The 57,671-nt window shown below is 31.2% G+C and carries 54 protein-coding genes and 1 riboswitch (2 of these 55 cut by a window edge); of the genes, 4 read left to right on the top strand and 50 right to left on the bottom strand.

Annotation, left to right across the window (positions count from 1 at the left end; translation table 11 throughout):
* The 12 genes from KDK92_RS09965 to KDK92_RS09910 all read right to left on the bottom strand — a co-directional run.
* On the bottom strand, positions 1-799 hold the 5' portion of the coding sequence (locus KDK92_RS09965) for an acetyl-CoA C-acetyltransferase (protein ID WP_250859116.1). The gene continues 389 nt to the left of window position 1, outside the view; only the first 799 of its 1,188 coding nucleotides appear in the window; the start codon lies at positions 797-799; its stop codon lies beyond the left edge, outside the window.
* A gap of 371 nt (positions 800-1,170) precedes the next feature.
* The gene (locus KDK92_RS09960) at positions 1,171-2,208 is read right to left on the bottom strand and encodes a glycosyltransferase family 4 protein (protein WP_250859115.1); all 1,038 of its coding nucleotides are present in this window, start codon (positions 2,206-2,208) and stop codon (positions 1,171-1,173) included.
* Between the two features lie 81 nt (positions 2,209-2,289).
* Complete coding sequence (locus tag KDK92_RS09955) at positions 2,290-2,778, bottom strand: deoxycytidylate deaminase (protein WP_250859114.1); 489 nt, start codon at positions 2,776-2,778, stop codon at positions 2,290-2,292.
* A 380-nt stretch (positions 2,779-3,158) separates the two neighbouring features.
* Positions 3,159-3,788 (bottom strand): uracil phosphoribosyltransferase, encoded by a 630-nt coding sequence (upp, locus tag KDK92_RS09950; protein WP_250859113.1) that lies wholly within the window; start codon positions 3,786-3,788, stop codon positions 3,159-3,161.
* Between the two features lie 91 nt (positions 3,789-3,879).
* The gene (gene rpiB, locus KDK92_RS09945; protein WP_250859112.1) at positions 3,880-4,329 is read right to left on the bottom strand and encodes a ribose 5-phosphate isomerase B; all 450 of its coding nucleotides are present in this window, start codon (positions 4,327-4,329) and stop codon (positions 3,880-3,882) included.
* A 67-nt stretch (positions 4,330-4,396) separates the two neighbouring features.
* The gene (locus KDK92_RS09940; protein ID WP_250859111.1) at positions 4,397-4,849 is read right to left on the bottom strand and encodes a low molecular weight protein arginine phosphatase; all 453 of its coding nucleotides are present in this window, start codon (positions 4,847-4,849) and stop codon (positions 4,397-4,399) included.
* A 13-nt stretch (positions 4,850-4,862) separates the two neighbouring features.
* Positions 4,863-5,912 carry an L-threonylcarbamoyladenylate synthase gene (locus KDK92_RS09935; protein WP_250859110.1) on the bottom strand — a complete coding sequence of 350 codons (1,050 nt, stop codon included), beginning with the start codon at positions 5,910-5,912 and terminating at the stop codon, positions 4,863-4,865.
* A gap of 20 nt (positions 5,913-5,932) precedes the next feature.
* Complete coding sequence (locus KDK92_RS09930) at positions 5,933-6,634, bottom strand: ZIP family metal transporter (protein WP_250859109.1); 702 nt, start codon at positions 6,632-6,634, stop codon at positions 5,933-5,935.
* 126 nt (positions 6,635-6,760) lie between these two features.
* Positions 6,761-7,102, bottom strand: a complete 342-nt coding sequence (locus tag KDK92_RS09925) for a ribosomal protein L7/L12 (protein WP_250859108.1) — start codon at positions 7,100-7,102, stop codon at positions 6,761-6,763.
* 307 nt (positions 7,103-7,409) lie between these two features.
* Positions 7,410-8,483, bottom strand: a complete 1,074-nt coding sequence (prfA, locus tag KDK92_RS09920) for a peptide chain release factor 1 (protein ID WP_250859107.1) — start codon at positions 8,481-8,483, stop codon at positions 7,410-7,412.
* Positions 8,484-8,552: 69 nt separating this feature from the next.
* A complete protein-coding gene (gene prmC / locus KDK92_RS09915) occupies positions 8,553-9,401 on the bottom strand; it encodes a peptide chain release factor N(5)-glutamine methyltransferase (RefSeq protein ID WP_250859106.1) in 849 nt (282 codons plus the stop codon).
* A 90-nt stretch (positions 9,402-9,491) separates the two neighbouring features.
* Positions 9,492-10,067 (bottom strand): thymidine kinase, encoded by a 576-nt coding sequence (locus tag KDK92_RS09910; RefSeq protein ID WP_250859105.1) that lies wholly within the window; start codon positions 10,065-10,067, stop codon positions 9,492-9,494.
* Positions 10,068-10,605: 538 nt separating this feature from the next.
* On the opposite strand from KDK92_RS09910, the gene rpmE reads away from it, so the two are divergent.
* Positions 10,606-10,818: a 50S ribosomal protein L31 gene (rpmE, locus tag KDK92_RS09905; RefSeq protein WP_250859104.1), complete on the top strand. Its 213-nt coding sequence runs from the start codon at positions 10,606-10,608 to the stop codon at positions 10,816-10,818.
* A gap of 320 nt (positions 10,819-11,138) precedes the next feature.
* Here rpmE and rho read toward each other — a convergent pair whose 3' ends face one another.
* The 7 genes from rho to KDK92_RS09870 form a co-directional block, all read right to left on the bottom strand.
* Positions 11,139-12,638 (bottom strand): transcription termination factor Rho, encoded by a 1,500-nt coding sequence (gene rho / locus KDK92_RS09900; RefSeq protein ID WP_250859909.1) that lies wholly within the window; start codon positions 12,636-12,638, stop codon positions 11,139-11,141.
* A 614-nt stretch (positions 12,639-13,252) separates the two neighbouring features.
* Positions 13,253-14,854, bottom strand: a complete 1,602-nt coding sequence (locus tag KDK92_RS09895) for a CTP synthase (protein WP_250859103.1) — start codon at positions 14,852-14,854, stop codon at positions 13,253-13,255.
* A 477-nt stretch (positions 14,855-15,331) separates the two neighbouring features.
* On the bottom strand, positions 15,332-15,619 hold the full coding sequence (locus tag KDK92_RS09890; RefSeq protein WP_250859102.1) for a ribose-5-phosphate isomerase: 288 nt from the start codon (positions 15,617-15,619) through the stop codon (positions 15,332-15,334).
* A gap of 82 nt (positions 15,620-15,701) precedes the next feature.
* Positions 15,702-16,997: a sigma-54 interaction domain-containing protein gene (locus KDK92_RS09885; RefSeq protein ID WP_250859101.1), complete on the bottom strand. Its 1,296-nt coding sequence runs from the start codon at positions 16,995-16,997 to the stop codon at positions 15,702-15,704.
* 10 nt (positions 16,998-17,007) lie between these two features.
* A complete protein-coding gene (locus tag KDK92_RS09880; RefSeq protein WP_250859100.1) occupies positions 17,008-17,424 on the bottom strand; it encodes a YwiB family protein in 417 nt (138 codons plus the stop codon).
* 194 nt (positions 17,425-17,618) lie between these two features.
* Positions 17,619-18,599, bottom strand: coding sequence for a tRNA 4-thiouridine(8) synthase ThiI (locus tag KDK92_RS09875; protein WP_250859099.1), 981 nt, complete (start codon positions 18,597-18,599; stop codon positions 17,619-17,621).
* A 104-nt stretch (positions 18,600-18,703) separates the two neighbouring features.
* The gene (locus KDK92_RS09870; RefSeq protein WP_250859098.1) at positions 18,704-19,726 is read right to left on the bottom strand and encodes a D-alanine--D-alanine ligase family protein; all 1,023 of its coding nucleotides are present in this window, start codon (positions 19,724-19,726) and stop codon (positions 18,704-18,706) included.
* A gap of 390 nt (positions 19,727-20,116) precedes the next feature.
* Between KDK92_RS09870 and KDK92_RS09865 the strand changes: the two genes are divergently transcribed.
* Positions 20,117-21,613, top strand: coding sequence for an Ig-like domain-containing domain (locus KDK92_RS09865; RefSeq protein ID WP_250859097.1), 1,497 nt, complete (start codon positions 20,117-20,119; stop codon positions 21,611-21,613).
* Between the two features lie 285 nt (positions 21,614-21,898).
* On the opposite strand, the gene spoIIR is transcribed toward KDK92_RS09865, so the two are convergent.
* The 17 genes from spoIIR to KDK92_RS09780 form a co-directional block, all read right to left on the bottom strand.
* Positions 21,899-22,540, bottom strand: a complete 642-nt coding sequence (gene spoIIR, locus KDK92_RS09860; RefSeq protein ID WP_250859096.1) for a stage II sporulation protein R — start codon at positions 22,538-22,540, stop codon at positions 21,899-21,901.
* Between the two features lie 286 nt (positions 22,541-22,826).
* On the bottom strand, positions 22,827-24,008 hold the full coding sequence (locus KDK92_RS09855) for a Ger(x)C family spore germination protein (RefSeq protein ID WP_250859095.1): 1,182 nt from the start codon (positions 24,006-24,008) through the stop codon (positions 22,827-22,829).
* The gene (locus KDK92_RS09850) at positions 23,989-25,095 is read right to left on the bottom strand and encodes a GerAB/ArcD/ProY family transporter (protein WP_250859094.1); all 1,107 of its coding nucleotides are present in this window, start codon (positions 25,093-25,095) and stop codon (positions 23,989-23,991) included. The genes KDK92_RS09855 and KDK92_RS09850 overlap by 20 nt, the downstream gene beginning before the upstream one ends.
* A gap of 9 nt (positions 25,096-25,104) precedes the next feature.
* On the bottom strand, positions 25,105-26,571 hold the full coding sequence (locus KDK92_RS09845; RefSeq protein ID WP_250859093.1) for a spore germination protein: 1,467 nt from the start codon (positions 26,569-26,571) through the stop codon (positions 25,105-25,107).
* Positions 26,572-26,617: 46 nt separating this feature from the next.
* Positions 26,618-26,812 carry a CLC_0170 family protein gene (locus KDK92_RS09840; RefSeq protein ID WP_250859092.1) on the bottom strand — a complete coding sequence of 65 codons (195 nt, stop codon included), beginning with the start codon at positions 26,810-26,812 and terminating at the stop codon, positions 26,618-26,620.
* 116 nt (positions 26,813-26,928) lie between these two features.
* On the bottom strand, positions 26,929-29,409 hold the full coding sequence (locus KDK92_RS09835; protein WP_250859091.1) for a leucine-rich repeat domain-containing protein: 2,481 nt from the start codon (positions 29,407-29,409) through the stop codon (positions 26,929-26,931).
* Between the two features lie 484 nt (positions 29,410-29,893).
* The gene (gene ispE / locus KDK92_RS09830) at positions 29,894-30,742 is read right to left on the bottom strand and encodes a 4-(cytidine 5'-diphospho)-2-C-methyl-D-erythritol kinase (protein ID WP_250859090.1); all 849 of its coding nucleotides are present in this window, start codon (positions 30,740-30,742) and stop codon (positions 29,894-29,896) included.
* An 8-nt stretch (positions 30,743-30,750) separates the two neighbouring features.
* Complete coding sequence (hemL, locus tag KDK92_RS09825; RefSeq protein ID WP_250859089.1) at positions 30,751-32,037, bottom strand: glutamate-1-semialdehyde 2,1-aminomutase; 1,287 nt, start codon at positions 32,035-32,037, stop codon at positions 30,751-30,753.
* Position 32,038: 1 nt separating this feature from the next.
* On the bottom strand, positions 32,039-32,959 hold the full coding sequence (hemB, locus tag KDK92_RS09820) for a porphobilinogen synthase (RefSeq protein WP_420852339.1): 921 nt from the start codon (positions 32,957-32,959) through the stop codon (positions 32,039-32,041).
* 58 nt (positions 32,960-33,017) lie between these two features.
* Positions 33,018-34,520 (bottom strand): uroporphyrinogen-III C-methyltransferase, encoded by a 1,503-nt coding sequence (gene cobA / locus KDK92_RS09815; protein ID WP_250859087.1) that lies wholly within the window; start codon positions 34,518-34,520, stop codon positions 33,018-33,020.
* Positions 34,510-35,424, bottom strand: a complete 915-nt coding sequence (gene hemC, locus KDK92_RS09810; protein WP_250859086.1) for a hydroxymethylbilane synthase — start codon at positions 35,422-35,424, stop codon at positions 34,510-34,512. The genes cobA and hemC overlap by 11 nt, the downstream gene beginning before the upstream one ends.
* Positions 35,421-36,032 carry a precorrin-2 dehydrogenase/sirohydrochlorin ferrochelatase family protein gene (locus KDK92_RS09805; protein ID WP_250859085.1) on the bottom strand — a complete coding sequence of 204 codons (612 nt, stop codon included), beginning with the start codon at positions 36,030-36,032 and terminating at the stop codon, positions 35,421-35,423. The genes hemC and KDK92_RS09805 overlap by 4 nt, the downstream gene beginning before the upstream one ends.
* 114 nt (positions 36,033-36,146) lie before the next feature.
* Positions 36,147-37,379 carry a glutamyl-tRNA reductase gene (gene hemA, locus KDK92_RS09800; protein ID WP_250859084.1) on the bottom strand — a complete coding sequence of 411 codons (1,233 nt, stop codon included), beginning with the start codon at positions 37,377-37,379 and terminating at the stop codon, positions 36,147-36,149.
* 247 nt (positions 37,380-37,626) lie between these two features.
* Positions 37,627-39,183, bottom strand: a complete 1,557-nt coding sequence (locus KDK92_RS09795; RefSeq protein WP_250859083.1) for a DUF3794 and LysM peptidoglycan-binding domain-containing protein — start codon at positions 39,181-39,183, stop codon at positions 37,627-37,629.
* Positions 39,184-39,270: 87 nt separating this feature from the next.
* Positions 39,271-39,498 (bottom strand): Veg family protein, encoded by a 228-nt coding sequence (locus KDK92_RS09790; protein WP_250859908.1) that lies wholly within the window; start codon positions 39,496-39,498, stop codon positions 39,271-39,273.
* A gap of 114 nt (positions 39,499-39,612) precedes the next feature.
* The gene (gene yabG / locus KDK92_RS09785; RefSeq protein WP_250859082.1) at positions 39,613-40,536 is read right to left on the bottom strand and encodes a sporulation peptidase YabG; all 924 of its coding nucleotides are present in this window, start codon (positions 40,534-40,536) and stop codon (positions 39,613-39,615) included.
* 115 nt (positions 40,537-40,651) lie between these two features.
* Positions 40,652-41,659, bottom strand: a complete 1,008-nt coding sequence (locus KDK92_RS09780; RefSeq protein WP_250859081.1) for a CotS family spore coat protein — start codon at positions 41,657-41,659, stop codon at positions 40,652-40,654.
* 123 nt (positions 41,660-41,782) lie between these two features.
* Between KDK92_RS09780 and KDK92_RS09775 the strand changes: the two genes are divergently transcribed.
* The gene (locus KDK92_RS09775) at positions 41,783-42,901 is read left to right on the top strand and encodes a glycosyltransferase family 4 protein (RefSeq protein ID WP_250859080.1); all 1,119 of its coding nucleotides are present in this window, start codon (positions 41,783-41,785) and stop codon (positions 42,899-42,901) included.
* Positions 42,902-42,964: 63 nt separating this feature from the next.
* Here the strand turns inward: KDK92_RS09775 and KDK92_RS09770 are convergent, their stop codons facing one another.
* The 9 genes from KDK92_RS09770 to KDK92_RS09730 form a co-directional block, all read right to left on the bottom strand.
* Positions 42,965-43,123, bottom strand: coding sequence for a hypothetical protein (locus tag KDK92_RS09770; protein ID WP_250859079.1), 159 nt, complete (start codon positions 43,121-43,123; stop codon positions 42,965-42,967).
* Positions 43,124-43,307: 184 nt separating this feature from the next.
* Positions 43,308-43,949: a FusB/FusC family EF-G-binding protein gene (locus KDK92_RS09765; protein ID WP_250859078.1), complete on the bottom strand. Its 642-nt coding sequence runs from the start codon at positions 43,947-43,949 to the stop codon at positions 43,308-43,310.
* Positions 43,950-44,249: 300 nt separating this feature from the next.
* On the bottom strand, positions 44,250-45,050 hold the full coding sequence (locus tag KDK92_RS09760) for an energy-coupling factor ABC transporter ATP-binding protein (RefSeq protein ID WP_250859077.1): 801 nt from the start codon (positions 45,048-45,050) through the stop codon (positions 44,250-44,252).
* 58 nt (positions 45,051-45,108) lie between these two features.
* The gene (gene cbiQ, locus KDK92_RS09755; RefSeq protein ID WP_250859076.1) at positions 45,109-45,789 is read right to left on the bottom strand and encodes a cobalt ECF transporter T component CbiQ; all 681 of its coding nucleotides are present in this window, start codon (positions 45,787-45,789) and stop codon (positions 45,109-45,111) included.
* A complete protein-coding gene (locus KDK92_RS09750; protein ID WP_250859075.1) occupies positions 45,773-46,063 on the bottom strand; it encodes an energy-coupling factor ABC transporter substrate-binding protein in 291 nt (96 codons plus the stop codon). Before KDK92_RS09750 ends, cbiQ begins: the two co-directional genes overlap by 17 nt.
* Positions 46,050-46,784: an energy-coupling factor ABC transporter permease gene (locus tag KDK92_RS09745; protein ID WP_250859074.1), complete on the bottom strand. Its 735-nt coding sequence runs from the start codon at positions 46,782-46,784 to the stop codon at positions 46,050-46,052. Before KDK92_RS09745 ends, KDK92_RS09750 begins: the two co-directional genes overlap by 14 nt.
* A gap of 251 nt (positions 46,785-47,035) precedes the next feature.
* Positions 47,036-47,262: riboswitch (cobalamin riboswitch) on the bottom strand.
* A gap of 395 nt (positions 47,263-47,657) precedes the next feature.
* Positions 47,658-48,680 (bottom strand): CotS family spore coat protein, encoded by a 1,023-nt coding sequence (locus KDK92_RS09740; RefSeq protein WP_250859073.1) that lies wholly within the window; start codon positions 48,678-48,680, stop codon positions 47,658-47,660.
* Positions 48,681-48,694: 14 nt separating this feature from the next.
* Positions 48,695-49,468 carry a hypothetical protein gene (locus tag KDK92_RS09735; RefSeq protein ID WP_250859072.1) on the bottom strand — a complete coding sequence of 258 codons (774 nt, stop codon included), beginning with the start codon at positions 49,466-49,468 and terminating at the stop codon, positions 48,695-48,697.
* 9 nt (positions 49,469-49,477) lie between these two features.
* Complete coding sequence (locus tag KDK92_RS09730; RefSeq protein ID WP_250859071.1) at positions 49,478-50,482, bottom strand: CotS family spore coat protein; 1,005 nt, start codon at positions 50,480-50,482, stop codon at positions 49,478-49,480.
* A gap of 129 nt (positions 50,483-50,611) precedes the next feature.
* Between KDK92_RS09730 and KDK92_RS09725 the strand changes: the two genes are divergently transcribed.
* Positions 50,612-51,745: a glycosyltransferase family 4 protein gene (locus KDK92_RS09725; RefSeq protein ID WP_250859070.1), complete on the top strand. Its 1,134-nt coding sequence runs from the start codon at positions 50,612-50,614 to the stop codon at positions 51,743-51,745.
* A gap of 68 nt (positions 51,746-51,813) precedes the next feature.
* On the opposite strand, the gene larC is transcribed toward KDK92_RS09725, so the two are convergent.
* The 5 genes from larC to KDK92_RS09700 all read right to left on the bottom strand — a co-directional run.
* A complete protein-coding gene (larC, locus tag KDK92_RS09720; protein ID WP_250859069.1) occupies positions 51,814-52,983 on the bottom strand; it encodes a nickel pincer cofactor biosynthesis protein LarC in 1,170 nt (389 codons plus the stop codon).
* A 33-nt stretch (positions 52,984-53,016) separates the two neighbouring features.
* Entirely contained in the window at positions 53,017-53,754 is a 738-nt protein-coding gene (locus tag KDK92_RS09715; protein ID WP_250859068.1) for a flavodoxin family protein, read from the bottom strand.
* A gap of 20 nt (positions 53,755-53,774) precedes the next feature.
* A complete protein-coding gene (locus KDK92_RS09710; RefSeq protein WP_250859067.1) occupies positions 53,775-55,439 on the bottom strand; it encodes an SH3 domain-containing protein in 1,665 nt (554 codons plus the stop codon).
* 570 nt (positions 55,440-56,009) lie between these two features.
* Positions 56,010-57,203, bottom strand: coding sequence for a glycosyltransferase family 4 protein (locus tag KDK92_RS09705; RefSeq protein ID WP_250859066.1), 1,194 nt, complete (start codon positions 57,201-57,203; stop codon positions 56,010-56,012).
* Between the two features lie 90 nt (positions 57,204-57,293).
* A protein-coding gene (locus KDK92_RS09700) for a lysylphosphatidylglycerol synthase transmembrane domain-containing protein (protein WP_250859065.1) crosses the window boundary here: on the bottom strand, positions 57,294-57,671 show its final stretch. 639 nt of this gene lie beyond the right edge of the window; the window shows 378 of its 1,017 coding nt (coding positions 640-1,017); the start codon falls outside the window, past its right edge — the gene reads right to left on this strand; its stop codon occupies positions 57,294-57,296.

The raw sequence follows: 57,671 nt of genomic DNA, 5'->3' as shown, positions 1-57,671 counted from the left end.
CTTGTGCTTTTTCTAAACTCATAACAACAACCGCTGCTGCTCCATCATTTATTCCTGATGAATTACCTGCAGTAACTGTCCCATCTTTTTTAAATGCAGGTCTAAGCTTACTTAATTTTTCAGCAGTAACCCCACTTCTTGGGAACTCATCTTTATCAAAAACTATAGGATCACCTTTTCTTTGAGGGATATTAATAGGTACTATCTCCTCTTTGAAACGATTCTCTGAAATAGCTTTTTCTGCTTTTTGTTGAGATCCAGCTGCGAATTTATCTTGCTCTTCTCTACTTAAGTTCCATCTCTCAGCAATATTTTCTGCTGTAATTCCCATATGGTAATCATTGAATGCATCCCAAAGACCATCATTAATCATTACATCAACCATCTCTGTATTTCCCATTCTCTGACCCCATCTTGCACTCTTCATAGTATAAGGTGCTAATGACATATTCTCCATTCCACCAGCAATAATAATATCAGCATCTCCGCATTTTATCATCTGTGCAGCTAATGATATAGTTCTTAATCCTGAACCACATACTTTATTTATTGTCATTGCAGGTATTTCAACAGGTAGACCAGCTTTAACCGCTGACTGCCTTGCTGTATTCTGTCCTAAACCAGCCTGTAGTACATTACCCATTAATACCTCATCTACATTTTCTGGTTTAATACCCGCTCTTTTAATAGCTTCATCAATAACTTTTGCTCCTAAGTCAACCGCTGAAACATTCTTCAACGTTCCTCCAAAACTTCCTACAGCTGTTCTAACAGCACTTACAATTACGATTTCCCTCATTATATTTCCTCCTATAAGAAAGTATTATTATACATTTCTCACAATTCACTTAATTCATTATACTTATAAATCAAAAATTATTCAATACAGGGATTGTTATATTTTTAACACCAAACTTTAACTAAGTTAAAGTTATTGTTAAAAATATATCAAGTTAATTATTTTTTTTTCATCATTTCTTGCAATGATGAATTAACCTTTATAACTTTCATCAAAATTCGGCTTTTTTTCAAACGACACATGCTATTCTATCAAAGAAAGAGGTCACATCTAGTGACCTCTTCATCTCAATATTATTCATTTCATATACTATTTTTGTTAATTATTATGTACTACTAATACTTAAACTTAACAATGTTTTTTATTTTTTTTTATTTTTTTTCTTTTTCTTTCTCAAATACTCCCAATTTTAAACAAATCACAAATATTAAAGACACTATGCAAGCTGCAAGAAAATATGCTCTCCTGTTACTCAAATTCATAGCAAGTATTGAAAATCCTCCTAAAATACAACTAAATAAGTACAATAAAAGAACAACCTTTCTTTGTGATCTACCTGTATCCAATAACCTATGGTGTAAATGGCCCTTATCTGCCTCACTTACTGGTCTTCCATTTATTTTTCTTCTTATTATAGCAAAAAGAGTATCATATATAGGTAGCCCAAGTGCTAATATTGGTATTGCCACTGCAAATGTAGCAGCTGATTTTATTGCCCCCATTATTGATGCAGCTGCCAAAATAAATCCTATAAATTGCGCACCAGCATCTCCTATAAATATTGAAGCTGGGAAAAAATTATATGGTATTATTCCAAGTAAAGATCCACTTAAAACTGCCGTTACTAAAGCGGCATCATATCGCCCATTAATAATTGCTATTATCAATAAAGTTACTGATGAAATAAATCCAACTCCAGCAGAAAGTCCATCTAATCCATCAATAAAGTTAAATGCATTAGTAATTCCAACAACCCATATTATAGTAAAAGGTATTCCTAATAAACCTATATCCAAATATGGTATTGTTCCAGAAAAGGGATTTGTTATAACATTTATACTAACATTAAATCCAATTAACACTAGCGCAGCGCTCAATTGAAAAAACATTTTTCCCCATGGCCTAAGAGGTTTCAGGTCGTCCCATACTCCTCCTATAATAATTATTGTTCCACCAATTATAACCCCAACCTCTCCTGAAGTTATTACGCCTTCTTTGATAATCATTCCTAATAAGAAAGCAATATATATTGACACTCCACCTAATAATGCAATAGGTTTTTTATGTACTCTCCTCTCATCTTTTGGGATATCAACAGCACCCACAAGATAAGCAAATTTTATGATTATGGGAGTCAGAAACAGCGATATTATTAACGCTACACCTGAAGCCATAAATATATCAGTCATAGTTTTTCCTCTCTATTCTTCTATGTTAAGACATATTAAAATAATAATTAGTCAATCTGCCTTGTTTATTTTTTTATGTATCTAATATATAGTCTCACCCTTTATAGAATCATCATTATCAATCCATTCTTGAACCTGAATAATTCTATAGTCTTCTTCACTATTCCTTACTATAACATTTGCTATCCCAGCATTTATTATCATTCGCTTACACATAGTACATGAATTAGCATTTTCCACAAGCATTCCTGTTTGCATATCTTTTCCTACCAAGTATAAATCAGCGCCTATCATATCTTTTCTAGAAGCACTAATGATTGCATTAGCTTCTGAGTGAACAGATCTACACAGTTCATACTGTGTTCCTCTTGGAACATTCATCTTCACTCTCAAGCACTCATCTAAATCACAGCAGTTTTTTCTTCCCCTTGGTGCTCCAGTATATCCTGTGGAAATTATCTCATCATTTTTCACAATAATTGACCCATAATTTCTTCTTAAACAGGTTCCTCTAACCAAAACAGTTTCTGCTATGTCTAAATAATAATTACGTTTATCTTTCCTTTTCACAAACTCCACTCCTTAAACATCCATTTTAATCTCCGCTTATTACTAATTTTATATAAGTAATTTTCTAAGGTGTATAATTAATTTATGTGTTCAATTTATTTCTATATTTAAACAAATATAAATTTAATAGAAAACAAAGAAAAAATAATAAAGAAGAAATACGGTATCATACTCTATTCTTTATTCTTTGCATAATATTACTTTTGAATTTCTTGAATAAAATGAGTTTTTATAAAAAGCCTAAAAGGTTATGTATATCTGCATACTTCTCTATAAAAATGATATCTTATAACCGCAGTTTATTCAACTTAAATATTTGTAAACAAAAAAAACTCAAGACACTAACAAGTATCTTGAGTTTATTAATTATAATAATTGTATTACTTTGTTCCAAAAAGTCTATCACCAGCATCTCCAAGACCTGGTACAATATATCCTTTATCATTTAGTTCATCATCAATAGCCGCAACAAATATATCAACGTCAGGGTGCTTTTCTTGAAGTGCTTTAATTCCTTCTGGTGCAGCAACAATACACATCATTCTTATGCTATTAGCCCCTCTCTTTTTAAGAGCATTTATTGCATCTATAGCAGATCCACCAGTTGCTAACATTGGATCTGTAACTATTACTTCTCTTTCCCCTATATCTTGTGGAAGCTTACAGAAATATTCAACCGGTTGAAGAGTTTCTTCATTTCTATACATTCCTATATGACCAACTTTTGCAGCAGGTATAATCTTAAGCATACCATCAACCATACCTAATCCAGCTCTTAGTATTGGTACTATCGCTGTCTTCTTACCTGCAAGCATTTTAAACTTTCTTGTAGTAATTGGTGTTTTAATATCTACTTCTTCAACAGGCATATTTCTTGTTACTTCGTAAGCCATAAGCATAGCTATTTCACTTGCTAATTCTCTAAAATCCTTAGATCCTGTATTCTCATCTCTCATTATAGATAATTTGTGTTGAATCATTGGGTGATCAAAATGTGTTACTTTACTCATATTTAACGCCTCCTAAAATTAACTTCATCTTTGTATTTATATCATATTTAAATAAATAACTAGTCATAGGTATACAATGTATACACCTAATTTATTTCATATATTTCTTTTCAATTTGTGATATTTTATCAATTCTTTTCTGATGTCTACCACCTTCAAATTCAGTATTGATAAAAGTCTTAACAATATCAAGTGCAAGCCCTGTTCCAACAACTCTTTCACCCATTGCCAATATGTTTGCATTATTATGTTCTCTTGTTGCATGTGCACTGAAAGTATTATGACACAACGCTGCTCTAACTCCTGATACTTTATTTGCTGCAATACTAATACCAATTCCTGTACCGCAAATAAGTATTCCGTAGTCAAACTCTTTTGCTACAACGCTTTCCGCCACTGGAAGCGCAAAATCTGGATAGTCACAAGAATCTGAACTATCAGTTCCAAAGTCCTTTATTTCATGTCCTTCTGATACAAGATAATCAATTATACTTCTTTTTAAATTGATTCCTCCGTGATCACTCCCAAGAGCTATTCTCATTTTTCTACCTCCGCTTATTTTCTGAATTTTCTATTTAAAATAAAAAAGAAGACAAAAGGAGAAATATCTATTTTCCTTCATCTTCTTTTAATTTTTTAATAAGTTTAATTATCATTGCTTTTAATTGGTCAAATGTTTTATTATAAAAATAAACATTGCCTCCAAAAGGGTCTAAAACATCACTTTCTCCATTAATATAATTTGATAAAGAAAAGATTTTTATACTATCATTCGGATATTCTTTTAATAACATATCAGCTATTGATGAAGTCATCGTCAAAACCAGGTCTGCTTCAGCTAACATTTCCATTGTTAATTGAACAGCCTTCCTATTAGAAATATCCTTTTGTAAATTCTCATTAACTACAAGTACAGCATTTTTTGATGCTTTACTTCCATATACTGTAGCAATTCCAGCAGACGATGCACAATGGTTCTTAAGTTCGTTTCTTTCATTAAAAATGCTTTCTGCTATAGGGCTTCTACAAGTATTTCCAGTACAAACAAACAAAATTTTCATTATGCTCCTCCTTCTAAACAAATTCTATTTCATAACCAGCTGCTTTTTTAAGTCTATTCATCAATGCAAGTCCTATACCTTTTTCTTCAAAAGCTTCACTGATAATAATATCTACATTTAATTCATCAAAACTTCTAAGAGTTTCAAATAAGTTTTTGCTTATCTCTTCTAAGTTTTTTTTACTGCCTAATGATATCTTACATTCAGTATTATACGCATTAATATGTTCATCACATGTCATAATACCTACTTTTAAATTCGCATCTATATAATTTTGCACTATTTCGTTGATTTTTTCAATAGTTTTTTTCTCTTCTCCGCAAATAATTTTCATTTTAGCCTTTGGAGCATAATGTCTATACTTCATTCCAGGTGCTTTAGGCTTAAAATCATCAGTGACTTTTTTTAATATAGCAGGATCAATATAAACTTGATCATCAAACTCTTTAATCATATCCAAGGTTATAGCTCCAGGTCTTAATATACATAGCCTATCTCCTGTGCAATCTACAATAGTAGATTCGAGACCAATCTCACTTTCATTGCCTCCTAGTATAATATCAACTTTACCGTCCAAATCTTCTACGCATCTCTTCATTTCTGTTGGACTTGGTTTTCCTGATAAATTAGCAGAAGGTGCAGCTATTGGTTTTCCAGCTAATTCAATAAATTTAAGAGCCACATTATTTCTAGGCATTCTAATTCCAACTGTATCTAATCCTGCTGTTGTTTCTTTTGGAATTATATCCTTTTTTTCTAGTAATAAAGTTAATGGACCGGGCCAGAATTTATCTATTAGCTTCTTTGCTACTTGTGGTATATTTTTTGCATACTTACTGACATCCTTATCACATACATGTATAATTAATGGATTATCCTGAGGTCTTCCCTTAGCAACAAAAATCTTTTTCACTGCTTCACTGTTCAGTCCATCAGCCCCTAATCCATATACCGTTTCTGTGGGTAGTACCACAGTTCCCCCTTCTTTAATCACGTGTGCAGCATTTTTAATTTTTTCTATATCCAAGTTATTTTCATCTAATCTGTACACTTTTGTTTTCAAAAAATTTCACCCCTAATTTTCTACATTAGTGCCACTCCTGCTAATACACTTCCTAATATTATAATCAATGTATCTTTTATTTTCAACTGTTTTATATTTCTGAAAATTAATTCTTTAACAACAAGCATATATATAAACCCTGATGATACAGCGCTAAAAATCCCAACAAAAGGTTGAACTTTTTCTCCAAATCGCACACTTATAAGCATTCCCAATATAGCAGGTATAAATATAATGATACTTAGAATAATAATTTTTACTTTCTTATTGCTTTTATTCTCTTTTAGCGCTTGCTGAAACATTATCATCTCTGGAAAGATATGTAGTAAAAATATAATTATTATGTTCCAATATCCTTTCATAGCTGTAACACTCAATATAATCCCCAGAGCCATTCCCTCTGGCAATCCATGTGCTCCTAATGCAACACCTATTGAAATTGCACTAACATGCTTTTTATTAGGTAATACTATATGTATAAATTCATGCATTAGTTCAAATATTAATCCTCCAATCAGCATAAATGCTAACATTCCCAAAATGCCAATTTCTTTAATAGCTTCTGGAATTATATCCAATGCCACTATTGCCAACAAATTACCTGCTGCAAATAAATAAAACACCTTTAAATACCTATCACTCAATGGACTCAATTTCGATAAGCATATTGCCATTAAAACCATTGCTCCAATAACAATAGAATTAAACATTAATAAATTCATAAAATCACCTCTGTAAATCTTATGAACCACTTTTGTTTGCTATGACCGCAAGTGAAAACAAATGTCTAATTGATAATGGATAAAGGACAATACACTCCAAAGATATTGTTCACTTCCAAAATTCACTTAATTTAAATTTTCTTTACTAAGTAAGTCAATGTATTCATTGGCTTCTTTTAAACCAACTCCAGTAACCATTCTATATTTTTTAATAGCTTTAATTTTTTTATCTTCTGCTATTAGGCTTTTTAATTCAATATTCATATTTTTTAAAACTGTATCAGGTACTTCAATGTGATTGGATTTATTACTTCTTTTATAATAAGTTATGCTCAAACCGATAAAAGACACTCCTATAAGTGTATTACAACATCCTAATAAATATTTTTTCTCAATTAAATACATTACACCCAAAAACAAGTAACAAATACTTGAAAACAACCATAGTTTCCATACTTTTATATTCAAAATTCCTCCCCCTATCGTAAAGTTTTATCAATACACGCTTTTTCTGAATTAAGAATTATTTCTTTTTTCATGACAAAAAAATATTTTGCATATCCTAAAATCCCCCCCAAAAAACATATACAAATTATACAAAATATCAATACGCATTTCAAATACAGTATTTCATTCAAAATGAAACGAGTAAAATGCCATATTGTCCGAGGAACAATAAATTTAAAATTTCTCGGAGAGAAATGTCCTTCATTATCCATTATCAATTTTCCATTATCCATTAAAAAAGGCGTCAACAAATGTTGACACCTTTTTATTAGGAAACTCCCATATTCTTCATTTTATCAGCTTGTTCTGCTGTAATAAGTGCATCTATTACCTCATTACAATCACCATTAAGGAAATACTCAAGCTTGTATAAAGTAAGTCCTATTCTATGGTCAGTTATTCTTCCTTGTGGATAGTTGTAAGTTCTTATTCTCTCACTTCTATCACCACTACCTACCTGGCTCTTTCTGTCATCAGCTATTTCTTTATGTCTAGCAGCTTCTGCTTTTTCATATAATCTAGACTTTAATACCTTCATAGCTTTATCTTTGTTCTTCAACTGAGATTTCTCATCTTGACAAGATACAACTAATCCTGTAGGTAAGTGAGTTATTCTTACAGCTGAGTCAGTAGTGTTAACGCACTGCCCACCGTTACCCGATGCTCTAAATACATCTATTCTTACATCATTTTGGCTTACTTCGATTTCAACATCATCAACCTCTGGTAATACAGCAACAGTTGCTGTAGATGTATGAATTCTACCACTTGACTCTGTATCTGGAACTCTTTGCACTCTGTGCACTCCACTTTCATACTTTAATTTGCTATATGCTCCATTACCTTTAATCATAAATACGATTTCTTTGAAACCACCAATGTCAGTTTCATTCGCACTCATAACTTCAACTTTCCATCTATTCTTCTCTGCATATTTAACATACATTCTAAATAAGTTAGCTGAGAATAACGCCGCTTCATCTCCGCCAGCGCCACCTCTGATTTCAACAAAAACATTCTTTGCATCATTAGGATCTTTAGGTAAAAGTAACAACTTTAGTTCAGCATGTAATCTTACTTCATTCTTCTGCTGCTCTTTTAGATCTTCATTTATCATTTCTCTCATGTCTTTATCAGTTTCTTCTCTAAGCATTTCTTTATTAGACTCTATTTCTTCTAGAGCATTTTTATATTCTCTATACTTATTAACTACATTCTCTAATTCAGCATGTTCTTTGCAGAGTTTCTGCCATTCTCTTTGATTTGACATTATAGTTGGATCACAAATTTTTATGGATAATTCAGCATATTTACTCTCTAGGAAATCTAATCTTTCTAACATGTAAATCACTCCGCTTCTCTTATTTCATATCAAATTATTATATCATATTAACTCATAATAGGTCAAAATTTATAAATACCCAATAACCACTCTGTCATTATCTCCAAGGTCTTTAAAAGTTTCTATATTTTTAAATCCATTTTGGATTAGAATTCTGCTCACACTTTCTTTCTGATTATACCCAATTTCAAATGCCAGCATACCTCCATCCCTCAGTATCTCTTTACTTTGAGATGTTATTTTTCTATAAAATACCAATCCATCTTCTCCACCATCTAATGCGAGATGAGGTTCATAGTCTTTTACATCACTCATTAATTCATCTATAACACCACTTTCAATGTATGGAGGATTACTTACTATACAATCAAATTTCATCTCACTGTCAAGAAAATCATTCAATAGATCACCTTCTGTTATAGTGACCATTTTTCCCAATCCTAACTTTTCAGTATTTATTCTACTCACTTTAAGAGCGACATTTGAAATATCAACAAGCTCCACAGATTTTATATCTCCATGATGGGCTAGACTCAAACCAATAGCACCACTACCACAACATACATCACATACCTGTGTATAACCACTACTATTAATCCTTTCCAATACTTCTTCCACTAAAATTTCTGTATCTGGTCTTGGAATTAAAACACCTTCTTCAACATAAAAATCCAATCCCATAAACTCACATTCTTTAGTTATATATTTAATAGGCTTCATTTTACGCCTTTCTTCAATATAATTAAAGAATACATCTTTAGTACTCTCATCAAGCTCCACCTCTCTGTTGAGAGTCAAAAAAAGCCTATCTTTTTTTAGAACATGCGCCAATAACACCTGTGTATCAAGCATGTATGTATCCATATTATTCTCTTTTAATATTTCATATGCTTCTTTTAACGCTTCTGATATATTCATTAATTCACTACTCCTAACTTTTTCAACGCCTGAAACGCTGAAGATGGAAAACAAAGTGTAAACAATCTCTTATGACTTTTTCAAAACCTCTTATTTAACGATAATATGACAGTTCCTACATCTAGCTTCATAAGATTCTTGTGCTCCAACTAAAACTACTGGATCACTATATCTAGCTGGTTTTCCATTTATCAACCTTTGTGTTCTTGTTGCAGGATTTCCACATACAACACAAATTGCACTAATCTTATCAACCTTTTCTGCAATAGCTAAAAGTCTCGGTATTGGTCCAAAAGGCTCTCCCTTAAAGTCCATATCAAGACCAGCACATATTACTCTCAAACCTTTTTCAGCTAATTCTTCGATAACATCTAAGATATTAATATCAAAGAATTGAACTTCATCTATTGCTACAACCTTAGTATCATTGTCCACTTTCCCCATAATTACACTACTATCCTTCACTGGCATAGCTTCAATCTTTTCCCCACAATGTGATACCACATCTTCTTTACTGTATCTATCATCTACCGAAGGCTTAAATACTTGAACCTTCATCTTTGCAATTTTTGCTCTTCTAACCCTTCTTATAAGTTCTTCTGACTTTCCACTATACATAGGACCAATAACAACCTCAATCCATCCATAGGTTTTAACTCCGAACATTAAAACACCTCCATCAATAAAAAAACAATCTTTAGAATTTCCAACTCAAATCTTAATTTATACGTGTAATATTCTAAGGCGTGCCGAATTTTAGGAACAAGTATAAATTTATTTTTGTAATGAAAACTCTATATCCGACTCTAAGGCATATGAAACAAATAAACTAACATATTCACTAGTAATTTTTTAAACATGCCCAAACGCAACATAGTTATTTTATCAGAAATCATTAATAATATAAAGAGTGATTTAAAGATATCTTCCCCTTCCAAATAAACCCCTAAGTTTTTTTAATCATTTTTTCCTCATAATCCATTAAACTTTTCGCTTTCTCTCCTCTCCCCCTGATATTACTGCAATACTCATATATACCCAGTATTTAATTAAATAAAATATAATTTCCCATTTATGACTCTTTTAATTGAACTCAACTTCTCATTTAGTTAAAAATAAAATATTGACTGGCTTTAATCTTTTATGATAAAATAATTATTGTTGCTTAAAAACGGATAAAAATTTATCCACGAGGTGATTTATAATGAAAACTAATATTCATCCTGAATACAATCATGAATGCGAAGTACACTGCGCATGCGGTCATACTTTCAAAACTGGTTCTGTAAAAGACGTTCTTAAAACAGACGTTTGTTCACAGTGTCATCCATTCTACACTGGTAAACAGAAAAATGTAGAAGCTGGTGGAAGAGTAGATAAGTTCATGAAGAAATTCAACTTAAAAAACGAAGAGTAATCTCTTTGGAAACGAAGAGGAAACTCTTCGTTTTTTTATTATTTAAAAAATTTTCAATTTTTTAAATAATAAAAAAGCGAGTTAAGAGTTGACAATAGCCCACGATGGATGATTCTCACTAAGGTTAGAACCTACATTTTTTCCTATGAAACAAAGGAGGTTTACTCATTTTATCTTGAGATAAAATATTGTATTCTACATACAATATTTCATTCAGATGAAATGAGTAAACCTTTCAAGTCTAAAGACCAATAAATATGTAGTTTTTGTGTAATCAAAAACATCCTACGTTATCAACTGCCCACTGTCAACTTCTTTTATTATCTATTTTTAAAGGAGTCTTTCACTAAAATCCCCATATTACCTTCAAGCATGCCTATAAAATCTTTATTAGTTTTTGTTTTAGAAAGTATTCCAAGTATTTTTTCAGTAATTACTGGAACTTTTCCTTCACTATACATCATCTTTCTTATGCCGTACGCAATCTCATACTCATTTTTATCAAGTAATAAATCTTCTCTTCTAGTTCCTGATTTAAATATATCAATAGCAGGGAATATTCTTCTCTCTTGAAGTTTTCTATCTAAGTGAACTTCCATGTTTCCAGTTCCCTTAAACTCCTCATAAATCATATCATCCATTCTACTTCCAGTATCAACAAGTACAGTTGCTAATATTGTAAGACTTCCCTTACCCTCAACATTTCTTGCTGCTCCAAAAAACTTCTTAGGCTGTAACAGTGCCCCTGGATCTAATCCTCCTGAAAGTGTTCTTCCTGTTGGTGTTACAGTAAGATTATACGATCTAACTAAGCGAGTTAAACTATCCATCAATATTACAACATCTTGCCCCTGTTCAACCATTCTCTTCGCTCTTTCAAGCGCCATTTCAGAAACTTTATTGTGATGACTAGGTTCTTCATCAAAAGTAGAATAAACTATCTCTCCTTCTATGCTTCTTTGCATATCAGTAACTTCCTCAGGTCTTTCATCAATAAGAAGAACAATTAAATTTATTTCAGGATTATTTGCCTTAAGACTTTTAGCGATTTTTTTTAGAATAGTTGTTTTACCAGCCTTTGGAGGTGCAACAATAAGTCCTCTTTGACCTTTTCCTATTGGAGACATGATATCCATCAATCTTGTAGTTAAATCTAACTGACCACTTTCTAACCTCAATCTTTTATTAGGGTAGATAGGGGTAAGTTTTTCGAATAATGGTCTTCCTATAGCTTTTTCAGGACTCTCACCATTTATAGATTGAACATAAAGAAGAGCATTAAACTTCTCCCCATCATTAGGTTGTCTTATTTTACCTATAACCATATCACCTGTTTTAAGGTTAAACTTTCTTATTTGCGATGGAGAAACATACACATCATTTGTACCTGAAAGGTAATTATGACATCTTAAAAATCCATAATTGTTATTTTCATTTATTTCAAGAACTCCCTTAGCAGTCAATGAGTCCGTTAACATTTCTTTCAATTTCGTTTTTTTCTCTTCACTGTCTACATTACTAGCGCTACTAACACTAGTGTTAGTTCCCTCGTATTTTTTTTGAGAAATTTTTTCTCTTAAAACTGAACCTTCTTTTTTAATTGCATATGCAGAAGTTTCATTTTCACTTTTGATTTCTTTTTTTTGCTCTGTTTTATTCTCACCATTAATTTGTTTTTTTTGCTGAGTTTCACCCTCAACTTTTTCATTACTCATTTTACTCTTGAGTAATTCAATAAGATCTAATTTTCTATATTTTGAAATTCCTTTGATATTATACTTTTTAGCAATTTCTTTTAACTCAGATAAGTTTTTATTCATTAATTCATCCACTTTATTCACTTTTGCGCATCAATATTGCGATGCTTCCTCCTCTCATTGGTTATCAATATATTAAATTAAATATCTTTTGGGGAATTATAATTTTCAATTGAATTTTAGAATTTACGCATATTCAAACAAATAACAATTCAGTATGTTAATCTATTTTGCATAAGACTTCGACCTTAGAACCCATCGATAGCGCAACTATCAATAGAACCCGTCTCATTATCTAATACAAAATATCCGTCGCATCTTTGACTACTTATTTGTTTTCATACGCTAAAAAAGAATTTGATATTATATAGACATTTCAATATATCAGAAAAGCTTTCATTCATCTTTTAATAATTATGCCCTATTAGTTAATTCTAATTCACTTCCTAGAAAAAAACAACATAAAAAGAAAAAAACGAGCATTATAAACTCGTCAGGTTGTTGAAAAAGCCCAATCTCATCGTCACTAAGACTCTCTAGGCTGCTCGAGTCTCACATTTCTGTCTGACCCTGTTCGTTCGCCTTGTTCCTTGTTCTTGGGCTTTTTCAACGACTAAAACTCTGAAAATAGAAAACAGAGTCAAAACAATATATTGTACTTTGTCAACAAACTTATTTTATTTATTCTCTAATGATGCCTTTATGAAGTCTTTGAATAATGCATGTGGTTTATTTGGTCTTGACTTAAGCTCTGGATGGAATTGTACTGCAACGAACCACGGGTGCTCTTCAACTTCAACAATCTCAACTAATCTTCCATCTGGACTAGTTCCTGTTATCTTAAGTCCTGCATCAGTTAAAACTTTTCTATACTCATTATTAAACTCATATCTATGTCTATGTCTCTCATAGATAACCTCATCACCATAAGCAACATAAGCTTTACTATCTTTTTCTAATTTACAAGGATATAATCCCAATCTCATAGTTCCACCTTTTTCATCTATATCCTTTTGATCAGGCATTAAATCAATTACAGGGAACTTTGTTTCAGCATCAATCTCCGCACTATTAGCTCCAACCATATCAAGCATGGTTCTTCCATACTCAATAACAGTACATTGCATTCCTAAACATATCCCTAAAAAAGGAATATTTCTCTCTCTTGCAAATTTTACAGTTTCAATTTTTCCTTCTACCCCTCTATCACCGAAACCACCTGGTACAAGGATACCATGAACATCTCCGAATAATTCCTCTACCCTATCTGCTGTAACCTCTTCTGCATTTATCCACTTAATCTCTACCTTTGAATTATTAGCTAATCCACCATGTTGAAGTGCCTCAACTACTGAAATATACGCATCATGAAGCTCAACATATTTACCTACAAGGGCAATCTTAACTTGTTCACTTCTATTCTTGATTCTCTTAACCATATCAATCCATTCACTATTATCAATATCTCTACATCCTAAACCTAATTTATCACATACTAATCTATCTAATCCTTCATTGTGTAGCATTAAAGGCACATCATAAAGATGTTCTGCATCAAGATTCTGAATAACTGAATTTCCATCCATGTTACAGAATAATCCTATCTTATCCTTTAAATCTTGTGAAATTTCTTTTTCACTTCTACAAACTATAATATCTGGTTGAATACCTATACTTCTTAATTCTTTAACTGAGTGTTGAGTAGGCTTAGTCTTAAGCTCTCCAGCTTTGCTTATATATGGTACAAGTGTAACATGAATATAGCATACATTTTCTGATCCTACATCGTATTTTATCTGTCTTATTGCTTCTAAAAATGGTTGTGATTCTATATCTCCAACTGTTCCACCAATCTCCGTTATAACAACATCTACATCTTCTTGTCTTCCAACTCTAAAAGCTCTTTCTTTTATTTCATTTGTGATGTGAGGGATAACTTGAACTGTTCCTCCAAGATAGTCACCTCTTCTTTCCTTAGAAATAACAGACCAGTATATTTTTCCTGTAGTTACATTACTATTCTTTCCTAAATTCTCATCAATGAATCTCTCATAATGACCTAAATCTAGATCTGTTTCTGCTCCATCATCTGTTACAAACACTTCTCCATGCTGATAAGGACTCATTGTTCCTGGATCAAAGTTTAAGTATGGATCAAATTTTTGAATTGAAACCTTTAATCCTCTATTTTTTAATAATCTACCTAATGAAGCAGCCGTAATACCTTTACCTAATGAAGATACTACTCCTCCTGTTACAAAAATATACTTAGTAGCCATAGTTCAAACACCCTCCTGAATTTTATCTTTCTTAAATGTTTTGAATTTTCTCTAAAAGTTCCTATTTTTATTTTCCTACCAAAGTGGAAAAATTATTTATTATCACTTGACATTTTAGTTAATCATTATTATAATAGAAATTACCCTATAAAATTAAAATGGCATCAGTGTTGTTTTTTTAAACTATTATTTATGATATCACATATTATTTAAAAAAACTAGGGCTTTTTTTGTTTTTAACGACATATTTTTCAGTTAACATAAAAAAGTGCATTTCATGCGTTTCGCTTAAAGATATCACTGATACAATTTCACATAAACATGTAACACGTTGCTATAAGCAAAATTATTTATGATAATTTCTTCATTAAATCTTTCAATTCCATAAAAAATAAAAAAATCACTTCCATTGGAGTGATTTTTAAAATTGAAAACCCTGAAAAAAGTTAAAATTTGAGAACCGTTCTCAACTTTATTTTAATCCTTTTTAATAATTTCCTGATCCATATGAAAATATTTCTCTCTAAAATTATAATTAACCAAGAACTTTTCTTCTGCTTTATTCTCATTATATTTTAGAGTTCTTTTAGTATTGATTTTAAAATCTCCCTTTATCTTCTCTAACTCTAAACAATTGTATTTCTTTAAAATTAGTAAGGAAAGGTATTTCAGTTCTCTATCCTTGAGTATCTCCTCAAGTTTCTCTCTTTCAATATTTTTCATATGACAAATTGTATTTATAACATTCTCATAATTCAATTTCACTTATCAATCACTTCCATAAAATTATACAATTAAGTATCTTTTTATGAATTATTACCATTTCAGAATATATTAAACATATGATTTACATCTTTTTCATTTTTGATTGCAATGTCTGTCTAGGTATATTCAACATTTGGGCTGCTTTGGAAATATTATTATCGTTTAAAACAAGAGCCTCTTCTACCAAGCTCTTCTCAAATCTTTGAACTCTTTTCTTGAAATCATACTGGGCTATTGAGTTATTTGCTCTAATCTTATCTTTAATATCCTGGTATTCTATAGAGCTACTACTCTTATTGTTGAATACCCCTTCTATAAGATTTCTAAGCTCTCTTATATTCCCTGGCCATTCATATGATAACAAACACTTCATACAATCATGAGATACCCCAGAAATTTCTGTTCCGAATTTCTTATTAAATTCATCTATGAATGCCCTTGTAAGTATTGGAATATCCTCTTTTCTTTCTCTCAATGCTGGTAATTCTATAGATATAATATTCAATCTAAAAAATAAATCACTTCTAATTTTTTTATTTTTAAGTACACTTTCAAAATCCTCATTAATTGAAGATATAATCCTCACATCTATGTTTATTTCTTTTATACCACCAACTCTACGAAGCTTACGTTCTTGCAATACTCTTAATAATTTCCCCTGAAGTTCCATTGGCATAGAATTCAACTCATCTAGATATACTGTCCCTCCATTAGCCAATTCAAAAATCCCTTTTCGTTTTTCAGAGTCTGTATAACTCCCTTTCTCTGTACCAAATAAAGTACTCTCAAAAAGTCCTTTAGGAATTGCAGCACAATTCTGTGCAATAAACGGTTCACTGGCCCTTTTAGAGTTTCTGTGAATTGCCTGAACAATAAGTTCTTTTCCAGTACCTGTTTCCCCATAAATCAATACATCTGATTCCCGTTTACTAGCTTCATATGCTTTTTTCTTTGCCTTCAACATAAGTTTATTTGAAGTTATTATATCTTCAAAATCATATAACTCTTTTCTTTTTGTGTTACTAATGTTCAAATTAAATCCACTCATGAAATCATTCTTCTCTTCTTGCAAAATTTCAATTATGAATCGATTATTTCCATAATAAACTGCATGAAAATCACTTTCTACCTCGTGAGTTACTCCCCTATGATCTACTATAGAATATCTCTTACTCTCTATAGATTTCTTATTATTCATACTCTTTAATATATGATGTATCTCTGCGGATTCACCATAAATCTTAAATACCTCTTTACTAAGCATCTTATCTTTAAGACCTCTACTCTTCATACCACTCTCATTAACAAAGATCAATTGCAACTTACTATTATAAACAAAGATACTTTTGCTTCCATTAAACATTCCCCAAATCTTCATACTATCACCGTTATTGTAATTTTATTTTCACATTTAATTCTGTGCGTATAGATTCTTCTCCACTTATACCCATGTTATAAACAGCCTCTATATTTCCACCATTTTCATCAACATCAATACTAAGTTTTTTAATATTAATTGACAACTGAAGCATACCATGAGGTGTTTGGTACATTATAAAATCATTGTGTTTTTCTTTAAATAACATTCTAGTATTAGTCGTTCCTTTTCTAATAAGAGTAAATTGATCCTCTTCAACTTTAATTGTAGTTCTAGTCCCTTGCATACCTGATATCTCTGTTTCCTCATATATAACATAGAATTTCCCGTCTTTTTCATAAAAAACTCCTGGTGTAACAACCTCTATCTTCTCCTCATCATTTCCACTCTGTTTACTCACTACAGATATCACTGCACTTTTCTTCAATTTAAATTCCTCCCACTTCTGTTGTTTAATTAACTACATATACAAATAGAATATTATTATTGCATAATAATAGTCTATTGCAAAAGAACAAATGCCAAAGAATAAATAACAACTGTGTATAAAGCAAATAAATCCTCGAGTTCTGATCTTTATTCTTTGCAATGTTCTCTGTTCTTTGAATTACTTCGCAATTATTATTTTAAAATACATCCATTAATGAACTCATCATCACCTGGTTTTACAGTTATTTCATTCTCTACAATGCCTTTTCTGTATTTTACAACTATAGCCTCTTTGTCTCTTCCCTTACTGTATCTTCCTGTAATCTTAGCAGCTGCCTCAATTGACTTTTCTGAAGGATTTTCACCAATTATTAATGTTAGAGGTCCATTAAAATCTCTAACTAAGAATATTAGATCATCACTAGCTATTAGTTTTTTCACTATTTCTGCTTCCTCAGCTGTTCTCGTACATATTATTTTGCAACTTTCGTCTATTCTATAATGTCTAGCATATTTTAATAATTCTAACTCTCTCTCACTTATATCCTCTTTATTAACAACTAAATCTTTTAATCTATTTGAATACCCTGGCTCAGTAAGTTTACATCCCCCTGCTGGTGAAGGATAATCTTTTACATTCCATTGTTCAGCTAATGCCATCTGAATTTTCCTACTTCTACCCTTAATATCCATCAACTTTTCTCTATCTACTAATCCACTCTTCTCCATCTCTGTTTCAGGAAGATTCTTTGCACATAAAGGTCTAAGTATTTTTTCTCCAACACCTGATGTCTTAAGAACCGTTGATAATGCCCCCTTGTTCTGCGACATAGGTCTTTGGCCTAATACCTCTCCTGTTATAATGAAGTCAGCATCAAATTTTTCAAGCAATCTTCCAGCATGAGTCATCATCATTGCATGGCAATCTATACATGGATTCATATTCTTCCCATGTCCATGCTTTGGCTTTTTGACCATCTCAAAATGTTCCTCTGAAAAATCTACTACCTCTAATCTCATATCTATTTGCTTTGACATTCTCTCAGCATTCTTCTCGTCAAAAAAATATGATTTGAAACATATTCCAATTACTTCAATTCCTTGTTCCTGAATAAGCTTTGCAGCTAATATTGAATCTAAACCTCCAGAAACCATTGCTAATGCTCTTGTCATAAGTTATTCCTCCCTAAAGCATATTCAAATAAATAACTAGTCATAGGTTTATGGTGTGTATCTTTGACTTATTATTTCTTTTCATACGCTAACCATTTTATTTTCTATTTTTCTTCAGCCAATTCAATAAGCCTACTTATAAGTTCACTATACTCTATTCCTGAAGCTGCCCAAAGTTTTGGATACATACTTATACTAGTAAACCCTGGTAGAGTGTTAACCTCATTCAAATAAACTTCTCCATTATCTTTATCTACCAAGAAATCCACTCTAGCCATTCCCTCACAATCTAGCAGTTTATATATTCTTATAGCTAATAATTTAATTTCTTCCATTTCATTTTCAGTCAACCCTGCTGGTATTAAAAGTTCAGAAGAATCATCCTCATATTTTGCCTCATAATCATAGAACTCCTTACATGGTACAACTTCTCCTGGAACTGATGCTATTGCCTTTCTGTTACCTAGTACAGATACTTCTATTTCTCTAGCATTTAACCCCTTCTCCACTAGGATTTTTCTATCATGTTTAAAAGCCTCAATAAGTCCCAATTTAACATCATCTTTATTCTTTCCTTTTGAAATCCCTACAGAAGATCCACTATTAGCTGGTTTTATAAATACAGGATATGATAATTTTTCTTCAATCTCTTGAAGAATTTCATTTTCTCTATCCTTATACTCATCTTTATGGACAACAACATAAGACGCCTGATTAATATTAAAGTTTTCAAGAACATATTTTGTATACACCTTATCCATACAAACTGCAGAAGCTAGCACATCACATCCAACACAAGGTATCTCTGCAAGCTTACACACACCTTGAATTGTTCCATCCTCGCCATATAGCCCATGTAATACTGGGAATACAACATCTATCTCTCTATTGAACAGTATTCTCTCCCCATGAGATATAAGATTTTTCTCATCCTTAATCCAGTTACCATTCTCTATATAGTCTATTTCACCATTATAAACGAACCATTTTCCGTCATTAGTGATTCCAATTTTCACAACTTCATATTTTTCAGTATCAATATTGTTCAAAACTGATGTAGCTGACACCAATGAAACCTTATGTTCTGAGGACTGACCTCCAAATATTACTCCAATTTTCTTTTTCATGAATTTTCTCCTCTATTCTTTCTTAGGCAAGTTCAAATAAATACCATGTTAGTATACTCGTCTATTTTGCATTTTTGTCTTGTTATTTATTTTCGCATGCCTCATCCTCTATAAATATATTATGTATAACACTTACATAAGTCAATATAAAATCTACTTAAACATATACTTTAAACACGTAAATACATATAAATTTAAAATTTCTGTAACAAATTATCTTATCATTTATGATAAGATATTATAACGAAGCTATGATATTCATTGATATTTCTTATATAAGAAATAAAAAAGTGGCATTTCACGCGCTTTGCTAAGGAAACCAAGTAAATTTTTTAATTTCCTCAGAAATTAAATATTATTTTATAAGAATTAAACAAAAGGATTGATTTTATGAAAAAACATATTTACTCATTTATTTTATATACATTACTATTAATAACCTTTGGACAAACTGTAACATTTGGATATGACTTAAAAACAGTTAATTTTAATAAAATCTGGACTATAACTTTTAATAACGCTATTGATAAGTCTTCAGTAAGTAATAACTCCATATATATTTATGATAGTACTTATAAAAAACTATCAACAAATATATCCTTTGGTGATAAAGGTAACACACTAATATTATCTCCTAAAGATAATTATCTACCTGATTCAACCTATAGTATATATGTGAGTAAAAGAGTTAAATCCTTAAACAATATAAATATCAAAGATGATTATATATATAAATTTAAGACTGAAGAACTATCATCATCTAACTTATCAACCTTTAGTAATACACTAGAAGATTTATCAGTTAATATTAAATATATTTCTGATAGTCAAACTGTTTCAAAGAAAGGATTATTAACATATAATAGCGATATTAATAAACCTATAATTATTTCATATTATGATAAAGACCTCAATGCTAAAGATGTTGAGATTTTCTATAAAAATAACAAACTCTCTGGTGAAATTTATTCATATGATGAAAGTTCTAACTTAATCATATATACTATTCATGATATGAATGTATCATCAATTATTAACATGTCCACTTCTTCATATGAATATGAATACATTTACAATTTTAAAAATGTACTTACTAAGAAGGAGCTATCTTCTGAAAAAAGTCTAACATCTAACATGCTTATTAACTCTGCTGGAGATGTTGTTGGGCTAATTCCAGAAGAATCGTCTGGAAATCATGAGAAAATATTTTTTAAGGATGTTAATTTAGAAAAAAACTTCTCACTTCCTTTATCTAGTATTAATACTTTACACATGAGCCTGGAGCCACCAATAATCTCTGACGTAAAATATCTTACTTCAAAAGAGATTATAACTTTAAATCTTAATAATTCAGAAGAATTTATATTATATTTCAGCATAGATAATAAAACCTATAAACCAATTTATGATTCTAATGGGAAAAAGCAAATATTTAGGGAGACCTCTTTAGATATTCCCCTAAGTGCATTGAATTTAAAGGATATAACTGATTCAGTAGAAATTTATTTTAAAGCATCTTCGTTAAAAAACTATAGGGAGTCATCTTTAAGTGACCATATCAGCCTTTTGATCACTAAACTCTCTGAAGAAGACATAGCCAAAAATATTGTTATGAATGGTACTTTAACTCAGTTTGAGAATAAAACCATTGGAAAAGCCTTCAATGATTATTTTAGTTCAAGTACTTGGACATACCTAAATGATAGCTCTTCACCTGAGGTTAAGTTCCAAGGTCATGGCATATACAAGGGTAGCTATAGAGAAATCACCTTCTTATTCTCTGTAAACTTACACACTGAGAATTTTAGGTTAGAAAATGTTACAATAGATAATACACCTTTGAACTTCAGTGAACTTCCATATTTACTTAAAACAATATACAACTAAAAAGCACGCATAAGCGTGCTTTTTAAGTTAAAAGTTGACAGTTGACAACGATAGATGTTTCTGACTTAGGTCAGAAACTACATCCTATTGTTCTTTAGACCAAAAAGTTTTTACTCATTTCATCTTAGTTAAAATATTGTATTTCAAGTACAAGGTTTCATCCTATATGAAACATCTCCTCCCCTATTGTCCACGGAACAATTAAATTAAAATTTCACGGAGTGAAATGTCAATCATTGTCCATTGTCCACTCTCAACTGTCAACTATGTTTTTATAAGTTCTTTTTATTTCTCCTCTTTCTTAAACCATTCAAGAAATTTTAATTTAAATACAACATCATTCTCTTTTTCAAGAATTTTTTCAACATCCTCTTCTGATAGATTCTTATCTAATGTAATCTGAATATCTTCAAAAGAATAGTCTTCCAATGTAACATCTATAAAACATAGTGGCGGAAACATTACACACCACCAGTTCTGCCCTTGCCCTTCACCAATGATTATTCTCAAAGCCTCATATTCTCCATGAGGAAGAACAACTTCACCATATCTTTTTTGTGGGAAATTTTCATTACCTAAAACAATTTTTACATCATAATCATATCCCTCTTCAGAAATTTTCTTCTCTGCAATTTTCTTTAAATTTTCCATTTCACCTAGAATTATTTCCCTTGATTTATCAATGTCATCACACCCATTTAATTTATCATACATATACTTTATAACATCATTTTTAACTTTTATCTTTAAATTCTGATCTTCATCATTATCACTATTGGCTATTACATGAAACCTTATAACCTTGTCCGAAATTTCTTCAGCATTAACTTCTCTACTATCCATCATTCTTATAATTCCTAACATTACAATACTAAACACAAAAACCATCACAATTAATAGCGCTATCTTTCTTCTATACTTTTTCATAATATACCTCCTAATGATTGGCTTAAAAATCACTTTCCTTTTGTTTCAAAAATGTGAATGATTCTTGCACTTTTTGAAACAACTTTAGGGAAAGTTATTTTTAAACGATCTCTAAATAGACAAGCTTATTAATAATCTTATCCACTTTAGGAGGTTTTATTCAATGTTTAATCCACAAAAGTATTTTAGTTCAATTTCATATACAATATATGATGTCAGAATGAATTAATCTGCAATATATATTGTATATGATTTTAATTGAATTTACTTTTTGCGGTTATATCATTCACTCAGTTACACCAATTCTTCTTATTTTTGTTTGTACAATAATTTCAATATTACTATTTTTATAGACATCATCCCAATTATCTTCTATCTCTTTCCATAAACTAGGTTGGAACTTTGTTAAATATTCCTGTATTCCAAAAGGTTCGATACCATAATTACGCTGAATCATATTAGCTACTTTTGTACACTCTTCACTCATAGCTTTCTTTATATCCTCTTCAACAACTTTAAAATCCAGTATAGATACCTTTTCTTCTGCATAATAACCCTTAATCTGCGCTTCTAGTAGTACCTTAATTTGAATATTCAACTTATTTTTGCTCTTATTACTTATTTTTATTTGCCTACCTTCACTTTCAAAAGTAAAATCAAGAGGTTTTCCTTTTACATATATTAGCCTACTTCCACCTTGTTTGGCTCCTCTAATAATTGAAAGGTCAGCTGTTTCTAAAGAACTTAAATTCCCAACAATCTCATAATCCTTTATTATTGCTACACCTTTAAGAATAATCTCGTTAGTTTCCTTATCTAACATTATTTTAGGTATGAATACATTCCCATTTTCAGTTAAAAGCCTCAACATCTCGTTAACAGTCATGGGCATAACAGATGCAGCTCTTTCAGTATGTTTCATCAATCCATTTATATAATATTCAATGTTATTCTCCATCTCTGGTTTATGTGAAATATAGTCTTCAGTTTTTCCACTTGTTACAACAACATGCATCATCCTATTGAGAAAAGGCTCTCTCTGAAAATAATCCATTATTTCTTTAACCACTTCTGGATAATTCAACACTTCATGACTTAATAGAAGAAGCTTTGTTTGCCCAAGTATTAACTTCCTACTACTTTTCAAGGTGGCTAATAATTTAGCGTCTTGCATTGAAGTTCCCTCTGCAGATAAACTCTTTGATTCTGCAGTTCCTCCTTTTTCTGGTCCAAGTTGACTCATATCTGGATATCCATAAGTTACTTTTAATTTCTTTATCTCCCTTGCAGCAAAAGGTTCATCACTCTCAATTTCTTTTGCTCTTTTTAACTCCTCAATATCTTTCCCTACATCTATTCCTATTGTTGATATAAAGCATTTACTATCTATCTCCACATTATCCCAACACCCAGTAAGAAGACAACATATTATAAATAGCAAGCCGAACTTACCCCTTGTTCTCTTCATTCTTATCTCTCCTTTTTATAATGGCTATAATGAACAAAATCACTGGTAGTACTATAAGGAATGCACCTGCAAATATAGGTAATAATTGTCTTGATAATTCCCTTACCTGAGAAATATTACTAGGCAATAATGCTACAATAAATATCACTGGAGTTATAATAATAGTTGTAAGTTTAACATCATCTAACTTAAATGCGTTCTTCAAAAGATCTGCTGTAAAATAAAATGAGTTTACAAATGTTGTAAAGTAGAACATAATGAAGAAAGTCATTACTACCCCTTCCCAATGCTCAATCAAACTTCCAGGTAACTCAACTGATCTTATCAATGTAATCGTAGGCCAAAAAAGTATTTTAGTTTGGCTAGTGGAAAACATAGCAACAGTAACTAATATTGCAATACAATAAACAAATATAATTAAAAGAAAACTCCACTTTAAAACTTTTTTGCTTTCTTTTTGATTTTTTACATAGGGGATGATTAAAAACAAAATTTCAAATCCCGCAAATGCAAATAATGCTGTTTGTATTCCTTTTAAATAGTCCATATTGCTAGCCTGTATTAAGGGAAGTATATTTGTTAAATCTCCCTCCCCAATAGATACTAACATTGATACTATTATAGGTATAATCATTACCCAGAATGCTATACCATTGAAAGCTATTAATACTCTGAGATCTCCTCTTATAAGACTTACACCAGTTAATATAAAAATTATCATAATCAGTTCTAATGGTGTTTTCTCAAGTAGATACATTTTAATCATCTCAACAAAAGCTCTTAATTCAGATGAGATTATAACAATAGTATAAAATATAAATATCACAATTATAATTTTTGATAGCACATTCCCAAAGGAATCTTTAAGTATAATATCAAATCTATTGTAGTTGTTCATTGCTATAACAGTATATATCATATACGCAATTCCCCATGCTATTACTCCTGCAATTATGGTAACTATCCATCCATTTGTACCTGAATACTCCATCATCAATTTAGGAAGAGCAAATAGTGTTACTCCCAAAATTGCAACTGTTATAGTTACAAAAACCCCATATTTATCTATAAAACCTCTATTATTCATAGAATTCACCTATTTCTTCTGCCTTATTTTATCATTCGGATTTAGGAATGATGGTCTCTTAATAAAAGATTTTAATGGATATCTCATTATCATATCTTTCAACTCACTTCTTGTAGGATTCGCAAAAGGAGCAAGATACGGAGTCCCAAAACTTGTAAGTTTTAGAAGATGTATTATCACATAAATCATACCCATTGCCACTCCATAAAGTCCTAATACACTAGCAAGAATAATCAGAATAATTCTTATGGCTCTAAAGGCAGAAACCACTCCATAGTTTGGTGTGAGAAATGTAGTTACAGCTGTAAGACCTACAATTATTATCATAATAGGACTTACAATTCCCGCACTTACTGCCGCCTGCCCAACAACTAATCCTCCAACAATTCCAATAGTTGACCCTATTGCCTTTGGTAGTTTTAAAATTGCCTCTATAAGCAAAGCCATACTTATTTCCATTATTAATGCTTCTACAAATGCAGGAAAAGGAACCCCTTCTCGCGAAGCTGCTATTGAATATGCAAGTTTAGTTGGTAATATGTTTGTATGAAAAGCCGTTGTTGCTATATACAATGCTGGTGCAGTTAGAGCAGCAATCATAGCAAATACCCTCAATATTCTTATTAAAGAAGAATGCATCCATCGCTGATTATAGTCATCAGGACTCTGAAATAACGCCGGTAATGAACCAGGTACTATTAAAGCAAATGGAGAATTATCAACAAGTATTGCCACTCGCCCCTCATAAATAGCAGCAGCAACAACATCTGGTCTTTCAGTACTCTGTACCTGTGGAAATGGCGAAAGCTTATTATCCTCTATCATCTGTTCAATATATCCACTATCTTGAATTGCATCAATTTGTATTTCATCTAACCTTTTTTCAACTTCTATTACCAAATTCTTATCCGCAATATCTTCAATATAAAGTATAGCTATATCTGTTTTTGATCTTGTACCAATCATTTTAGGCTTTGCTCTGTATCTAGTATCTCGTATTCTTCTCCTTACAAGAGCTGTATTAAATCTTATAGTTTCTGTAAAACCTTCTCTAGAACCTCTTACCACTGTTTCACCTGATGGTTCACTTACTCCTCTTGCTGGCCATGCTCTTGTTGCAAGGACATATACTTTATCCATGCCATCAATTAACATGAGACATTCCCCAGCTAGCGCTGCATTGATTCCATCTTTAAGTTTATCCACTGGTCTAAGATCTGTAAGTGCTAAAACCTTAGATATAAGTTCCCCTTGAGTTTCTATTTTATGCCTATAAGCAAGCATAAGTGGTTCCATTACGTAATCATTCAATACCACTTTATCACTCATTCCATCTATATAAACTAAAGCAACCTTCCACTTATCAGCATAAAACTCCCTATAAACAAAATCATAGTTGTCTACAAGAGTATCCTTAATGTATTTCAAATTCTCATCAAGTTCATGGTTTATCTCGTCTCTTAATTGTTCTCTCAAATTAATCACCCCCAAGTTTTTCAAATTTATAAATGTTTCTCAATATTCATCTTACAATCAAGTTTATAATACTTAATGTCACTGCTATGACAATAGCACTTATACCTATAACCCTTGATTTTTTTGCAACTTCCTTCATCTTATATTCCTTAAATGTAACATAGTCTATAGTTATCATAATAATGCCCTGAATAACTATTAAGATAACAAAATATTTGTCACACAAACTTAAAATCCTCATACTACCACCTTATATTTTCTTAATTATGTTTTTCATACACCTTATTATCTGTTTAAATAAAAAAAATATGCAGATGGCACTACCATAATGGTAGTGCCCCTACATAACCTCTGTGCTTATTCTATTTTAAAATCTTTAAATTCTAATTCATTATAATACCCTTCAACCGGACTATAATCTTTTATTTCATTACCTTGTAAATATAAAAGCTTTAATTTGGTTAAATCTTTCAAAGACTTTATATCAGTTATTTCATTATTAACCAAAACTAATTTCTTTAAATTCTTCAAACCTTTTAAGGAACTTATATCCTCGACTTTACTGCCATATATATACAATTCTTCTAAGTTTGTTAAACTCCCCAAAGAACTTATATCAGTTACCTCTACATCATCGATCCATAATGTAGTTAAATTTTTCAAGTTCTCAATTCCTTTTAAGCTCTTTATTACATATATGTCTGATATTTTTAAATGCTTAATATCTTCTACATCTTTGAGGTATATATCACCTTCAAGTTTGTTTATTTTTTTTCTTATAATTGATTCTATATAATATTCGTCGAACTTGACTATATCCTTTATCTCTTTTTTATTCTTTAAATTCTCTGTCTTACTTAATTCAAAATCCTTATTAATTAAATTGTCATAATATCCACTAACTATACTATAATCTACAACACTGCCCCACCCTAAATATAATGTTGTTAAATTAATTAATTCTTTAATTGGACTTAAATCTTCTATGCTATTCCTAGATATCGTTAATTCTCTTAAATTTGTTAAATTTTCTAAACCATTTACATCTTCTAATCCAGTACCGTGTAAATTTAAAATTTTCAGTTTGCTTAATCCCTTTAAAAACGATAGGTTTTTTACCAAATTATAAGGCACATCTCCGATTGGGTAATTTTCTAAATTTAATTCTTCCAAATTTGTCAATTCTTTTATTGTAGTAAAATCTTCTATTCCTGTATTTCTTAATTTCAATATTTTTAAATTTTTAAGATATTGAATTCCTTCTAATCCATACATTTGACCATAAATATCTATCTCTTGAATTTTCTCCACATCACCTATATAAATGTCTCCAATTGGCTTATTTATTTTTTCTCTTATAATTAATTCTAGTTTTTCATCATAGAATTTTACTATATTTTTATTGGATTTCAACTGAATATCAAAATCTTTATACTCTAGATTATCATAGTATGATTTAACCGAAGAATAATCTTTTATTTTATTACCTTTTAATTTTAATACTTTGATATTTTTTAAATCTTTTAATAAACTTATATCCGTTATTTTATTATTGCTTAAATCTAATTTAGTCAAAGTTGTTAATTTCTCAATTCCTTTTAGATTCTTTATCTCTTTATTCTGTAAATTTAATTCCTGAATATCTTTTAAATCGCTCATATAAATATTACCATATATAAACATTTTATCTTTTATAGCTTCTTCTAAATTCTTATCTTCAAACTTTATTAATATTTGTTCACTATCTAATTCAAAATCACTATATTCTAATTTATCATAATATGATTCAATAGGTTCAAAACTTTTTATTTGATTTTCACATAATAGCAGTTCAGTTAGATTTACTAATCCTTTTAATGAACTTATATCTTGAATATTATTATTGCTTAAAAATAGTGTTTTTAAATTTATCAATTTTTCTAATGAAGTTATATCTACAATATTGTTATCACTTAAATCTAAGTACCTTAAATTACTTAATCTTTCTAAAAAATTTATATCTTCTATATTATTACTACATAAACTTAACTCAACTAGATTTGGCAATTTATTAAGGAATTTAAGGTCGCTCATTTTAACATGTGATATCTCTAGATCTTCTAATTTTTTTAATCCCCCTAAGGATATTAACTCTATTATTTTACTATTACTTACTGATACACCTGTTAAATTTGTAAGGTATTCCAAAACACCTACATCTTCTATCTTATTGTCTGACAAATATAATCCTTTTAAATTAGTTAACTTTTTAAGAGCAGTTATATCTCTTATTTCATTATTAGATAATCCTAGGGATTCTAACTTTTTTAACTCTTGTAATGGACTTATATCAACAATATCATTATATGATAGACTCAAATTTGTTAAATTAGTTGAATTTTTCAAAGCAGTTATATCTGTTATCCTATTAGAAAGTAACCCTAATGATTTTAACTTTTTTAGTTCTTTTAATGGACTCATATCAATTATATCGTTAAATGCCAAATTTAATTTTGTTAAATTTTTCAAATATTGAATACCTTCTAAATTATAAATACCTGCATTATATACAATTAATTCCTCAATCTGAAGAACATCTTTTTGATAAATATCGCCTTCCAGCTTATTAATTTCAGTTCTTATGGCTTTTTCAAGTGCAGGATCTAGAAATTTAATAATCTTTGATTCGTTTAAATTAACCTTTGATATAAGCTCTTTGTTGTTACTCTTTTTAATTTCTGATTGTGATTCTGCAAGAGCATTGCTACAAGGAATAAGTACTAATAGTAGTACATTCGCCATAATTAATGCTAGCGCTTTTGTTATTTTTATAAAAATTTCATTTAAGGATTTTTTCATTACTTCTAACCTCTTTAACTTATTTTTCTCTGAATATATTTATGTTCTGCGATAATTTTATATTACCATTAATGTAAATAATGGTATAAATTTCTTTAGACTATTCTAAAAAACTCTTTTCAAAGAACCAACTTTAAGAGTAATTTGGGAAATTTCAGGTTTGTTACATTTTTTTAATACGTATGCATATATCAACATAATATAAACAATTGTGCCACTGCATGTTTAGCAAACATAACAAAATTACACTGTTTAAAGTATCCTATATCTAAAATAAGAGAAATTCCTGAAACAGGTTTTCTTTTAACACATTGCTTGCGTATTTTCTAGTTCCAATTTAAAACCTTATAAATGTTCAACCTCTTAAAAAAATAGTTCCAGTGATAACTGAATCATATGGTTTAATCTTTGATTTAGAAAAAGAAAAAGGGAAAATTAACAAAAAAACACGTTTCCATTTCAGAAACGTGTTTTTATTTTACCTTCATTTTTTAATCGTTCTTGTAATAAATACTTCTTGATAATCTTTTTTAAAATATTCATAGCACCTTTGTGCTTTTAATATATCATCAAAAAAACCAAATACTGTTGGACCACTTCCACTCATCATGGAATTTATAGCCCCCATCTCCACCATGTTCTTCTTAATATTCTTTATAGATTTATGTTTAATGATGGTTACATTCTCCAGAACATTTTTCATATGATAACATACAGATTTTAGATCATCTTTCTCAATAGCCTCCAATAACCTGTCTGTTTTTACATGCTTTCTTATCTTAGATATATCCAAATTTTTATATACAGTCTTTGTGGAAACACCGAAGTTAGGTTTTACCAACACCAGAATCTTATTATCAAATGGTCTTAATGGAGTAATTATCTCTCCGATTCCTTCACAGAGTGCCGTTCCACCAACAAAACAATAAGGAATATCCGCACCTAGTGTCTCTCCCAGCTTCATAAGTTCCTCATCTGAAGCTTTTACCTTAAATATGTTTCTCATACCTTTAAGTACTGCTGCTGCATCTGTACTTCCCCCTGCAAGGCCAGCTGCAACAGGAATATTCTTCTCAATATGTATCTTTACTCCCTCATTAATGTTATAAGTTTTCATAAATAATTCAGCAGCTTTATATGCAAGGTTTTTATTATCAGTAGGGATGAAATATTTATTACAAGTTATAGTTATACCCTCATCTGCTTTGGTAATATCTATCTCATCATAAAGTTCTATCTGTTGCATTATCATCTTTAATAGGTGATACCCATCTTCCCTCTTATCAACAGCATCAAGGGATATATTAATCTTCCCATAAGCTTTTATAACCATCTTTTATTCTACAGCTCCCTTAAAACATCATATTGAATTTTTATTGTCTCTTCTATATGTTCTATTGTATGCTCACTCGATAGAAACATTCCTTCAAATTGAGCTGGTGGAAGAAGGACTCCTCTCTCTAACATTCCTTTGAAGTATCTAGAATACATATCTGTATCACAATTCTTAACATCATCATAACTATGGAATTCACCCTCTGCAAAGAACACACATACCATTCCCTTGAATCTAACAACCTCAGCACTGATATTTAATTCGTGTATATTCTTTCTAAAGCCATCTTCTAATCTCTTAGCCTTTGCTTCAATACCCTCATATATCTGTGGATTATCCTTTAAAATTCTTAAGTTATTGTATCCCATATGCATAGCAAGTGGATTTCCTGATAGAGTTCCAGCTTGATATACAGGTCCAACTGGCGAAACCATATCCATAATTTCCTTCTTTCCACCATATGCCCCTACTGGAAGTCCCCCACCAATAATTTTACCGAAGCAAGTCATATGAGCCTCAACTCCATAAACCTCCTGTGCTCCACCATACGCTAGTCTAAATCCAGTAATAACCTCGTCAAATATAAGTACTGCTCCATATTCATCACATATATCCCTAAGTCCTTGTAAGAACGCTTTCTTTCCTGGAACAACTCCCATGTTTCCACCTACTGGCTCAACAATAATAGCAGCTATTTCTTCTCCTTGCTCTTCAAAAATTTTCTTCACAGCATCTAAATCATTATATCTACTTACTAAAGTATCTTTAACAGTATCAGCTGGTACCCCTGGACTAGTAGGCACTCCAAATGTTAAAGTTCCTGACCCTGATTTAACCAATAAAGAATCAGAGTGACCATGATAACATCCTTCGAACTTTAGTATTTTATTTCTTCCTGTATATCCTCTAGCAACTCTTAGGGCACTCATTGTTGCCTCTGTTCCTGAGTTAACCATTCTAACCATATCTATAGATGGATAAGCTTCCACAATCAATTTCGCCATCTTTACTTCAATTTCAGTAGGAACACCGTAGCTAGTCCCCCTTCTCAAAACTTCATCTATTCCTTCTAATACCTTTTCATTACTGTGTCCAAGAATCAATGGACCCCATGAACATATGTAATCTATGTACTCATTTCCATCAACATCATAAATCTTTGCCCCTTCACCTCTTTCAATGAAAATAGGGTCTAATCCAACTGATCTAAAAGCCCTAACTGGACTATTTACTCCACCTGGTATGTACTTCTTAGCTTCATTAAAAATCTCACTGGATTTATTATGCTTCATGCTAGATCCACTCCTTCTTCTTAGCAATATCCTTTGCAAAGTATGTTATTATTATATCCGCCCCTGCTCTTTTTATGGATAATAAGGCCTCATATATTACTTTTTCATTCATAAGTCCATTCTCAACAGCCATCTTAAGCATTGAATATTCACCACTTACATTATACGCAGCTATAGGTATATTGAAATTATCCTTAACTCTTCTAATTATATCAAGATAGGATAGCGCTGGCTTAACCATTACAATATCAGCACCCTCTTCAATATCAATCTCCACTTCTCTTATACCCTCATCACTATTTGCAGGGTCCATCTGATATGCTCTTCTATCGCCAAAAGCTGGTGCTGACTCTGCAGCATCTCTAAATGGACCGTAAAATGAAGATGCATATTTAGCACTATAGGCCATTATAGGAGTATTTTTATATCCCCATTCATCAAGAGCTTCTCTAATACCTTTAACTCTTCCATCCATCATATCCGAAGGAGCAATCATATCAGCCCCTGCTTTAGCATGACTAACGGCTATTCTCTTAAGATACTCAACAGTTGTATCATTCTCAACATCACCACTAGATGTTAATATTCCACAATGCCCATGTGATGTATACTCACACATACACACATCAGTTATAACGTACATCTCAGAGCTAATCTCTTTTATTTTTCTAACAGCTTTCTGTACAATTCCATTAACATCATAAGCATCACTGCCCACTTCATCTTTTTCACCAGGTATTCCAAATAATATAACTGATTTAATTCCGATTGTCACAAGTTCATTTATCTCTTCTTCTAGCATATCCACTGAGAAATGATAGTTTCCTGGCATTGACTTTATCTCATTTTTTATCCCTTCTCCTTCTATGATAAAAAGTGGGTAAACCAAGTCATCTAAAGTTAATTTTGTCTCTCTAACCATGCTTCTTATTGTTTCATTTCTTCTTAATCTTCTTGTCCTTCTTATAGTTCCCAAGATTCTATTCCTCCTCGTTGATAATTGTTTCTAATACTCCTTCAATAGAAGACTCCTCTGCTTCTCTGTATATCTTCACTCCCAATTCCTTTGCTGTTTTTGAAGTTATAGGTCCTATGGATATACATTTAACATTATCTAATAATCCAATATTTTCATCTCCTATGATTTCAATAAAATTCTTAACAGTAGATGAACTTGTGAAAGTAATGTAGTCAACCTTATTCTCTTTCAACTTACTCAATAACTCATCTTTATTTGGACAATCTTTTACGGTTGTATATGTAATTACCTCTTCAACTTTACATACTTTTGAAAGTTCTTCAACAATTAATCTTCTAGCCCCTTCTGCTCTTGGAATCAGTACATTACTATTACTATCAACCACATTTGATAATTCCTCTAATAATGCTTCACCAATTGCTCTCTCTGGGACTATATCTGCTCTCAATCCAAAAGTTGATAATCTTTCCTCCGTTCCTTTTCCAATAGCAGCAATCTTACAGTTTCCTAAAGCTCTGCTATCGAATCCTTTTTGGAATAATTCCTCAAAGAATATATCCACTCCATTTGTACTTGTAAATACTATATAATCATAGTCCTTTAAGTTTTCTATGCTTTTTTCTAGTTTTTTATTGTTCTCTATCTTTCTAATCTTTATTGCTGGCATCTCTACAGCTCTGCCACCAAGTTCTTCAATACTCTTTACAAGTGAACTACTCTGTGCTCTGCTTCTTGTAATTACAATATTCTTTCCAAAAAGAGGCTTATCCTCAAAGAAGTTTAATTTATCTCTAAGGGTTGCTACATTACCCACAACTATTACGCTAGGCGAGCCAATACCATCTTTTTTAACAATCTCAACTATATTATGAAGTTCCCCTTGAACCACTCTCTGTTCAGGTCTTGTAGCCCAGTTTACTATTGCAACAGCTGTGTTTTTATCCTTACCATTCTCAATAAGACTCTCTGTGATCTTCTCTAAATTTGACATTCCCATTAAAAACACAAGTGTTCCATTAACCTCGCTTAGTGCTTTCCAATTTAACTCTTGATTATCATCCTTTAAATGTCCAGTGATTACATGAAAAGATGAAGCATAATTTCTATGTGTTATAGGAATACCTGCATATGCCAGCCCTCCTATAGAAGAACTTATACCTGGAATAACCTCGAATTTTATATCTCTATCGTAAAGGTATTCTCCTTCCTCTCCTCCTCTTCCGAAAACATAAGGATCTCCACCTTTAAGTCTTGTTACAATCTTACCTTCCTGAGCTTTTTTAAATATAATTTCGTTTATCTCATCCTGAGTTTTTGTATGTTCACTAGACTTCTTCCCAACATAAATATATTCACAGCCCTCTTTTGTTTCCTTCAAGAACTCTTCATTAGCAAGTCTATCATAAACAAGCACATCAGCTTTTCTTATACATTGCAATCCTTTTAAAGTTATTAATCCAAAATCACCTGGTCCTGCTCCAACAAGAAAAACCTTACCCTTCATTCCTCTTCATCTCCTCTAAAAGTTTATCCGCTAATGCTTTTCCTACTTTTTCAGCTTCTTCTCTACTTCCGCTTATTTCTGCCTTTAAAATATTCTGCCCTTCTCCATCACCATAAATTCCTGTCATTACTATTTCGTCACCAAGTACGCTGCAGTATGCACCTATAGGAATATGACAACTTCCATTTAACCCCTTAAGAAAAGCTCTTTCTGCTTTTGCCTCTACTTCAGTTTTTTTGTCTCTTATCTTTTCTATCATTCCATGAAGTTCAATATCTCCATCTCTTATTTCAAGTGCTAATATTCCTTGTGCTGGTGCTGGTACAATAAGATTTTCTGAAAGATATTCTATTCTATCTTTCATCTTCTCATGTATACCTAATCTCTTTATTCCCGCAGCTGCAAGTATAACTCCACTGAGATTTTCACTTTCAATCTTTGATATTCTTGTCTCAACATTTCCTCTTATAGGTACAATCTCTATATCAGGTCTCGCCTTAAGAAGTTGATACTTTCTTCTCTTACTTCCTGTCCCAATTCTAGCCCCTTCAGGCAACTCTTGAAAAGACTTAATTCCTTCCTTTAATACAATTACATCTCTATGATCTTCTCTCTCTGTAACATGAGAAAACCTTAATCCTTCTGGTAATGCAGAGGGCATATCCTTCATACTATGAACCGCTAAATCTACATCTCCATTTAAAAGAGCCTCTTCAATTTCTTTAACAAACAGCCCTTTATCTCCTATCTTATCAAGAGCCTTATCAAGAATCTTATCACCCTTTGTCTTTATAACTTTTATCTCAAAATCCACATGAGGATTCTTCTCTTTTATTTTATTAAGTACCCATTTGGTTTGAGTTAATGCAAGCTTACTCCCTCTAGACCCAACAATAATCTTCATAATTTCTCTCCTCTATAATTGTTAATAAATTCTCTCAATTCATTTATATTCATATTCACTGCTTCATTCAATAATTTCCTCTTAACCCTATCATCACTCTCACCTTTAAGAACTACATATCTCAACTCTCCTAATAGTTCTAGGAACTCCTCATATTCATTCTTATATATGTCACTAATCTCTTTTTTTATCTTCTTACTAAGTGCAGGACTCTTTCCATTTGTTGATATTGCAACAGAAAGGTCTCCTCTTTTAACCACTGCTGGTAATGAAAATGATGATACCTCTCCATTACTACAGTTTGTATAAAGTACTCCTCTTTCTTCACACTTATTAGCAATTTGCTCATTCAACTTAAAATTATCTGTTGAAATGATTACAATGTATTTTCCATATAAATCATTCATTTCAAACTCTCTTTGAATCAAAGTTACTCTTGAGTTGCTATTTTCTGTGACCTCATATATTTCCTGGGCTATATTTTTCCCCACAACTTCTATATTACAACCATATTGAAGGAAAAAGTTCACCTTCCTTAAGGCAACCTTCCCTCCCCCTATTATTAGTATCTTTTTGTTTTCTAAGTTAACATTCAATGGTACAAACATTAAAACACCTCTTATGTAGATAAACTACTTCAACTATTGATTTATCCAAGTCCATAACTCATAAAAACATTGAGATTTTGGAACTTGAACAAATCAAGTTTCAGTACAGTTTATCTATAACTTAAATAATTCTTTAACCACATCCATATAATTTTCTCTTTCATCATCTTCTAATTCTTTAAGTTTTATTATTGGATCTCTAATAACTCTTTTAAGGGCTGAATTTAACATCTTCTGAACAATCTTCTGATCTCTTAATTCCATATTTGATTTTCTAAAAATATATTCAAGAGTATCTTTTTCTATCTCTTCACACTTTTCCTTTAAATCCTTTATAACAGGATCGATCTTAGTTCTTTTCTTCCATTCATGAAATTCATATATATATTCACTGATTATCTCATCAGCTTGTTCTTTCATTCCTTCTCTCTTCTCCATATTATTAGATGAAATCTTCTCTAAATCATCAATATCTAAAAGTTCAATAGATGAATTTTCTCCAACCTTTGGGTCTATATCCCTTGGAACTGCTAAATCTAAAATATACAATTTCTTATTCAACTCTGGCATTTTCTCCACACTCAATATAACATGGGGTGCTGAAGTTGCTGAAATCACAACATCCACATCTTTTAAAACATCATATCTATCACAATAATTAACAAGTTCAATTTTGGAACTCTCCACCGAGAGCTCTTTTAAATTTCCATGAGTTCTATTTGTTATCTTTATAGAATTCAACTCTTCCAATAATAAATATTTGAGAGTTAACTTACTTATCTGCCCTACTCCTATTATCAGTACATTCTTACCCTTTAAATCTCCAATTCTCTCTTTTATTAACTTAACACCAATATAACTAGTAGAAAGAGGAATCTCAGATATCTTAAGTTTATTCTTAATCTCTTTAGAAGCCGTTACCGCATCTCTAAATAACCTATTAAGTAGCTTTTTACTTGATCCTAACTCCATTGAGAGTGTTAATGAATCCTTAACCTGCCCAAGTATCTGATCTTCTCCTAGAACAATAGAATCCATTCCACTTGCTACTCTAAAAATATGTTCAACTGCCTCTCTCCCTTTCTTAGCAAATAAAAAAAGGTCTAAATCAACACATTTGAATTTCTTTTTATAAACATCTTTAAGAATATTCTTACCATCAATCTTTTTGCTATAAGCAACATAAACCTCACTTCTATTACAAGTTGAAAGGACTATGACCTCTTCTATACCTGAATCCATAAGTTCATTAATCACATCAATCTTGCTTGTGTCTGTAAAAGCCGCTCTCTCACGTACATCAACTGGTGCATTATTATGATTTATTCCAACCACTGCAATTTCCATTTTCTCCACCCCGAAACCTTCTTTATCTTCGGCATATGCCTTCTTCCAGTGTACAATAATTTCTTTACCATAAATTTAACTATATTATAACATAACAAAGGCACGCTCTGCGTGCTAAAAAACAAATTGAGAATGGATAGATGTTTTACTCATATAAATCTTCAAAAAAACATGAAAAGGCCCTCATCGAAGTCCTTTTCATGTTTAAATATATCTCTTTATCAGAAGTATCAACCTAAAATTTCTGTTAGATTACTGCTCTTCCTGGAATTATAAGCTTAGTATTTGCTTTTATATCGCCCTCGGTGATGTCATTAATCTTACAGATTAAATCTATAGTTGTATTATATTTCTTAGCTACCTTCCAAAGAGTATCTTCACTCTGTACAACATAAATTATAAAGCTTCCCTTTTTCTTAGGAGGTTCGCCCTCTTTTTCACATACATCCATTAAGAATTCTTTTTGTGATTTGTAGGTAACTTTACAAGTCATGTCAATTACACCTTTAATCTTGATCTCATCATGCTCAATATCACATTCTATATGATCAAGTGATGCTTTCAGTATGCTATGCATATGGATCTTAGCTCCATGAACTTCCATTGAATGATCAAATGGAATCTCTTCATATACAGCAAATACATATCCGTGATCTTTATCATGAGCTTTATAAAGAACACTAACCTTCATTACGCCCTCAACAAGTACCTTATCCTCAACAATTCTTTTCTCAGTTATACATATATCTCCACTTGTGAATAATATTTCTTTTGGTCTTGGGATGTCATCATCTATCTCTATTTTGCCTTTTACTACCAATTCCTCTTTGACAATTTTGTGGATTACATCCATTTCAACTGACTCTTTTGCCATCTCAAGCATCATAGTAGGAGAATATGCATCTTCAATAAGATTCATAGATACTACATCCATAACTTTACAGAAAATACCTATTATCATATCAACGAATATGCACTTCATTTCCCCTTCTTCATTTGCCTTAATCATATGTGAGATATTCTTAATCGTAAATTTGCCTAAATGTGCCATCATAGATGATACACCGCTAAGTTCGCATTCTTTCTCAAGATAAACATCATTTTCAATAACGCACAACTCATGAGTATTCATAGCTCTATACAATATTTTTATGCAAGCTCTACAAGAAAACTTAACCATATCATCATACAAAACTATTTCTTTACTTTTGAATGTAACACTACAATCCATAACTTCATAAATTTCTGGCATATGAACTGGTATAAGAATCTCAGTTTCACCAGTGATATCGCCATTTACCATTCCTATTATCTTATCCATATGCATATGTTTTTCAGCGCATTGAACATCACTACCCATGTCTATAGCCTTTACTATATCAAGATTGTTCATCTTTGATACTTCAACTTTTACATTGACAACGCCTTCTACACATACCTTTCTTGAATTTAGTATTATACACTCCATATGTTCAATACTACATTCTGCTTCGCTTATCATTTCATGATTTACTCCAGTCATTTCAATAATGCTTGCGAAAGTCTTTGTATAATTCAAAGAACAAACAACTTCCTCTTCATCTTCCATTGTTGTGTAAAGAATTGTAAAATCAATTTCTCCGTTAACATGAACTTTGTCTTTCATCATCTCTTTATGGATATTTTTCATCTTAGAGTTTATCATTAAAATTTCACTTATATCTGGATGTGTGTCTGGTACAATATATTCTTCATGAATAATCGTATCATTAAAATTTTCACCTAACATCTTTTCAAATTCTATATTCTCTTTTATCAGTTCCACGGACTATTCCCCCTTTTATAAATAATACCTACTAATTAATTTATATAAGGTATTATCTATAAATATGAGGAATTTTTATTTTTTTTTTTAGCTAGCATAAACGATTTGAACTGTTTTAGTAAGAACATCAGAATAACTATAACTTATTCTTCTATCATTACTATCATCTAATTTAATAACAAATATACTGGTGTAAGTTTTTTCAATGACTCCATTTTTTACAAATACTTTCCTTCTCCCACCACTATCCCTTAAGACTATTTTTTCTCCTACATGATTTTCTATCTCTTCTTTTATTGCACTTAAGGTTTTCATTTGATGTTTCAAAATACGTCCTCCATTTCTTAATAAGATTCATTATTCTAGTTTGGCAGATGTTTATGTCCATTATTCGTAAAACAAACTATAAATTTTTAAAATATTCAATTTTTACTTAAGATAAATTGATTTTGGATATCCTTCTCTATATTTCCCTCTGGTTTCCAACCCACCAATTCCTTTTATACCTGTTATTGTACTATCTATTATATCTTTTATTGCAACAATTTCTTTTATATTTGAATAAGCAACCTTTTCACATACCATCACAGGGTCTAGACAGTGTATCAACACTCTATTTGGTGAACTTGCATAATTAGCACCAGCATCCAACAGCGCTTCATAATTTGATTGACATGCACCAGCAAAAATTACGAGATCATCATAATTAGGCTCATAATTTCTAAGTTTGAGTACACACTGAACAAAATACTTTGAATTTCTATAATTAGATAAATCAGTGTAATCTTTTGCATTTTTAACCATGCTATCGTGTCCTGTAATTACTATAATATCAGGCTTTACTTGTCTAACTAAGTCAACAATAACATTAGGTTGATCTGCTTCTTTTACGGCTTTTCCTACTACCTCTAATGACAGCTCCTTATATGTTTTTAGACATACCTCTAGATATTCAGAGTCACCATCTACGTGAAGTATTCTTCCCGGTCTCCCAAATATCATTTCTCTCTCTTTATTCGTTTTCTTCTCTTTTGTTTTGCTCCCCTTTTTTGATTTATCTTTTCCTCTGGAGATATTATTAAATACATAGTGAGCATTATCTTTCCCATTACGTTGAGCTATGACTTTCTTTATAGATTGGTTTATCTTCTCATTAAACACCTTATCAGCCTTACCTTCATCTTCCTGGTGAACAACTTTTAGATCTTCAATTGGTGAATCTGCCTCAATTCTAATATTTACCCCTTTTAATTCACATATTTCTTTTCCCTGGTCATCTTCTCTTATACCAATCACCTTAAATGTAATGTCTTCATCGTATGACTTCCTGACAACAATATCACCTATATTCATGATACACTCCTAATATTACTGTATATTCATTATATGTAGAAACCTCAATTTTGTGATAATTTACACAAATATAAGAGGTTGAGTTTCTGAAAATGCTCAACCTCTTCATTTTAAATTATTCACTCTGATTATATTCACTAGCAAAATCCTCAATAAACTTGCTATAGTTCTCCTTCTCTCCTACCATGTTATCGATTTTTTTTGTGAATGTATTCTGTATCCAGTTAACCTCATTATAATAATACCTGTTACACAATCTCCAGAACCTCTGTGGGAACAATAAGAATGCATAGAGAACCTTATACTCTCCTTCTTCAAGTGGACTTACCTCATTGTAAGCATCTAGAATGAGTTTAGCATATTTAATATCCCAATCTCTTCTTTTTAAAACTTTGATAATAAAGTTTGATATATCATATACTCTTATCTCTCTCTTACAATAATCAAAATCCACAACACTTACACTTTCATCTTCACCCATAATAATATTATGATATGTGTAATCATGATGACAAAAACTCTTATCTTCTTCTGCAATACTACAATATTTCTCATACTCTGATGATGCTAGTACCTTTTGAGCCCTTATTCCTAAATCCATGAAGAATTCAAAGTTGTTTACATATTTAATATCAAAATCACTCTTCTTACCTTTTTTCTTCCGTACCATATTCTTCATCTTAGAAAAAGATTTAACTCTCTTCTCCATTAAATGAGGCCATCTACCAATATCTGTTTTTAACTTACTGTTCTCAGGTGGCTCATACCCTTTTGAAGCAATATGAAGCTTTGCTAAATTCTTAGCAGCGAGCTTGAGGTCATCATCATTATAGAAATCACATTCTCTACCCTCTATCCAATTTGATAAAGTATATATATCCTCATTAACCATAGCATACGGATTCTCTTCAACATTTATAATATATCTATCCACGTTAGCGAATCCATTTTGAATCAAATGCTCTTTAGCCCCATAAATAAAAAATAACTTTTGAACTCCATAATTTATCCTTTTTAAACACTTCTTCCCTTTGTTTGTCTTGAGGTAATATACCCCTCGCTTTGGTTTCATTGTTTCTATTCTTATATTGAACTGCCTTTCTATCTCCAGTTCACGCATCATACTCAATCACCTCCCTATAAATTTATATGAACCTTAAAAAGGTTTTAGCACATTTAATTACTTTTCACATAAAAGTTAACCTATAATATAATGAATTATAGTGCAAAATAAGGAGTAACTATTATGAGGATAGGTTTTGATTGCCGAGCTGCGGCATGGTATAAGGGTACAGGAATAGGAAACTATTCTTATAAACTTATTGAAAACATTCTACCTTTTACACCCCATTCATATAACTTATATACCCCAAATAATTCTTTCATTAATAATCTGTCTTCCTATGATTCTCCCATCACTTTTCATTCAATTTCTGGTGGTAACAAGGATGGATTCTGGAATAGGGTTGACAGCGATCAATATGAGTTATCTAGCGATTTAGATATATTTCACACCCCACAAAATGGAATAGGATTACCCAAAAACAAAAAATGCCCCCTAGTTGTTACCTTACACGATATAATTCCCCTCAGAATGCCTGAAACTGTTAGTGAAACATTCAACCATATGTTCCACAATAAAATCCATGAAATAATGAAACAAGCTGATGGTATAATCACAGTTTCCGAGTTTTCAAAACAGGATATACTCAAGGAATTCTCTTTCACTGAAGAAAAAATTTTCGTGACACATCTTGCAAGTGATGTTACCTATAAGCCGATTAACAATAAATTATCCAAGTACTTAATTAAAAATAAATTTCATATTGAAAATGATTATATACTCTATATTGGAGGGTTCACCCCTAGAAAAAATATATGGGGAATAATCAAAGCTTATGAAAAAAATTTTGAAAAACTAAAGAATAGATACAAATTGGTCATAGCCGGAAAAAAAGGTATCTCCTATACTCTTTATAAAGAATATGTTGATAATCATAACCTAACAGATTATGTGCTCTTTACTGGATTTGTAGATAACATTTATCTGCCATTCTTATATAATGCAGCATCCTTATTCTTATTCCCATCATTCTACGAAGGATTTGGACTGCCTCCATTAGAAGCTATGGCATGTGGTACACCTGTAATAGCATCAAATGTCACCTCAGTACCAGAAGTACTAAAAGATGGTGCTTTATACGTTGACCCTAATAATATTGATGAAATAAGTGAAAAGATACTTCACTTGCTAAATACCCCTGCTCTACAACAAGAACTGATATCTAAAGGGCTGAAAGTAAATTCTACTTACTCATGGAGAAAAACAGCTGTCGAAACTTTAGAGGCATACGATAAGATTTAAAGGGAACCTATTTTTTTCAAGGTTCCTTAATTCATTTTTTTATAAATATTTTATAAATATTATTTAATTATCGTGTTTATCAAAGAAGAAAAGGAAAAAGAGAAAACATGGGAAAAATAAAAAATCTAATTTATCACCTTTGAAACCACGAAATCCATAAAACCCGTAAAATCCAAAAAAACCGAAGAATTTATAATATTTCGAGAATTCTTTTTTTGCCATTATACCCTCCTTCATTTCATATTCACATAATCATATGAATATCTATTAAAGTTTATTCTTGTTCTACTTCTTAATACAAAGATTTATTGTATAAATAAAAATAAAGATGTAGCTTCTCACTAATGTCAGAAACTACATCATCAATTATCCATTATGCTTTTGTTACACTCTCAACTATGTTTTTCTAGGTCGTTTTATTTATAAGTTCCTCTAATTTTGAAATGCTTGTGATTCTCTCATTGCATTTTTCACTATCCATACATAGATAAAATCCTCTTGATTTATAATTTGCACTACGTTTACAAACTACTGAAACGAATGCTACTTCATCACTTTTACCAAAAGAATTGCATAATGCACATATATTATATCCTTTTGAAGCAACCTTAGTAATTCTACAAATCATACCAACTAATTTATCATTCAAATAATAAACGATATATAATTTATCCTTACCTATATCTCTCCAACCCAGGTATACTAAAGAAGAAAATTCAATGTTATCAATATCCGGAAGTTTCAATTTCTTCTCTTTTTTAAATAATTTGCGTATTTGTGATTGTGATACATTTGGCATTCCATATACATAGGGAGTTATTTTATTTAAATAACTTTTGATTTGTGAAAATCTCTCAATCTTTTCTATGCTTAATAAAGCTTTTTCTTCTTCACTTATTGTCTCGAAAACATTATAAATTTTGTTTTGAATCATTGATTTACTAGCTTCTTTTACTTGTGAATCAATACACTCATTAAAAGTTTTTTCTAAATCTATTAGTTTTTTATTTATATAATTAAATTGATATTTTTTTATAAACTCATTCATATTAACACCCCAATCCTTAATAACTTACCTATTTTTAAGCTTTATTTTATTCAAAGAACAAATATTTATACTATCGGTTAATCATTTGATTTGTTCTTTATCTATATCCTTATATTAATTACTTTTTTTACAAAATAATTATATCATAAAATCAGACTAACTCATTGTACAAAAACAATACATAATTAACAATGTACGCAAAAAAAACACGGTAAACCGTGCTTAAAAGAAATGGATAATCGAGAATGGATAATGTATAACCATCATTCTCCATTCTCAATTATCCATTATGTTTTTTCACTATTGTTTTTTCATAAATTCAAAAAAGTCTTCTTCTTTCTTAAAAAGCGGTATATTCAAATTTCTGTGCATCTTTACAAGCCAAGGTTCATTCAATCCAGATCTTCTTAATGCATCCTCATCTAAAAATGCTTCCTCTGTTTTCCCCTCGCTGATTATCTCACCTTTACACAAAATATATGCATAATCACTAACTCTGTAAATAAGGTCCATATTATGACTTGATATAATAATCTTCTTCCCTTGAGCTTTCAATTCGAAAAGAATCTTTATTATCTCCTCAGTCATAACAGGATCCAATCCTGCTGTTGGTTCATCAAAAAGAATAATATCCTGATCAATAGCAAGCGTACCAGCTATAGCCACTCTCTTCTTCTGTCCCATACTAAGAAAGTGAACTGGTTTATCCTTAAACTCTAAAGCATCAACCTCACTAAGAGCTCTATTAACTCTTGTATTTATCTCACTTTCTTCAATACCAATATTCCTCAGTGCAAAAGCAACATCATCAAATACATTAGAATAAAATATCTGCTTGTCAGGATCTTGAAATACAATTCCTATCTTTTTTCTATATTCTCTTAAGGCTTTCTTGTTATATTTAAGCCCCTGCCCATCGAACATTATCTTACCTTTACTTGGCTTAATGATACCCATTATATTTAAAAACAAAGTAGATTTCCCTGCACCATTTGCTCCTATAATAGCAATTATATCTCCTTTTGAAAAATCAAAAGATTGATTCTTCAAAGCTTCTGTCCCATCCTCATAGGTGTAGCTTAATCCTTCTATCTTTATCATCACATTCTCCTTCTACTCTTTATGATTTTCAAGGCATATTCAAATATCTAATGCATATTCAAATATGAAATTCGCCGTTAAAAAACTTACTTTCAAGGGATATTTGCATATCTTTATTTCTCTGCATAACCCTTATAAATAGTACTTTTATCATTAATGAAAATGAATGACAACTTTGCTTAAAAGTGTTGTAACCAAATCTCATCTCCTGAGCATTTCGTATTTCCTTTGCCTCTTCAAGAAAGATGAATATAAACCTATAAATTAGAACCATTAACTCAATTATTTCCTTAGGTATCCTTAATTTCTTATAAACCTGTATCTGCTGGTCTAAAGGAGTTGTAAGGGAGTAAAAATACATACACGTAATACAAGCTGTAGATCTAAGCAATAATCTTAAACTCATCTCTATCCCTTGTGGTGTTATTCCAATATAAATTCCTCTTACTTTAGTAGCCCACATAAATACTTCTCCACTTTCTCCAAATGATATTATTATGGAGATAACACTTAAAACTAAAAAAGTAAATGGAATCATAAGCATCTTTGAATAATTCTTTATAGGAATACCCGCTGATTTTACAGTTAAGTAACCCATAATCAAACTTACTCCTCCATAGAGCCATAATGGTATTGGAAGAAGTGAAAATATAAGCATCCCCATGGCAAAGGAGAACTTCACCATGGGATTAATTTTTCTTAATTTATTTGTATATGCATACTTATCTATTAGCAGCATTTTTATTTTTTCCTTTCAAGTAACCTAATATATAAAATATTATTCCAGATCCTATAGCAGCTTGTAGAGAAAAAAGCATACTCTCAATTTCTCCACTTGGTGGCTCCCATATACTAGAAAACCATGGTTCATAATCAGGGTTTATTTCTGTTATTGCAACCTCTGCTTCTCCGTCTGCTCCTCCAAATTCTGCTCCTTTTTTGATCATTATTGGAGCTATAACCATAGCTATTATAAGTAAAATAATTGCCAATTTCTTATTAATAGATTTCATTTATAGCACCGTCCTCTCTTAATGCTTTATTTTCAATTAATACAGTAAATATTAACGCTGATACTAATCCCTCAATAATAGCAAGAGGTACTTGAGTTAAAGCAAATATTCCTAAGAACTTAGATAATGAAGCTGTAAATCCTCCAACCTGATCTGGATATGCTAGAGCTAACTGGAATGCAGTAACACAGTATGTTACCAAATCACCTAATGCAGTTGCTAAAAACACACATACTCCGATACTAGCTCCTTTTTTCTTCATAAACTTGTACACTCCATATGCAACGAATGGTCCCACAATTGCCATTGAGAATGTATTTGCTCCTAAAGTAGTTAATCCACCATGCGCTAGAAGTAATGATTGAAATAATAATACTATTATTCCTAATATACTCATTACAGACGGTCCAAACATAACCGCTCCTAAACCAACTCCTGTTGGGTGTGAACAACTTCCAGTAACAGAAGGTATCTTAAGTGCTGATAAAACGAAAACGAATGCACCACATAGAGCTAAAAGCATCTTATTTGTACTGCTCGCTCCATATATTTCTCTTAATCTTTTTAACCCCATAATTAAAAATGGTATACATGCAACAGACCATAATATAGCCCATCCTAATGGAAGATATCCCTCCATAATGTGCATAGCTTGTACAGTTACAGGTGCCATAACAAACACAAATGCCATGATAATGAATAACTTAATTTTTGCTTTCATAACCTTTTTCCTCCTCTTCGAATAAATCATAAGAAATGATTTTTCTTTTTTGCTCACATGACTAAGGAGAACCAGTGTAAGATTACACAAAATAAAAAAACTGACCCGTAGGACAGCATTATGCTAAGTTTTAGAATTTATCAGTTGCATACACCTAAGAAAGTACTTTAAATCAACCATACTTCTCTGAATGGTAATAAACACTGTGATAATACAAACTCTATAACTAACCGCAATCTCTTCCCTCCGAAGATATACTTTGAATTTTAGGCAGGTCTCCTGACTCGAATATTAAAGGATATGAAAATATACCTAACTTACTCCCTAACCTTCCCACAAAACAGCATTGCAGTGGCATACCTAGGTTTCATACATTCTTACAGTAGCGGGGGCTGTAGAGGCTTCACACCTCTTTCCCTATTAATCTTAAATAAGGCATATGGAACTATACCAAAGAACCTAAATTCACAATTTATGTGAGCTTTTCTTTCAAGCTAATATTATCACAGAGCTATTCTATTATCAATCATTTTTCAACAATTTTGAAAACTATCACCCAAACAAAGCACGGTGAACCGTGCTTTAAAAACCTAATGGAAAATTGATAATGGAGAATGATTGACATTTCTCTCCGAGAAATCTTAATTATATTGTTCCTTGGACATTATAATTTTACTCGTTTCATCTTGGATGAAACATTGTATTTAAACTACAATATTTTATCTAAAGATAAAATGAGTAAATCTTTCTTGTTCTAAAGAACAATACAATGCAGGTTCTCACGCAAGTGAGAATCATCCATCATTATCAATTGTCCATTATACATTATCCATTTGTTCTGAAGTTCCCATTTACCTTTTATTTCTTCCCTTTTTACAAGAATCTATTTTTGAACTCTATGAGAAACTTTTCACGGTCTTCCCTAAACGCTGCCTTTTTCTCAAATCTCTTTATAAATGTTCCCTCTTCCCATTTCTTTAACCTTTTATAATAAGCTGCTGAAATGCTGTAAAAATCCTCAGGGAACATCAACAAGTAGTAAAGCACCTCAATTTCTTTCTTATCAAGAGTATTAATCTTTCTATATTGCTGCAAAATTTTTTCTGCCACTTCAATATCATAGAAATATTCTTTCATAACCTTGTTAATAAAATTCCGTAAGTCATGAACTTTAATATCTCTAATGGCATAATCAAAATCAACAAAAAATGCTTCTTCCTCATTGATTAAAATATTATGATAGGCAAGATCATGATGACATATAGTGTGATATCTACTGTCTTCACATAATTCCTTATAAGAACTTTTTTTAATACCTTTAACACTATTCTTCATTTGCTCAATATAGTACTGCACATTTTCCATGAACATTTCATCAAACTCTCTAAAATGAGGAAACTTACACACCTGCTTTTGAATTTCTTTAATCACCTGTGTTTTATTACTTAAAATTTGTTCCATCTCTCCTATTAGATTCTTTCCAGGCATATTTACCTCAATGTTCCTTCCTGCTAGATGAAGCTCACCTATCCCTTTTGTTGCTATATCTATATCTATAGGATTTGAACATTGACATTCCCGCCCTTTTACATACTCCATCATACAATAAGTACTTCCTTCATATGTTAAATATAATGCCCCATCTCTTGTTTTAACGTAATCAAACAATCTATTAAACCCATTATTCTTAAAAGAATCAATAAGATATTTTATAAAGTAAATATCCTCTTTTTTGTAGTCAACTCTCTTTAGAACATATTCTTTATCTTCCCCTATTGCCAAATACACTTTTCTAGTTGGTATTACATCTACAATTTCTAAATTAAATTCTTTAAAAATATCAATATCTAGGTCATACTGTTTCAAATATTCTCTATCTTTAATTCTTGTTTCCACAATATTTACCACCTTCAAATTATTGAATCTCCATCTTGAATAATCGCTTTCTGAAGTTTATCTCTATATCTCTCAGGTGACCAATCTTTTTTACCTTGAAAGTACCTTAAACAGTTTCTCATAAACTCATATGGGTATGATACACATGACTGAATATACATTCTACTATTCTCATCCAGCTCCTCGCACTCTATAAATTCATCAATTACATTGTTCCAATCCATCACAATATTTTTTCTCTTCAACCTAACAATAAATTTAATCATATCAGTTTCAACAATATCATAACCACATTGTGAAATATCCAAAACCATTACAGGATAATTCCCGATAATATTTCCAAATTTGCTATGTCCTATGCATATCTCTACTCGCTCCATGCTTCTTTTCAAAATAGATAGATAATTATCAATCACATTATGCTCTAAAGCCTTATTAGCCCTTTTAAGTATATTGACGCCTTCTTGTACAATCATTTCTTGACAGCAATCTTTCGCTCCATTTTTCCTAAGTTTCTCTATATATCTATAAACTTTTCTATATAAAATTTTATACTGTTCAAACAACATACCAGTTCTATTTGGTAACTTCTCAATCATGTAATTATCATACCCCATAGCCTTACGATGAAATTCATTCAAAGAAAAGATAAATTTATGCACATCATCCCGTGCTATTTTCACTTCATTAAACTTCTCGTCAACTTCATTCATATTCACCATATGAAATTCTGTGACCAAGACACCTCTCCTGATAATATATTCTTTAAAATTAATCAATCGCTCCATAATATCACCTCAAAGCTTAAACAACTTAAATTCATCAACAAATTCTTGTCTCTCTTCCCTATCCACAAGTATCTTTTGAAGTTTCTTTAAAAAGAACTCCTCACCCCAAGGTTGTTCCTCCCAATAATACTGTATTCCTACTTGCCAGAATGCTTGCGGAAACTCTATAAACGCTGCCATGATTGGTATCTCATTGTTATATATCACTTTTTTCTCACTGTAACAATCTAAAATATACTTTGCATTACCTATGCTCCATTTCCCATTCTTCATTCTTCTTATAAGTAGACTCGCTAGATCATGAAGATGTGTATCCAACAGGCAATAATCAAAATCTATTACACTTACATCTCCATTACTACATATGAGTACATTATGATTTGCATAGTCGTGATGACAGAATCCATGTTTTTTTATCTCATTTTTCATTACAAATCTATAATCACTTTTCATCAGATTATTAACCGCTCTCTCACATCTCTTAATTTCACTCTCAATCTCATTAAAATACTTAATATCAAATTCACTCTTATGTTCTTTCTCCATTATTCTTCTTTTAAAATCTAGAATCTCATCCCGCCTGGTCATAAATATCTCAATCCATCTATTCCATCCCACTCTCGGTCTCATTCCCTCATCTAGTTCAAAGTTCATACTCTTTTTATGCAATTCCCCCAATTTTTCTGTTGCAATCTTAATATCCAAAGGATTATCGTAATTACACTCTCTGGAACACATCCATTCAGTTAAATATGCATATTTTCCATCGATCTCAATGTACTCTTCACCTTTTAATGACTTTATAAACTTTGGTATATATTCAAACTCATTCTTCTGAAGATGTTTCATTGCAGCTAATATGAAAAGGAAATGCCCTAATTTATACTTTATAACCTTAAAGCAATAATATTTTCCTTCCCCTTTAATTCTGTATACATTTTTGATTTTCTTTATACACTCTATATTTAATCCATATGCATCTTTTATTAAATTCTGTACATCTCCAGTATTCAACTTAGGCCTCCCAAAACAAAGTTAATTACTATTTTAGTATATGAAAATTATTATTAATATGTGAAAGCACACTTTTTTATGTTTGCTAATATACTAAGAATATACTCTAAACTTGTTAGGAGTGGTTCAATGAAAATAGCCATTGATAGTCGAAGTGCTACATGGTATCACGGCACCGGCATCGGTACTTATACTGAAAACCTTCTAAGAGAGCTTCTCTCTTTAGATTCAGATAACGAATACTTGCTATACTGGTCTGGCAAAAGCAAAGATTATATACTAAATAATCCTTGCAAAAAAGTATTAACATCAAAAAAACATCATAGATTCTTCCAACAACACTTTTTTCCCTATAACTTACAGAAAAATAATATAGAACTATACCATATTCCCCAGAATGGAATAGGACTTAATAGTGAAATTGACTGTCTCAAGGTAGCAACTATACACGACCTTATACCTTACATTATGCCTGAAACAGTTGGAAAAGGTTATCTATGTAAGTTTTTAAAAGAAATCCCAAATATAATCGATTCATGTGATGGACTTATCACCGTCTCTGAATATTCTAAACAAGATATTATGCGATTCTTTCCTTCCTTTGACCCTGAAAGAATATTTGTAACTCCTTTGGCTACAAATTCTAACTTTTGCCAATTAAACAAAGATGCTTGTAAAAAATTGATTAGTGAAAAATATAATATTAACAGTAAATTCATCCTATACATGGGAGGCTTCAGTGATAGAAAAAACGTAAACTCATTAATTGAAGCTTACTCAAATGTACGTTCATCATTAAACGAAGAGATAAAACTTGTCATATTAGGTTCCTATAGAGATAAAAGCCAGAAACTAGTGACAATGTGCTCTGATATGAACATAGAAGATCATGTTATTTTTGCTGGCTTTATACCAGAAGAACATGTAAGTAGCTTTTATAATGCATGTGAAGTTTTTGTATATCCTTCTTACTATGAGGGATTTGGACTTCCTCCACTAGAAGCTATGAGTTGTGGTACTCCTGTAATCTGCTCAACCACAACATCTATTCCTGAAGTTGTAGCTGATTCCTGTATTCCAATAAATCCATATAAACTTGATTCCATAAGCAATGCTATATGCAAAATTATAAAGGATGATAACTTAAGAAATGCTCTATCACAAAAAGGATTAGAAAGAGCTAAATTATTCTCTTGGAAATATACTGCCAAGAAGACTCTTGAAGCCTATGAAGCCATTAAGCACCTTTCCTCATGTCACTAGCCTCTTATTTGGAGGTCTATTAATATAAATGGCAGATGAAGTTAATTCTCCATCTGCCTTCTAATATTCTATATATTTTTAATAATATATTCTTCTACTTCATTAAATGATATCCCATGCTCTTGAACAATTTTCTTGATATCATCATATTCTCCTTTAAACTTTATCACCTCATCTCCAATTAAAGCACCCTTTACTGTAACTGCTCCCCATGGAGTCATAATCTCCTGAAATTTTCTTTTCATCATAACTTTATCAACGAAATATTTTCTTATGCCTAATGAAGTTGTATTCTTGAAAATAAATTTAATTACATCCTCACTTATATTCTCATCACACAATACACCTAGCTTTACACCTGGTCTAGATTTCTTCATAATTATATTTTCCATAAACACATCTTTTGCACCTATCTCAAATATTTTTTCCATTATGAATTCAAATCTCTCAGCCTTCATATCATCAATATTACACTCTATCATTAATTCTCTATTCATTATAAATTTTTCTTTATTTTCACCTTTTGAGGCTTCCCCAATATATACCCTAAGAACATTTGGTATATCCATATCACGAGTTCCCACACCGTATCCAGTCTTTACTATCTTAAAATCTGGTGTGTCCGTGAACTTATCCACATTTCCTTTTATGATTGCAGCACCTGTTGGTGTTGATGTCTCAAATTGAACAAGACCACTTTTAACAGGAACATCTTTAAGTATCTCACAAACAGCTGGTGCTGGAACTGGTATTGTGCCATGAGCACACTTTACAAACCCTCCACCTAACTGCACTGTTGAACACCAAATCTCATCAATATCTAGATATTCAAGGCATATAGCAGCACCTACAACATCAACAATGGAATCAATTGCACCTACCTCATGAAAATGTATCTCCTCTAGTGATTTGTTATGAACCTTACCTTCAGCTTCTCCAATCAATATGAACATTTTCATGGCACGTTTCTTAATAGTTTCACTCAGTTCGCTCTTATCAAGTATTTCTCTTATATCATTAATATTCCTATGAACGTGCCCTTCTTCATATATAACATCTACCTTTGTACCGTATATACCTAATTTATCTTTCTTAGAAAACTCAATACTGATTCCATCTATATTTAATTTCTTTATCTCACTTAATAATAGTTCTTTGGGTACACCTATATCAACCAATGCACCTAAATTCATGTCTCCACTTACCCCTGAGAAACAGTCATAATATAAAATTTTCAACACTTTTCCTCCTTCAGTATAGCTAATGCATATTCAAATAGACTTTTTGATCTTCTTGTACATCATTTTATAAAAAGCTTTTGACAACACCTTATTTATAGGATTTATTTTGCATTTGTAAAAATAATCACTGTCAATCCATCCCTTTTTAATCCAGTATTCCTCATCCTGTTCAAGAACCTTCTGAGCAAGGACTTTCTGCATGCTGAACATCATCAACATATTCAGTGAAGGTTTAAATGTATCACTCCCCTTCTCAATATTTATAATAAACTTTTCAATCTCATTTTCTCTAACCTTATCTTTAAGATTCATAACAGTTCTCTTCACACATCCTGACGGATATGCTCCCCACTCAACAGCAAGAAGGTTCATATATTTTCCCGTTTCTTTAATCCCACCTCCAGCAGTAGTTATTAAATTAAGGATAGGCTTACCATAAATCTCTGTTCTATGAAACCACCTACATGTTCTATCTACAAAAGTTTTAAGTCTTCCACAAATATTGAACATATATACTGGTGTACTCATTACAATACCATCAGATTGAATTAATTTATCCATGATAATCTCAGCATCATCATTAAGAGGACATCCCCCTCCTATAAGGCATGTTTCACATCCTACACATTCTTTAACATTATGTTTCATAAGATGCACAATCTCAAACTCATATCCCTTACTTTTTAATATTTCTCCAATTTCATTAAGTTTTTTTGCCGTATTTCCATTTACTCTACTGCTACTTATTCCTATAATCTTCTTCCCCAATTTGACCACTCCTATGTTTTTTACTCTAGTATTTTTAGATATGAACTATATAGATTTATATAAGATTTTCCTGATCCAGATAACATATCTAAAGGAGTAACTGCCATTCTGAAAACATCTCCATATCTCGTACCTTTATCATCCTTTAAAGTAGCTCCTGTAAAGTTATGAATTATATAGTCTCTTTCTTTCCATCTTCCAATATACATAACTTCGTGTCCATTCATAAAAATTAGATCTCCAGGTTGAAGTTCTTTTACTTTTTCGTATCTCCTATCTGTATCCAACCCATTAAGATTTGTACTACTTCCATATGAATCCTCTTGCTCATCAGTATTCCTAGGAAGATATATTCCCATAGTTCTATATATCCCCATCATTGTACTTGAGCAATCTCTACCAACAGATTTATCCCCCCATGAATAATCCGTCCCTTGAAGTTTAAAAGCTTGTTTTATTATGTTTTCTCTTGTAGCCTGTAAGTATCCTTCTGAATAATCAATATTTTTTACCTTTGCTTGTACTACCTTGAGGTTCCCATTTTCATCTCTAATTGGTATTGAAGCATATGTCCTTTCCATCTCCATGTCTTTATACCTAATTGGTAGTTTTACCCCCATTGAATAATAATATTTCTTTCCATTATACTCAACACTCACTCTATCCTGAGTAATAACAATAAACTCTTCTGCTTCAACAAACTTCCGAACCTCTTCTCTGCTGTCAAATGCCACATTCTCTCTTTTCATCCAACCTGCATAGTTTTGACCCTGAACAAATAACCAATTTTCATCAAGACTCTCATGTAGAACTGTTACTCCCTCACCAGCTTCAAATGCAGTTTCCTGTATTCTATCAAATCTATCTCCTTTTACTTTATGAAACTCAACATCAGTAGGAAATGATCTAATATCACTTCTCGTAGTAACCACTCCATATCTTAGCTTAGTTTCATCCTTAATTTTATCCTTGTTTAAATTTTTTATTATCTCATCATAAAACCAATCTTTAAGTTCTATTTCATCTTTATTGTACATAATTCTACTTGGAATTTTGTATCTATTTATCATTTTCATAATTTCATCTTTATTTATTGATTCTCTTAATGAATATATATCAAGCATAGTATCTACATTCTTAACATTTGCAGTATTAATCGCCTCTATATTCTCATGAACATTCTTATCCTTTATGTTGTCTATCCAAAAATCATTCTTAAGCATTTCCTCTTCTACTTCATAATGCTTAAATATATTGCTTTCTATGTTAACACCCTTCAACTCTAATGTCTCCACATTAAACTTAGCAACTACTTCCTTATCAAGAGTTGATAAGCCCTCCTTAGATGTCTTTACTTCACTATTAATTATCAGGTAATAGGCACCTCTCATATATCCTGTATTTGGGGGATATATGAAAATTGTATTCTTATTTTTATCTCCATACTTAACCTTTATGCCTGTTACAGCTTCTTTTCCCTCTTTATCTTTAAATACGCCAATATAATCTAGTGACTCTTCTGATATTGGAGCGTTAAACACAACCTTCCAAACCTTATCACTATCATAATATCCATGCTTCATTATAAATTCACTATGAATAGCTTGTACGCCTTCCCCATAAAATAATATTATACACAATAATATAATCCCTATTTTGCTAATATTTCTATAAAAAACTCTCATCTCATTACCTCATCTAATAAAATTTGCCTCTATATTATATTTTACAATACTTCTTCATAAAGGCATATATTATTTTTATTTGTTAATAATTTATTTAGAACCAAAGGGCATAAAAAAGAAATGTATAATTGATAATGGAGAATGGAGAATGATGGATGTTTCTGCTTTAGGGCAGAAACTTTATCTTATTGTTCTTTAGGACAAATAGTTTACTCATTTTATCCAAGGATAAAATATTGTATTTAAAATACAACAATGTTCTCTATTTTTTATTAACTCAAATCTTTAGAAGCAAAAGAAAAAGTCGGCGACGTAATTGTCACCAACTTTTTTTGATTTAAATGTAATGTTCATACTTCTAAATGTAATTCAGAAAATCAAAGATTTTTTTGAAAAATATTTTTACTGGTTTTATCAACGAATAAAGTATTGTATTTCAAGTATAATGTTTTATTCTTAATGAAACGAGTTAATCCTTTATTGTCCAAAGAACAATAAAATTAAAATTTCTCGTAGAGAAATGTCCATCATTCTCCATTATCAATTATACATTATCCATTGCGGTTTTATCTACACTGTTTTTTCAATTTTATTTTGATCATGCAATTCTATAACTTCACTGTATAAATTACTTACTGTCTTACCAAAGTGTTTTGATGATAAAGGTTCTATCTCATCATATGCTTGCTGAGCAATTTTACTTCCCTTATCATTATCATTCAATAACGCCTTAAGGATAATAGAAAGTTCATGATCTTCTTTAAATATTAATCCATTCTTCTCATGTTTTAATATATCTTCTAAGTTCTTATCATACTTAGCTATAACAGGTACTTTTGCAGCCATTGCCTCTGAAAATGTCAAACCTTGTGTCTCAGTTACAGATGCACTAACAAAAACATCTCCAAGCTGATAATACTTTCCTACATCTTTCCATGGTTTCTCACCTGCAAAAATTATATAATCAGATATTGATAATTTTCCAGCTAACTCTTTTAATTCATCAAGAGCTGGTCCATCACCTACAATTAGCATTCTTACATTCTTATCTTCTTCTATTAATGTTTTCACGGCATTAATTACAACATCAATACTCTTCTCCCTTGCAATTCTACCAATGAATAGAACAACTTTGTTCTCCTTATTTAATCCTAGTTTGGCCCTTAATAGGTCTCCCTCTTCACTGCTATGATTTTCCCTTTTAAAAGGCTCCAAATCAATTCCAGTAGGTATAATCTCAACGAAATCATGCTTCAAACCATATTCCTCTAACTTTTCCTTAACCTTAGATGTTGGTACAATAACAGCATTGCAATCTTTGCAATAGGCTTTACTTACCCTCTTAGCAAAACCTGCTGCTGGCTTCAGCATTGAAGTTGGAGCAACATAATGTACATAATCCTCATACATTGTATGATATGTATGTATCACAGGTATTCCCAACCTTTTAGCAACGATTCTTCCGAATAGACCTATGCTGAATTCAGTTTGTGTATGAATTATATCCAAGTTAAGTTTCTTTATTTTTCTCCATATCTTAGCAGAATAAACACTACCAACCCTTTGTGTCTTTAGTGGAAGAAATGGAATACTTGGTAGTCTTAAAATATTTTTCTCTTCCTCAACCTTAAGCTCTGGATGCTTTACAGTTACAATAGTAACATTATGCCCTAGATTCTCTAACTCTTTTTTTAAAATTTTTGCTGACGTAACAACACCACTTATTACTGGTGAGTATGAATCCGTAAATATCCCAATGTTCATAATACTCCCGCTCTCTTTCTTAGGCCTATTCAATGAATACGCCTTAATTCTTTTTATATCATCAAATAACTTAATCTCATCTTAATTTTATTATTTCGTCTCCAAAAGCCCTTTTGAATATGATGTTCTCATAAGTACTACAGCTCCAAATATCAAGCAAGAATAAAATGTAATTATTCTCCAAATTAAAATTCCAGTAAGGATATTTTGTTCTTGGAAAAACAACTGAAAGAAGATGTAAAATCCACCTTCTGCTCCTCCTGAAGCCCCTGGTAATGGAATAAATGCGGTCAACATCATAACGAAAGCATTAGCCGCAATCATATTTATCAATTGTGCATTTCCACCTTCAAAGCTATAGTATACAAAATAAGGTATTGCAAAAAATACTGTTAACTGCAGTGTAGTATATATAATAGCATTTGCTATTACTCTTTTATTTTTCTTTAGAATTATAATATTATCATG

It is taken from the genome of Oceanirhabdus seepicola, assembly GCF_023684385.1.
GTDB lineage: Bacteria > Bacillota > Clostridia > Clostridiales > Clostridiaceae > Oceanirhabdus > Oceanirhabdus seepicola.
Note: the sequence above shows the minus strand (reverse complement) of the source record. Positions and strands in the feature narration are given on the sequence as shown.

What these genes read in the sequence shown, in the direction of transcription:
- KDK92_RS09960 (WP_250859115.1), bottom strand. Translation starts at nt 2,208, where the DNA reads ATGACTGATATATTTATGGCTTCAGGTGTAGCGTTAATAATATCGCTG.
- upp (WP_250859113.1), bottom strand. Translation starts at nt 3,788, where the DNA reads ATGAGTAAAGTAACACATTTTGATCACCCAATGATTCAACACAAATTA.
- rpiB (WP_250859112.1), bottom strand. Translation starts at nt 4,329, where the DNA reads ATGAGAATAGCTCTTGGGAGTGATCACGGAGGAATCAATTTAAAAAGA.
- KDK92_RS09940 (WP_250859111.1), bottom strand. Translation starts at nt 4,849, where the DNA reads ATGAAAATTTTGTTTGTTTGTACTGGAAATACTTGTAGAAGCCCTATA.
- KDK92_RS09930 (WP_250859109.1), bottom strand. Translation starts at nt 6,634, where the DNA reads ATGAATTTATTAATGTTTAATTCTATTGTTATTGGAGCAATGGTTTTA.
- prfA (WP_250859107.1), bottom strand. Translation starts at nt 8,483, where the DNA reads ATGTTAGAAAGATTAGATTTCCTAGAGAGTAAATATGCTGAATTATCC.
- prmC (WP_250859106.1), bottom strand. Translation starts at nt 9,401, where the DNA reads ATGAATATATCAGAAGCGTTAAAAGAAGCATATGAAATATTAAAAGAG.
- KDK92_RS09910 (WP_250859105.1), bottom strand. Translation starts at nt 10,067, where the DNA reads ATGTTCGGAGTTAAAACCTATGGATGGATTGAGGTTGTTATTGGTCCT.
- rpmE (WP_250859104.1), top strand. Translation starts at nt 10,606, where the DNA reads ATGAAAACTAATATTCATCCTGAATACAATCATGAATGCGAAGTACAC.
- rho (WP_250859909.1), bottom strand. Translation starts at nt 12,638, where the DNA reads ATGAATAAAAACTTATCTGAGTTAAAAGAAATTGCTAAAAAGTATAAT.
- KDK92_RS09895 (WP_250859103.1), bottom strand. Translation starts at nt 14,854, where the DNA reads ATGGCTACTAAGTATATTTTTGTAACAGGAGGAGTAGTATCTTCATTA.
- KDK92_RS09885 (WP_250859101.1), bottom strand. Translation starts at nt 16,997, where the DNA reads ATGAAGATTTGGGGAATGTTTAATGGAAGCAAAAGTATCTTTGTTTAT.
- KDK92_RS09875 (WP_250859099.1), bottom strand. Translation starts at nt 18,599, where the DNA reads ATGACAAGAGCATTAGCAATGGTTTCTGGAGGTTTAGATTCAATATTA.
- KDK92_RS09870 (WP_250859098.1), bottom strand. Translation starts at nt 19,726, where the DNA reads ATGAAAAAGAAAATTGGAGTAATATTTGGAGGTCAGTCCTCAGAACAT.
- KDK92_RS09865 (WP_250859097.1), top strand. Translation starts at nt 20,117, where the DNA reads ATGAAAAAACATATTTACTCATTTATTTTATATACATTACTATTAATA.
- spoIIR (WP_250859096.1), bottom strand. Translation starts at nt 22,540, where the DNA reads ATGAAAAAGTATAGAAGAAAGATAGCGCTATTAATTGTGATGGTTTTT.
- KDK92_RS09855 (WP_250859095.1), bottom strand. Translation starts at nt 24,008, where the DNA reads ATGAAGAGAACAAGGGGTAAGTTCGGCTTGCTATTTATAATATGTTGT.
- KDK92_RS09850 (WP_250859094.1), bottom strand. Translation starts at nt 25,095, where the DNA reads ATGAATAATAGAGGTTTTATAGATAAATATGGGGTTTTTGTAACTATA.
- KDK92_RS09840 (WP_250859092.1), bottom strand. Translation starts at nt 26,812, where the DNA reads ATGAGGATTTTAAGTTTGTGTGACAAATATTTTGTTATCTTAATAGTT.
- KDK92_RS09835 (WP_250859091.1), bottom strand. Translation starts at nt 29,409, where the DNA reads ATGAAAAAATCCTTAAATGAAATTTTTATAAAAATAACAAAAGCGCTA.
- ispE (WP_250859090.1), bottom strand. Translation starts at nt 30,742, where the DNA reads ATGGTTATAAAAGCTTATGGGAAGATTAATATATCCCTTGATGCTGTT.
- hemL (WP_250859089.1), bottom strand. Translation starts at nt 32,037, where the DNA reads ATGAAGCATAATAAATCCAGTGAGATTTTTAATGAAGCTAAGAAGTAC.
- hemB (WP_420852339.1), bottom strand. Translation starts at nt 32,959, where the DNA reads ATGGTTAGAGAGACAAAATTAACTTTAGATGACTTGGTTTACCCACTT.
- cobA (WP_250859087.1), bottom strand. Translation starts at nt 34,520, where the DNA reads ATGAAGGGTAAGGTTTTTCTTGTTGGAGCAGGACCAGGTGATTTTGGA.
- hemC (WP_250859086.1), bottom strand. Translation starts at nt 35,424, where the DNA reads ATGAAGATTATTGTTGGGTCTAGAGGGAGTAAGCTTGCATTAACTCAA.
- KDK92_RS09805 (WP_250859085.1), bottom strand. Translation starts at nt 36,032, where the DNA reads ATGTTTGTACCATTGAATGTTAACTTAGAAAACAAAAAGATACTAATA.
- hemA (WP_250859084.1), bottom strand. Translation starts at nt 37,379, where the DNA reads ATGGAAATTGCAGTGGTTGGAATAAATCATAATAATGCACCAGTTGAT.
- KDK92_RS09790 (WP_250859908.1), bottom strand. Translation starts at nt 39,498, where the DNA reads ATGAAAACCTTAAGTGCAATAAAAGAAGAGATAGAAAATCATGTAGGA.
- yabG (WP_250859082.1), bottom strand. Translation starts at nt 40,536, where the DNA reads ATGAATATAGGTGATATTGTTGTCAGGAAGTCATACGATGAAGACATT.
- KDK92_RS09780 (WP_250859081.1), bottom strand. Translation starts at nt 41,659, where the DNA reads ATGATGCGTGAACTGGAGATAGAAAGGCAGTTCAATATAAGAATAGAA.
- KDK92_RS09775 (WP_250859080.1), top strand. Translation starts at nt 41,783, where the DNA reads ATGAGGATAGGTTTTGATTGCCGAGCTGCGGCATGGTATAAGGGTACA.
- KDK92_RS09770 (WP_250859079.1), bottom strand. Translation starts at nt 43,123, where the DNA reads ATGGCAAAAAAAGAATTCTCGAAATATTATAAATTCTTCGGTTTTTTT.
- KDK92_RS09765 (WP_250859078.1), bottom strand. Translation starts at nt 43,949, where the DNA reads ATGAATGAGTTTATAAAAAAATATCAATTTAATTATATAAATAAAAAA.
- KDK92_RS09760 (WP_250859077.1), bottom strand. Translation starts at nt 45,050, where the DNA reads ATGATAAAGATAGAAGGATTAAGCTACACCTATGAGGATGGGACAGAA.
- cbiQ (WP_250859076.1), bottom strand. Translation starts at nt 45,789, where the DNA reads ATGCTGCTAATAGATAAGTATGCATATACAAATAAATTAAGAAAAATT.
- KDK92_RS09750 (WP_250859075.1), bottom strand. Translation starts at nt 46,063, where the DNA reads ATGAAATCTATTAATAAGAAATTGGCAATTATTTTACTTATAATAGCT.
- KDK92_RS09745 (WP_250859074.1), bottom strand. Translation starts at nt 46,784, where the DNA reads ATGAAAGCAAAAATTAAGTTATTCATTATCATGGCATTTGTGTTTGTT.
- KDK92_RS09735 (WP_250859072.1), bottom strand. Translation starts at nt 49,468, where the DNA reads ATGGAGCGATTGATTAATTTTAAAGAATATATTATCAGGAGAGGTGTC.
- KDK92_RS09725 (WP_250859070.1), top strand. Translation starts at nt 50,612, where the DNA reads ATGAAAATAGCCATTGATAGTCGAAGTGCTACATGGTATCACGGCACC.
- KDK92_RS09710 (WP_250859067.1), bottom strand. Translation starts at nt 55,439, where the DNA reads ATGAGAGTTTTTTATAGAAATATTAGCAAAATAGGGATTATATTATTG.
- KDK92_RS09705 (WP_250859066.1), bottom strand. Translation starts at nt 57,203, where the DNA reads ATGAACATTGGGATATTTACGGATTCATACTCACCAGTAATAAGTGGT.